At 59.6% G+C, this 54528-nt stretch carries 51 protein-coding genes, 1 tRNA gene and 1 pseudogene; 37 read left to right on the top strand and 16 right to left on the bottom strand.

Annotated elements, in window-relative coordinates; all coding sequences use genetic code 11:
- Both EOS_RS00270 and EOS_RS00265 read right to left on the bottom strand, forming a co-directional pair.
- Nucleotides 1–184 (bottom strand): annotated as a pseudogene (locus EOS_RS00270) (DUF3619 family protein); the annotation flags it as partial.
- On the bottom strand, nt 181–744 hold the full coding sequence (locus EOS_RS00265; protein WP_047844602.1) for an RNA polymerase sigma factor: 564 nt from the start codon (nt 742–744) through the stop codon (nt 181–183). The gene EOS_RS00265 and the pseudogene EOS_RS00270, both read right to left, overlap by 4 nt.
- Before the next feature lie 384 nt (nt 745–1128).
- Here EOS_RS00265 and EOS_RS00260 point away from each other — a divergent pair, with 384 nt between their 5' ends.
- From EOS_RS00260 to EOS_RS00235, 6 genes are all read left to right on the top strand, one after another.
- Nucleotides 1129–2892: an acetolactate synthase 3 catalytic subunit gene (locus tag EOS_RS00260; protein ID WP_047844601.1), complete on the top strand. Its 1764-nt coding sequence runs from the start codon at nt 1129–1131 to the stop codon at nt 2890–2892.
- A 113-nt stretch (nt 2893–3005) separates the two neighbouring features.
- Nucleotides 3006–3497: an acetolactate synthase small subunit gene (gene ilvN, locus EOS_RS00255; protein WP_047844600.1), complete on the top strand. Its 492-nt coding sequence runs from the start codon at nt 3006–3008 to the stop codon at nt 3495–3497.
- 67 nt (nt 3498–3564) lie between these two features.
- A complete protein-coding gene (ilvC, locus tag EOS_RS00250; RefSeq protein ID WP_047844599.1) occupies nt 3565–4581 on the top strand; it encodes a ketol-acid reductoisomerase in 1017 nt (338 codons plus the stop codon).
- Between the two features lie 121 nt (nt 4582–4702).
- Nucleotides 4703–5356 carry a phosphatidylserine decarboxylase gene (locus tag EOS_RS00245; RefSeq protein ID WP_047844598.1) on the top strand — a complete coding sequence of 218 codons (654 nt, stop codon included), beginning with the start codon at nt 4703–4705 and terminating at the stop codon, nt 5354–5356.
- A 37-nt stretch (nt 5357–5393) separates the two neighbouring features.
- Nucleotides 5394–6260 carry a CDP-diacylglycerol--serine O-phosphatidyltransferase gene (gene pssA / locus EOS_RS00240; protein ID WP_047844597.1) on the top strand — a complete coding sequence of 289 codons (867 nt, stop codon included), beginning with the start codon at nt 5394–5396 and terminating at the stop codon, nt 6258–6260.
- A 360-nt stretch (nt 6261–6620) separates the two neighbouring features.
- Nucleotides 6621–8165 carry a 2-isopropylmalate synthase gene (locus EOS_RS00235; RefSeq protein ID WP_047844596.1) on the top strand — a complete coding sequence of 515 codons (1545 nt, stop codon included), beginning with the start codon at nt 6621–6623 and terminating at the stop codon, nt 8163–8165.
- A 104-nt stretch (nt 8166–8269) separates the two neighbouring features.
- On the opposite strand, the gene EOS_RS00230 is transcribed toward EOS_RS00235, so the two are convergent.
- The 3 genes from EOS_RS00230 to EOS_RS00220 form a co-directional block, all read right to left on the bottom strand.
- The gene (locus EOS_RS00230) at nt 8270–9838 is read right to left on the bottom strand and encodes a SulP family inorganic anion transporter (RefSeq protein WP_047844595.1); all 1569 of its coding nucleotides are present in this window, start codon (nt 9836–9838) and stop codon (nt 8270–8272) included.
- 81 nt (nt 9839–9919) lie between these two features.
- Nucleotides 9920–10597: a carbonic anhydrase gene (locus EOS_RS00225; RefSeq protein ID WP_047844594.1), complete on the bottom strand. Its 678-nt coding sequence runs from the start codon at nt 10595–10597 to the stop codon at nt 9920–9922.
- A gap of 218 nt (nt 10598–10815) precedes the next feature.
- On the bottom strand, nt 10816–11325 hold the full coding sequence (locus tag EOS_RS00220; protein WP_047844593.1) for a hypothetical protein: 510 nt from the start codon (nt 11323–11325) through the stop codon (nt 10816–10818).
- A gap of 252 nt (nt 11326–11577) precedes the next feature.
- Here EOS_RS00220 and EOS_RS00215 point away from each other — a divergent pair, with 252 nt between their 5' ends.
- The 28 genes from EOS_RS00215 to EOS_RS00075 all read left to right on the top strand — a co-directional run bounded on the left by EOS_RS00215 (nt 11578) and on the right by EOS_RS00075 (nt 39034).
- Nucleotides 11578–12930 (top strand): branched-chain amino acid ABC transporter substrate-binding protein, encoded by a 1353-nt coding sequence (locus EOS_RS00215; RefSeq protein ID WP_082163161.1) that lies wholly within the window; start codon nt 11578–11580, stop codon nt 12928–12930.
- 243 nt (nt 12931–13173) lie between these two features.
- Complete coding sequence (gene rpsO / locus EOS_RS00210) at nt 13174–13449, top strand: 30S ribosomal protein S15 (protein ID WP_047844592.1); 276 nt, start codon at nt 13174–13176, stop codon at nt 13447–13449.
- 371 nt (nt 13450–13820) lie between these two features.
- Nucleotides 13821–15962, top strand: coding sequence for a polyribonucleotide nucleotidyltransferase (pnp, locus tag EOS_RS00205; RefSeq protein WP_047844591.1), 2142 nt, complete (start codon nt 13821–13823; stop codon nt 15960–15962).
- A 168-nt stretch (nt 15963–16130) separates the two neighbouring features.
- Nucleotides 16131–17147 carry an NAD(P)H-quinone oxidoreductase gene (locus EOS_RS00200; protein WP_047844590.1) on the top strand — a complete coding sequence of 339 codons (1017 nt, stop codon included), beginning with the start codon at nt 16131–16133 and terminating at the stop codon, nt 17145–17147.
- 169 nt (nt 17148–17316) lie between these two features.
- Entirely contained in the window at nt 17317–18099 is a 783-nt protein-coding gene (tpiA, locus tag EOS_RS00195) for a triose-phosphate isomerase (RefSeq protein WP_047844589.1), read from the top strand.
- A gap of 85 nt (nt 18100–18184) precedes the next feature.
- The gene (gene secG, locus EOS_RS00190) at nt 18185–18562 is read left to right on the top strand and encodes a preprotein translocase subunit SecG (protein ID WP_047844588.1); all 378 of its coding nucleotides are present in this window, start codon (nt 18185–18187) and stop codon (nt 18560–18562) included.
- A 115-nt stretch (nt 18563–18677) separates the two neighbouring features.
- Nucleotides 18678–18762 (top strand) — tRNA-Leu (locus EOS_RS00185).
- A gap of 162 nt (nt 18763–18924) precedes the next feature.
- Nucleotides 18925–19284, top strand: a complete 360-nt coding sequence (locus EOS_RS00180; protein ID WP_047844587.1) for an NADH-quinone oxidoreductase subunit A — start codon at nt 18925–18927, stop codon at nt 19282–19284.
- 75 nt (nt 19285–19359) lie between these two features.
- Nucleotides 19360–19839 (top strand): NuoB/complex I 20 kDa subunit family protein, encoded by a 480-nt coding sequence (locus EOS_RS00175; protein WP_027819582.1) that lies wholly within the window; start codon nt 19360–19362, stop codon nt 19837–19839.
- Nucleotides 19840–19941: 102 nt separating this feature from the next.
- Complete coding sequence (locus EOS_RS00170; RefSeq protein ID WP_047844586.1) at nt 19942–20544, top strand: NADH-quinone oxidoreductase subunit C; 603 nt, start codon at nt 19942–19944, stop codon at nt 20542–20544.
- A 9-nt stretch (nt 20545–20553) separates the two neighbouring features.
- Nucleotides 20554–21807, top strand: a complete 1254-nt coding sequence (locus EOS_RS00165) for an NADH-quinone oxidoreductase subunit D (RefSeq protein WP_047844585.1) — start codon at nt 20554–20556, stop codon at nt 21805–21807.
- 155 nt (nt 21808–21962) lie between these two features.
- Nucleotides 21963–22448, top strand: coding sequence for an NADH-quinone oxidoreductase subunit NuoE (gene nuoE, locus EOS_RS00160; RefSeq protein ID WP_047844584.1), 486 nt, complete (start codon nt 21963–21965; stop codon nt 22446–22448).
- Complete coding sequence (gene nuoF, locus EOS_RS00155) at nt 22445–23770, top strand: NADH-quinone oxidoreductase subunit NuoF (protein WP_047844583.1); 1326 nt, start codon at nt 22445–22447, stop codon at nt 23768–23770. The genes nuoE and nuoF overlap by 4 nt, the downstream gene beginning before the upstream one ends.
- Nucleotides 23771–23801: 31 nt before the next feature.
- Nucleotides 23802–26138 (top strand): NADH-quinone oxidoreductase subunit NuoG, encoded by a 2337-nt coding sequence (gene nuoG / locus EOS_RS00150; RefSeq protein WP_047844582.1) that lies wholly within the window; start codon nt 23802–23804, stop codon nt 26136–26138.
- Nucleotides 26139–27203 (top strand): NADH-quinone oxidoreductase subunit NuoH, encoded by a 1065-nt coding sequence (gene nuoH, locus EOS_RS00145; protein ID WP_047844581.1) that lies wholly within the window; start codon nt 26139–26141, stop codon nt 27201–27203.
- A gap of 18 nt (nt 27204–27221) precedes the next feature.
- Nucleotides 27222–27710: an NADH-quinone oxidoreductase subunit NuoI gene (gene nuoI / locus EOS_RS00140; RefSeq protein WP_047844580.1), complete on the top strand. Its 489-nt coding sequence runs from the start codon at nt 27222–27224 to the stop codon at nt 27708–27710.
- 162 nt (nt 27711–27872) lie between these two features.
- Nucleotides 27873–28574, top strand: coding sequence for an NADH-quinone oxidoreductase subunit J (locus EOS_RS00135; protein WP_047844579.1), 702 nt, complete (start codon nt 27873–27875; stop codon nt 28572–28574).
- 14 nt (nt 28575–28588) lie between these two features.
- Nucleotides 28589–28894 (top strand): NADH-quinone oxidoreductase subunit NuoK, encoded by a 306-nt coding sequence (nuoK, locus tag EOS_RS00130; RefSeq protein ID WP_031360677.1) that lies wholly within the window; start codon nt 28589–28591, stop codon nt 28892–28894.
- A gap of 17 nt (nt 28895–28911) precedes the next feature.
- The gene (gene nuoL, locus EOS_RS00125) at nt 28912–31005 is read left to right on the top strand and encodes an NADH-quinone oxidoreductase subunit L (RefSeq protein WP_047844578.1); all 2094 of its coding nucleotides are present in this window, start codon (nt 28912–28914) and stop codon (nt 31003–31005) included.
- A 17-nt stretch (nt 31006–31022) separates the two neighbouring features.
- Nucleotides 31023–32513, top strand: a complete 1491-nt coding sequence (locus tag EOS_RS00120; RefSeq protein WP_047844577.1) for an NADH-quinone oxidoreductase subunit M — start codon at nt 31023–31025, stop codon at nt 32511–32513.
- A gap of 24 nt (nt 32514–32537) precedes the next feature.
- Nucleotides 32538–34016, top strand: a complete 1479-nt coding sequence (gene nuoN / locus EOS_RS00115) for an NADH-quinone oxidoreductase subunit NuoN (protein ID WP_047844576.1) — start codon at nt 32538–32540, stop codon at nt 34014–34016.
- Entirely contained in the window at nt 34016–34312 is a 297-nt protein-coding gene (locus EOS_RS00110) for a DUF2818 family protein (protein WP_047844575.1), read from the top strand. The genes nuoN and EOS_RS00110 overlap by 1 nt, the downstream gene beginning before the upstream one ends.
- Before the next feature lie 73 nt (nt 34313–34385).
- A complete protein-coding gene (locus EOS_RS00105) occupies nt 34386–35009 on the top strand; it encodes an NUDIX domain-containing protein (protein WP_047844574.1) in 624 nt (207 codons plus the stop codon).
- 217 nt (nt 35010–35226) lie between these two features.
- Nucleotides 35227–35700, top strand: coding sequence for a DUF1178 family protein (locus EOS_RS00095; protein ID WP_047844572.1), 474 nt, complete (start codon nt 35227–35229; stop codon nt 35698–35700).
- A 67-nt stretch (nt 35701–35767) separates the two neighbouring features.
- Nucleotides 35768–36964, top strand: a complete 1197-nt coding sequence (locus EOS_RS00090) for an acyl-CoA dehydrogenase family protein (RefSeq protein ID WP_047844571.1) — start codon at nt 35768–35770, stop codon at nt 36962–36964.
- Nucleotides 36965–36974: 10 nt separating this feature from the next.
- Entirely contained in the window at nt 36975–38096 is a 1122-nt protein-coding gene (locus EOS_RS00085) for an acyl-CoA dehydrogenase family protein (protein ID WP_047844570.1), read from the top strand.
- Nucleotides 38097–38126: 30 nt separating this feature from the next.
- On the top strand, nt 38127–38585 hold the full coding sequence (locus tag EOS_RS00080; RefSeq protein ID WP_047844569.1) for a MaoC family dehydratase: 459 nt from the start codon (nt 38127–38129) through the stop codon (nt 38583–38585).
- Nucleotides 38582–39034, top strand: a complete 453-nt coding sequence (locus tag EOS_RS00075) for a MaoC family dehydratase (RefSeq protein ID WP_047844568.1) — start codon at nt 38582–38584, stop codon at nt 39032–39034. The genes EOS_RS00080 and EOS_RS00075 overlap by 4 nt, the downstream gene beginning before the upstream one ends.
- A 73-nt stretch (nt 39035–39107) precedes the next feature.
- On the opposite strand, the gene EOS_RS00070 is transcribed toward EOS_RS00075, so the two are convergent.
- From EOS_RS00070 to EOS_RS00045, 6 genes are all read right to left on the bottom strand, one after another.
- Nucleotides 39108–39800 carry a glutathione binding-like protein gene (locus EOS_RS00070; RefSeq protein WP_047844567.1) on the bottom strand — a complete coding sequence of 231 codons (693 nt, stop codon included), beginning with the start codon at nt 39798–39800 and terminating at the stop codon, nt 39108–39110.
- A gap of 115 nt (nt 39801–39915) precedes the next feature.
- Complete coding sequence (locus tag EOS_RS00065) at nt 39916–41130, bottom strand: acyl-CoA dehydrogenase family protein (RefSeq protein WP_047844566.1); 1215 nt, start codon at nt 41128–41130, stop codon at nt 39916–39918.
- A 19-nt stretch (nt 41131–41149) separates the two neighbouring features.
- Nucleotides 41150–42259 carry a phosphotransferase gene (locus EOS_RS00060; protein ID WP_047844565.1) on the bottom strand — a complete coding sequence of 370 codons (1110 nt, stop codon included), beginning with the start codon at nt 42257–42259 and terminating at the stop codon, nt 41150–41152.
- A 104-nt stretch (nt 42260–42363) separates the two neighbouring features.
- A complete protein-coding gene (locus tag EOS_RS00055) occupies nt 42364–43098 on the bottom strand; it encodes a histidine phosphatase family protein (protein WP_047844564.1) in 735 nt (244 codons plus the stop codon).
- Nucleotides 43095–43883 (bottom strand): oxepin-CoA hydrolase, alternative type, encoded by a 789-nt coding sequence (locus EOS_RS00050; protein WP_047844563.1) that lies wholly within the window; start codon nt 43881–43883, stop codon nt 43095–43097. The genes EOS_RS00055 and EOS_RS00050 overlap by 4 nt, the downstream gene beginning before the upstream one ends.
- On the bottom strand, nt 43880–45421 hold the full coding sequence (locus EOS_RS00045; RefSeq protein ID WP_047844562.1) for a 3-hydroxyacyl-CoA dehydrogenase: 1542 nt from the start codon (nt 45419–45421) through the stop codon (nt 43880–43882). Before EOS_RS00045 ends, EOS_RS00050 begins: the two co-directional genes overlap by 4 nt.
- A gap of 117 nt (nt 45422–45538) precedes the next feature.
- Here EOS_RS00045 and EOS_RS00040 point away from each other — a divergent pair, with 117 nt between their 5' ends.
- The gene (locus tag EOS_RS00040) at nt 45539–46198 is read left to right on the top strand and encodes a glutathione S-transferase family protein (RefSeq protein WP_047844561.1); all 660 of its coding nucleotides are present in this window, start codon (nt 45539–45541) and stop codon (nt 46196–46198) included.
- On the opposite strand, the gene EOS_RS00035 is transcribed toward EOS_RS00040, so the two are convergent.
- Both EOS_RS00035 and EOS_RS00030 read right to left on the bottom strand, forming a co-directional pair.
- Nucleotides 46195–47376, bottom strand: coding sequence for a pyridoxal phosphate-dependent aminotransferase (locus tag EOS_RS00035; RefSeq protein WP_047844560.1), 1182 nt, complete (start codon nt 47374–47376; stop codon nt 46195–46197). The two genes, EOS_RS00040 and EOS_RS00035, sit on opposite strands and share 4 nt — an antisense overlap.
- Nucleotides 47377–47418: 42 nt before the next feature.
- Nucleotides 47419–47910 (bottom strand): putative toxin-antitoxin system toxin component, PIN family, encoded by a 492-nt coding sequence (locus tag EOS_RS00030; RefSeq protein ID WP_047844559.1) that lies wholly within the window; start codon nt 47908–47910, stop codon nt 47419–47421.
- Between the two features lie 55 nt (nt 47911–47965).
- Between EOS_RS00030 and yaaA the strand changes: the two genes are divergently transcribed.
- A complete protein-coding gene (gene yaaA, locus EOS_RS00025) occupies nt 47966–48745 on the top strand; it encodes a peroxide stress protein YaaA (RefSeq protein ID WP_047844558.1) in 780 nt (259 codons plus the stop codon).
- Nucleotides 48746–48775: 30 nt separating this feature from the next.
- Nucleotides 48776–49936 (top strand): M14 family metallopeptidase, encoded by a 1161-nt coding sequence (locus tag EOS_RS00020; protein ID WP_047844557.1) that lies wholly within the window; start codon nt 48776–48778, stop codon nt 49934–49936.
- Between the two features lie 111 nt (nt 49937–50047).
- Here the strand turns inward: EOS_RS00020 and EOS_RS00015 are convergent, their stop codons facing one another.
- The 3 genes from EOS_RS00015 to EOS_RS00005 all read right to left on the bottom strand — a co-directional run bounded on the left by EOS_RS00015 (nt 50048) and on the right by EOS_RS00005 (nt 54228).
- Nucleotides 50048–50647, bottom strand: a complete 600-nt coding sequence (locus tag EOS_RS00015) for a BspC domain-containing protein (protein ID WP_047844556.1) — start codon at nt 50645–50647, stop codon at nt 50048–50050.
- Nucleotides 50648–50811: 164 nt separating this feature from the next.
- Nucleotides 50812–51486: a membrane protein gene (locus EOS_RS00010; RefSeq protein ID WP_047844603.1), complete on the bottom strand. Its 675-nt coding sequence runs from the start codon at nt 51484–51486 to the stop codon at nt 50812–50814.
- Nucleotides 51487–53013: 1527 nt separating this feature from the next.
- Complete coding sequence (locus EOS_RS00005; RefSeq protein ID WP_047844555.1) at nt 53014–54228, bottom strand: DUF2863 family protein; 1215 nt, start codon at nt 54226–54228, stop codon at nt 53014–53016.
- Nucleotides 54229–54528 lie beyond the last annotated feature (300 nt).

Genomic DNA, 54528 nt, shown 5'->3' with positions numbered 1-54528 from the left:
AGCGCAGGCGCGAAAACCGGCGCCGCGACCGCGACTTTTTCCGGTTTTTGCGTGCGATCGCCGTCCGGCGCGCCGCCGCGAGCTTGTCGAGCGATGCGGCGGGCAGCGAGTTGATGTTTTCGTCGAGCGCGCGGCGTACCTTCAGCGCGAACTCGGTTTCCTTTTGATCGAGAGCGTTGCTCATAGCGTGATTCCTTTCGCCTTCAGCGCGTGTGCCAACGCATGCGTGGCCCGCGAGCAATGCGTTTTTACGCTGCCTTCAGAGCAGCCCATTGCAGCGGCGGTTTCGGCGACATCCATATCCTCCCAGTAACGCATGAGAAACGCTTCCCGTTGACGTGCTGGTAGTTTCTGGATCTCCGCGTCGATCAGGTTGAGCACCTGTTCACGCTCGAGCCGGCTTTCGCTGCTCTCCGCACCGACTGTGCCGTCCTGCGATTCGAAGGTCTCCAGGGGGTCGAATTCGTCGTCGTCGGCGTTGCCGAACGAGGAAAACAGGCTCACCCAGGTATTTCGGACCTTCTGCCGCCGAAAGTAATCGTGCGTCGCATTCTGCAGGATACGCTGAAACAAAAGCGGCAATTCGGGCGGAGGGCGGTCGCCGTATTTTTCGGCGAGCTTGATCATCGCATCCTGAACGATGTCGAGCGCCGCATCGTCGTCGCGTACGGTGTACACCGTCTGCTTAAACGCGCGTCTTTCGACGCCCGCCAGAAAATCGGCGAGTTCCTTGTCTGATGCCATCCGTGAGGCCCGGCGCAACGAGCGTGCGTCGATAAGGGTTGGTGAGAGGTTAAAACCTGCGGATGCTAGCAAACTTTTGAGTGAACAGCGAGCAAATGCACGGCCGTTACAGGCTGAAACACAGACATTTCTTCACTATTTCGGATAAATCCGAGCCTTTCCGGCCCGATTTCGGCGCGTTCCGATGGTTGTCGTGGAAATTTTTCCTTGACGAGAATTGTCGCATCGGGATATTGTTTCCGACTCGCATCATAAAGTGAACTGTCTCTTTGAGGCGAGCCCAAGAAGCCCGCTTCCCATTAAGACGCGCCGCTTGAACCCGAGCCACAAGCCCGGCAGAGAGCACCCAATCAATTTTTTGCCGAAAATTCGAAAGGTGAATGTATGAATATGCCCAGCGCGGAATTCTCCACGTCGGATACGACTCCCCCCCTCGAAGCTGAATCCATTGGCGGCACCGTGCTCATGCGCGCGCTCGCTGATGAGAAAGTCGAGTTTATTTGGGGCTATCCCGGCGGCTCGGTACTCTATATCTACGACGAGTTGTACAAGCAGGACGAGATCCAGCATATTCTCGTGCGCCACGAACAGGCCGCGGTTCATGCCGCTGACGCCTACGCGCGCTCCACGGGTAATGTCGGCGTCTGCCTCGTGACCTCCGGCCCCGGCGTCACCAATGCGGTGACCGGTATTGCCACGGCCTATATGGATTCCATCCCGCTCGTCATCATCAGCGGCCAGGTTCCTACCGCCGCGATCGGCCAGGATGCATTCCAGGAGTGCGATACGGTCGGTATCACGCGTCCGTGCGTCAAACACAACTTCCTCGTCAAGGACGTGCGCGAACTCGCCGCGACCGTCAAGAAAGCGTTTTATATCGCCCGTACGGGACGTCCCGGCCCGGTGCTGATCGACATTCCGAAAGACGTGTCGAAGACGCCGTGCAAATATGAACCGCTCAAGACGGTGTCGCTGCGTTCGTACAATCCGGTGACCAAAGGCCATTCTGGCCAGATCCGCAAGGCCGTACAGTTGTTGCTGTCGGCCAAGCGTCCGTACATTTATACGGGCGGCGGCATCATTCTCGCGAATGCCGCGCGTGAACTGAACCAGTTCGCCGATCTGCTCGGTTATCCGGTGACAAACACCCTGATGGGCCTGGGCGGTTATCGCGCGGACAACAAGAAATTCCTCGGCATGCTCGGCATGCACGGCACGTACGAAGCCAACATGGCAATGCAGCACTGCGACGTGCTGATCGCGATCGGCGCGCGTTTCGATGACCGGGTGATCGGCGATCCCGAGCATTTTGCGTCGCATGCCAAGAAGATCATCCACATCGACATCGATCCGTCTTCCATCTCCAAGCGTGTGAAGGTCGATATTCCGATCGTCGGCGACGTGAAGGAAGTGCTGAAAGAGCTGATCGAACAGTTGCAGACGGCCGAACACGGTCCGGACACGGCGGCGCTCGCCGACTGGTGGAAGGACATTGAAGCGTGGCGTTCGAAGGACTGCCTCAAGTTCGACCGCGAAAGCGAGATCATCAAGCCGCAGTACGTGGTTGAAAAGGCATGGGAACTGACCGACGGCGAAGCGTTCGTCTGTTCGGACGTCGGCCAGCATCAGATGTGGGCCGCGCAGTTCTACAGGTTCAACAAGCCGCGTCGATGGATCAATTCGGGCGGTCTCGGCACCATGGGCTTTGGCCTGCCTGCCGCGATGGGCGTGAAGATGGCGCACCCGGACGACGAGGTGTTGTGCATCACGGGCGAAGGCTCGATCCAGATGTGTATCCAGGAATTGTCGACGTGCAAGCAGTACAACACGCCGATCAAGATCATCTCGCTCAACAACCGCTATCTCGGCATGGTTCGCCAGTGGCAGCAGATCGAATACAAGAAGCGTTATTCCAGTTCGTACATGGACGCGCTGCCTGATTTCGTGAAGCTGGCTGAGGCGTATGGTCACGTGGGCATGCGCATCGAGCACACGCGCGACGTCGAACCGGCGCTGAAAGAAGCACTGCGCCTGAAGGATCGCACGGTATTCCTCGACTTCCAGACAGATCCCACCGAAAACGTCTTTCCGATGGTCCAGGCAGGCAAGGGCATCACGGAAATGCTGCTCGGATCGGAAGATCTATAACGGCTGTTTTCCCGGCGCGGCTCGCGCGCGCCCGTCTTCACGAAAGACGATCGCGGCGCGCGGGTTTTGCGGGATGACGCTATCTAACTGGATAAATCAGGAACGCGACAATCATGAGACACATTATTTCCGTGCTGCTGGAAAACGAACCGGGCGCGTTATCGCGTGTCGTCGGCCTCTTTTCCGCACGCGGCTACAACATTGAAACCTTGACGGTGGCGCCGACCGAAGACAGTTCGCTGTCGCGGCTGACCATCGTTTCCATTGGCTCGGATGACGTGATCGAACAGATCACAAAGCACCTGAACCGCCTGATCGAGGTGGTGAAAGTGGTCGACCTGACAGAGGGCGCCCACATTGAGCGCGAGCTGATGCTGATCAAGGTGAGAGCGGTCGGTAAGGAACGGGAAGAGATGAAACGGATGGCGGACATCTTCCGCGGCCGCATCATCGACGTCACCGAAAAAAGCTACACGATGGAACTGACGGGCGCGAGCGACAAGCTCGATGCCTTTATTCAGGGGCTGGATGCGACGGCGATTCTCGAAACCGTGCGCACTGGAAGTTCCGGCATTGGCCGGGGCGAGCGCATCCTGAAGGTTTAAATCGCTGTAACGAACTCGCAGTTATTAGCACCCAATTTCACAAATTAAATCAGGTAAAGGAACCACCATGAAAGTTTTCTACGACAAAGACGCCGATCTCTCCCTCATCAAGGGCAAGCAAGTCACGATCATCGGTTATGGCTCGCAAGGCCATGCACACGCGCTGAACCTGAAGGAAAGCGGCGTGAACGTGACGGTCGGCCTGCGCAAGAACGGCGCATCGTGGAGCAAGGCCGAGAAGGCCGGCCTGAAGGTCAAGGAAGTGGCCGAAGCCGTGAAGGGCGCGGACGTGGTCATGATGCTGCTGCCGGACGAGCAGATCGCTGAAGTCTACAAGAACGAAGTGCACGACAACGCCAAGGAAGGCGCTGCACTGGCATTCGCGCACGGCTTCAACGTGCATTACGGCCAGGTCATCCCGCGTGCCGACCTCGACGTGATCATGATCGCCCCGAAGGCGCCGGGTCACACGGTGCGCAGCACGTACGCCCAAGGCGGCGGTGTTCCCCACCTGATCGCCGTGGCACAAGACAAGTCGGGCGCAGCACGCGACGTCGCATTGTCGTATGCAGCCGCTAACGGCGGCGGCCGTGCCGGCATTATCGAAACGAATTTCCGTGAAGAAACTGAAACCGACTTGTTCGGCGAGCAAGCTGTCCTGTGCGGCGGTACGGTCGACCTGATCAAGGCTGGCTTCGAAACGCTGGTGGAAGCGGGTTATGCGCCGGAAATGGCGTACTTCGAATGCCTGCACGAACTGAAGCTGATCGTCGACCTGATCTATGAAGGCGGCATCGCCAACATGAACTACTCGATCTCGAACAACGCCGAATACGGCGAATATGTGACGGGTCCGAAGATCGTGACGGAAGAAACGAAGAAGGCGATGAAGCAAGTCTTGACCGACATCCAGACCGGCGAGTACGCAAAGAGCTTCATCATCGAAAACAAGGCGGGCGCGCCGACGCTGCAATCGCGTCGCCGTATCACGGCTGAGCACCAGATCGAAGTGGTCGGTGCCAAGCTGCGCGCCATGATGCCGTGGATTGCGGCAAATAAGCTGGTTGATCAGTCGAAGAACTAAAAAAGCCTGAACGACCGGCCTTGTGGGCCGGTCCTAGTGAAGACCGCAAGCCGTCCGGTGTCGCTTGGCGCCGGACGGCTTTTGCTATCCTACGGTTTTACTAAAAACATAGAACTCGTTCATGAACTATCCACATCCGATCATCGCGCGCGAAGGCTGGCCGTTTATTGCCATTGCGGCTGTCGTAGCCGTGTTGATCCAGGCCATTGGCGGCTTTGGTTTTGCCTGGCCGTTCTGGCTCCTGACGATCTTCGTCGTCCAGTTTTTCCGTGACCCGGCCCGGCCGATTCCCGTTCAGGCGAACGCCGTGCTGTGTCCTGCCGACGGTCGCATCGTTGCCGTGGAAACCGCGCACGATCCCTATGCGGGTCGCGAAGCGCTGAAGATCAGCGTGTTCATGAACGTATTCAATGTCCACTCGCAGCGCTCGCCGGTCGATGGTGCGATCAGCAAGGTCGAATACTTCCCGGGTTCGTATCTCAACGCGGCTGTCGACAAAGCCTCGACCGAGAACGAACGCAATGCGATCGTCATTCAGACCGCGGCGGGACATACGGTGACCTCGGTGCAGATCGCCGGCCTGATTGCGCGGCGCATTTTGTGTTATGTCCACGTTGGCGAACCGCTTAACCGTGGCCAACGTTATGGTTTTATCCGCTTCGGATCGCGGGTCGATGTGTATTTGCCGGTGGGCAGCCGTCCGCGCGTCGCGATTGGCGAGAAGGTGTCGGCGTCGTCCACGATTCTTGCCGAGTTCGCAGAGCAATCAGCTTAAATAAGCGGTAAAACCAGGCTGCACAACGGAGGACTCGATGGCGGCACTCAAACCGCGCCGGACGCGAAGCACCACAACACCCCCGCGGGCGTTTCGCCGCAATAAAGCGGCTCAGGACATTGGTGTGCTGGAAACGCGGCGTGCGAAGCGGCAACAGTTCTTGAGGAAGCGCGGCATTTATTTGCTGCCCAACGCGTTTACTACGGCCGCGCTGTTCTGCGGCTTTTTCGCGGTCGTTCAGGCCATGAACGTGCGCTTCGAGGTCGCGGCCATCGCGATCTTCGTCGCCATGGTGCTGGATGGCATGGACGGTCGTGTCGCGCGCATGACACATACGCAGAGCGCGTTTGGCGAGCAGTTCGACAGCTTGTCCGACATGGTCTCGTTCGGGGTTGCGCCCGCGCTGGTCATGTACGAATGGATCCTGAAGGATCTGGGCCGATGGGGCTGGCTCGCGGCGTTCGTCTATTGCTCGGGGGCGGCGTTGCGGCTCGCACGCTTCAACACGAACGTAGGCGTCGTCGACAAACGCTATTTCCAGGGCCTTCCAAGCCCGGCAGCAGCGGCGCTGATTGCAGGGTTTGTGTGGCTCGCCACCGATAACCGCGTGCCGCTGAAGCTGGTCTGGCTGCCGTGGGTCGCATTTGCGCTCACCATCTACGCGGGCGTCACGATGGTGTCGAACGCGCCGTTCTACAGCGGCAAAGCACTCGATGTGCGTTTTCGCGTTCCATTCGCCGGCGTTTTGCTGGTCGTGGTCGCGTTTGTGCTCGTATCGTCGGATCCGCCTTTGATGTTGTTCGGCTTGTTCGTGCTTTACGGGTTTTCTGGCTACGCGTGGTGGGGCTACATGGCCATGCGAGGGAGGCCGAATCCGGCCAGGTCGTCGGAGAAACCGCATTGAGAGGGGCGCGCATCGGCTTGTCGGCGGTGCGCGCTTTTTGCTTTTGCGCCGCCCCGCGGCCAAAAACGGCGCAGGAAATCGCAGGAAACGTCAATCGGCTTCATCGGAAAGCCCAATTGCACGCTCTCAAAAATCTCGTTATAGTCTACAAATGATTTTTTTCGCCCATCCCCTCTCGTCTCTCCTAGCTGGTGCGCCGCTACGCGCGCTACCGCTACTAGCGCGCCTACCGCGCTAAGCTTCCCGCCTTCCGTCTGCTCGTTCGTGGTTTTCGACGCCAGCGGTGGCGCGAACACCCGAATTCCGTATTGCTTTTCTCCACCGTTTTTTAAAATCTAAAAGCCCCCACTGGAGCCCGACATGGCAGAGAAACTGATCATTTTCGACACGACCTTGCGCGATGGCGAGCAATCCCCCGGCGCGTCGATGACGAAGGAAGAGAAGATCCGGATCGCAAAGGCGCTCGAACGGATGAAGGTCGATGTGATCGAAGCAGGTTTCGCGGCGAGCTCTAACGGCGACTTCGATGCGATTCACACGATCGCAGGCCTGGTGAAGGACAGCACGATCTGCTCGCTCGCCCGCGCCAACGACAAAGACATTCAGCGCGCCGCCGATGCCCTGAAGCCCGCCGATCACTTCCGCATCCATACGTTCATCGCGACGTCGGCGCTGCACATGGAAAAGAAGCTGCGCATGAGCGCCGACCAGGTCTACGAACAGGCGCGCCTCGCGGTGCGTTTCGCGCGCAAGTTCACCGATGACGTGGAATTCTCGCCGGAAGACGGCAGCCGCTCGGATCTCGACTTCCTGTGCCGTGTGCTCGAAGCGGTGATCGATGAAGGCGCGACCATCATCAACATTCCGGATACCGTCGGCTATGCCGTGCCGGAAGGCTACGGCAACCTGATCAAGACCATTCGCGAACGCGTTCCGAATTCGGACAAGGCGATTTGGTCCGTGCATTGCCACGACGACCTCGGCATGGCGGTCGCGAATTCGCTGGCCGGCGTGCACATCGGCGGCGCGCGTCAGATCGAGTGCACCATCAACGGTCTGGGCGAGCGCGCGGGTAACACGGCGCTGGAAGAAGTCGTGATGGCGATGAAAACGCGCAAGGATTATTACGGGCTGGAACTCGGTATCGATACGACGCAGATCGTGCCGACCTCGAAGCTCGTGTCGCAGATCACCGGTTTTGTCGTGCAGCCGAACAAGGCTGTGGTCGGAGCGAACGCGTTTGCGCACGCCTCCGGGATTCACCAGGACGGCGTGTTGAAGGCGCGCGATACCTACGAAATCATGCGCGCCGAAGATGTGGGCTGGTCGACCAACAAGATCGTGCTCGGCAAGTTGTCCGGCCGCAACGCGTTCAAGCAGCGGCTGGAAGATCTCGGCGTGACGCTTGAATCGGAAACGGATGTGAACGCTGCGTTCGTGCGCTTCAAGGAACTCGCCGACCGTAAATCTGAAATCTTCGATGAAGACATCATGGCGATTGTCTCCGAAGAATCGGCCGAAATGCAGGCTAAGGAAACGTTCCGCTTCGTGTCGCTCGCGCAGCACTCGGAAACGGGTGAGCAGCCGCATGCACGCGTGGTGTTCGCCGTCGATGGGATAGAAGTACGGGGCGAATCGCGTGGTAACGGTCCGGTCGATGCGACGCTGCACGCGATTGAATCGAAGGTATCGAGCGGCGCTGAGCTCGTGTTGTATTCGGTGAACGCAATCACCACCGGCACGCAGGCGCAAGGCGAAGTAACCGTGCGTTTGTCGAAGAGCGGCCGGATCGTGAACGGCGTGGGCACGGACCCGGACATTGTGGCGGCATCGGCGAAGGCGTATCTCGCGGCGCTCAACAAGCTGCATTCGAAAGTCGAGAAGCTCAATCCACAGCTTTCGTGATGTGATTTTTGCGAACCAGCGAGGCACGTAACCGGTTGCCTGGCTGATTAAAAACGGCTCTCGCCAAAAGCGAGAGCCGTTTTTAATTGCGCCGAGCGGTCGTGCTACTTCACCGGCACTCGTTTAAAGAACGTCATGCGCCGCTGTAAACCCGGTCGTTCCCGCGCCGTGCGCTCAAGTTGTCGACATTCCACATGAATGCCGCGCGCGGGAGCATCGGCGACGAATTTATCGATGAGCTCGCGCACGTCGGGATCGATGAAATCGGCGCGGCTTGCATCGACTATCACGGTCGCGTTGTCGGGAATTTGCTTCAGGTGATGCTTGAGCGATACCTTGCCGAGAAACGACACGTCCTTGCGAAACGACAGCAGGAAGTGGTCATCGTGCTGGGCGATGGTAATAGGCCGCTGCAGATTCGCGTGAATCGCCAGCCCGATACTGCATGCAATACCCAGCAAGATGCCGATCAGCAGATCGGTCATCAGCACGCCCGCGATCGTCACGATGAACGGCGCAAAACGTTCGAATCCCTGTTTGGCGACAGCCGCGAACAGCGACGGCTTTGCCAGTTTCAGCCCGGTGAAAATCAGGATCGCGGCGAGGCATGCCAGCGGGATCAGGTTGATCACCGCCGTCAGTGCGAACACGCTCGCGAGCAGCAGGACGTCGTGCACGAAGGCCGACCATCTGCTCTGCGCGCCCGCGTGGACGTTGGCGGAACTGCGCACGATCACCGATGTGATCGGCAACGCGCCGATCGCGCCCGCCACTATGTTGCCGATGCCCTGCGCCTTCAGTTCCCGGTCGGGATGCGCGGTGCGTTTCTTCGGATCGATTTGTTCAACCGCTTCGAGGCTCAGCAAGGTCTCCAGACTCGCGACGATGGCAAGCGTCATCGCGAGCCGCCAGACGTCGGGGTTCACAAGCTGCGAAAAATCCGGCCAGTCGAACGCGGCGTTTAACGCGGCGAACGAAGCCAGCGACGGTAGCGACACGCGATGTTCAGCCGGCGGTGCAAAACCCGGCGCGGCGAAGTCGAGCGCCAGCGTGATCGCGATACCGAGCATCACTACGGCCAGCGGCGCGGGCAGCGCGCGCACGAGCGTAAAGCGGCGCATTGCCTTCGTTTCCCAGCTGGCCAGGATCACGATGGACAAGAGGGCGGCAGCGCACGCAGCAAGGGACATCGCACCGAATGGTGTAGCGAGCGTGCCGGGAGTTTGCGCGGCGACATGAGCGCCGCCGTTAGCCAAACCGGCGGCGAGCGGCACCTGCTTGATGATCAGCAACAGGCCGATCGCCGCGAGCATGCCCTTGATCACTGACGACGGCACATACGCCGCGAAGCGTCCGGCCTTCAGCATGCCGAAGCCAAACTGGATCACGCCCGCCAGCATCACCGCCATCAGGAAAGCCGAAAAGCTGCCGAGCTTCGCAATACCATCGACGACAATCACCACCAGCCCCGCCGCCGGCCCGCTCACGCTCAAATGCGAGCCGCTTAGCAGTGCCACAACCAGTCCGCCGATAATGCCCGACAGCAAGCCGGCAAACGGCTCAACGCCGGATGCATTGGCGATGCCGAGACAGAGCGGCATCGCGACAAGAAAGACGACGGTGCCCGCGAACAGGTCGCGCGGGAAGGTTGTAAGCGTTTCTCGTAGGTTCATGAGTTTTTTTGGGCGCGAGTAAGACCATGCGATGCGCGGAAGGCTTCGCACGGTGAAGGTTTGAAACGTGAGATTGAGCGGCTAGCGGCCGACGGCTTCCATCACGCGCTGGGCCGCGCTGGGCGCAGCCGTGTCATTCGAAGCGGCGGGAGGCTTGGCCTCTGCATCGGCGGGGTCTCCCGATGAAAGCACCTTGATGCGGCCGTCGCGCAAACCGAAGATCCAGCCGTGAACACGCGGCGCCCGCTCGGCGTCGCACACGATCGACGTGTCGCGTAACGCGCGCACTTGTTCGAGCACGCTCAGTTCCGCCAGCCGGTCGATGCGTGAATCCATGGTGTCGATGACATCGAGTTCGCCGCTATGGGCACGCGCGAGCGCACACAGCGGCGCAATGCGGCGGTTGACGTGGGGCAGGGCATCAGACATCGGCAGTAACGACGCTCGCACGCCGCCGCACCCGTAATGTCCGCACACGATCACATCATCCACTTTCAGCACGCTCACCGCGTACTCGAGGACGCTCATCATGTTGTCGTCGGTGGGCGAAAACAGGTTCGCGATGTTGCGATGGACGAACAAATCGCCAGGCTTGGAATGGGTAATGGTTTCCGCGGGCACGCGGCTATCCGAGCAACCGATCCACAGTACGGTCGGACTCTGGCCCTGAGCCAGCGTTTCGAAGAAATCCGGGTCGCTGGCAGCCATTTCAGCCGCCCAGCCGACGTTTTCGACAAGCATGCGTTTGGGTCGATTCATCGGTATAAGCTCCAAAAGCGTAACGAGAAGCACAACGGTGCAACGGCCAAATTGTCGCTGGAAACGGGATTCCGGCGTCATCGCTGCCGCGCCTCAAAACCTTACGAATTACTTTCTATGAAAAGATTCCGGCAGTCCAGGCATAAAAAAATGCCGCTTGAACAAGCGGCATTTTTTTTCGACGATAAAAAATCCTTCCACGCTTCCTTCCACGCTACTCAGAAGAAAACTCGCCGGTCGGGATCGTGAAGCGGGTCCGGCGTTTTTTGCGTCAGGCGCAGGGTGCCCTGATCATCGAAGTAAAAGCTGTACATCATGTACCAGACGTTTGCCTCCATGTACCGATACGTCCAGACCTCGCGTTTCATCAACGGGAAGTAGGACGTCTCCACTGGACGTCCGAAGTTGATCAGCACGTCCTTGCGTGTCCAGGTGCCGATCTGCGCTTTGTAGAACTCGTTTTCATCGAGGACCTGGCGCACGCTCAGGATCTTTCCCGATGCGTCGATATCCGCCGCCGTGGTCACTTCACCCAGCGGTTGTGTTGGCCACATCAGGCGCTTGCCGCCGTTCGGCAGGTCGTAGACCTCTTTCGGCGGCCCGAGCCTTGCCGTGATGGTCGACGAGTCTGCGCCCGCCTGGTAGTTCTGCCAGGGCTGCGCGCACGCCGTGAGCAGCAGGGCAAGTGCCATTGCTGCCGCAGGTTTTCGTATTGCCTTGCTCAACATTGAAGCCTCCTTCGTATTCGTATCCACGGACGGTCGTGGGTTTTTCTGCTGTTCTGCGCCGTGTCGCTTATTTTGACATGCAGGGTGGGCGGGTGGTTTTGCGGATGCTTGAGCATGTCCATGTCTATGGAACGCGCAGCCTCAGGCGGGTATTCCATGTCGATGCGGATTTTCCTCGCGGTTGCGTGCAGCGTGCCGAACGTCCTATGATCCGCGGTTCGCTTCGCTTTCACTTATCCATGGATGGACTGTATGGACCTTGGCTTGTCGCGTGTGTTTTCTCCAAGATGGGTCCGGCTTTTCGGCCGCGCATTGCGTGCCGGCAAGCGCCTGTCCGGTTCGCTTCTCGTGGCTTCATACGTTGCCAGCGTCTTCGTTTGTCCCGTGTTTGCAGCGGAGACGGCGCCGGCTTTACCGCCCATTCGCGTTGCCATGATCGAAGGCATGTCGGGGCCTTTCGCCAATGCGGGCGCTGCGGTCGAGCGCAATCTGCGCTTCGGTATTGAACGCGTGAACGCGAACGGCGGTGTCAGCTTGCCCGATGGCAAACACCCGCTCCAGCTCGTTGTACTCGACGGCAAGGGCAGCAGCGAAGCCAGCCTTGTTCAGTTGCGTGCGGCTATCGACCAGAACATCGGCTTCGTTTTGCAAGGCAATAGCTCGGCGGTTGCCGCGGCGCTCATCGACGCCATCAATAAACAAAATGCCCGTGATCCCGGACATCGGGTGGTGTTCCTCAATTACTCGGCCGACGATCCCGCGCTCACCAACGCGGATTGCAGCTTTTGGCATTTCCGCTTCGATGCCCACGCCGGCATGCGCATGAACGCCCTCGCCGACGTCATCCAGCACGATAAATCGGTGAAAAAGGTCTATTTGTTCAACCAGGATTACAGCTTCGGCCACGATGTCAGCCACGAAGCCCAGCGCGCGCTGAAGGAGCGCCGCCCGGACATCGCGATCGTCGCCGATGAATTCATTCCGGCCGGCCGCGTCAAGGACTTCGCCCCGTACATCGCGAAAATCCGCGCGAGCGGCGCCGATGCGGTGATCACCGGCAACTGGGGCAATGACCTCACGTTGCTCGTCAAAGCCGCTCGCGAACAAGGTCTCGACACGCACTTCTACACGTTCTACGGCAATAGTCTGGGCGCGCCCGCCGCCCTGGGCGACGCCGGTGTGAAACACGTCGTGGCCGTGGCCGACTGGCATCCGAACGCAGGCGGCAGCGCTTCCGACGCTTACTACGGGGCCTTTCGCGCCCGTTTCCCGGCCGCCGCCGACGATTACCTCTTTCTGCGCATGCCGCTCATGATCGAGATGCTCGCGCAGGCCCTGCAGGAGGCGCACAGCGTCGACCCGACCGCGGTCGCCCGCGCGCTGGAAGGGATGAAGCTCGACAACGGTTTCCAAAGCGCGGAAATGCGCGCCGCCGATCACCAGTTGATCCAGCCCCTTTATGTGATGGAAATGGACAAGGCCGGCACGCCGGGCGTGCATTTTGACAACGAAGGCTCCGGCTTTGGCTTTCGGACGTTGCTTAAAATCCCGGCAGCCCAGACCGCCATGCCGACCACCTGCCAGATGAAGCGTCCTGCGTCGTAAAACCAGGAAAGCTTAAGCCCCAAGCCTATTGCCTCATTTCGTCCGTCGTCAGGAACCGGGTCGACGGTGAAAACCGCTGTGCTATAATTCGCGACTTGCCGTACTTGGGGAGGGCCTTAAAACCCGAGCAAACCCCCGTCCGGCAAGGAATCCAAAGTCGAGTTATCGACTGCGGAAAGATGCAGAAAACCCACGGCACGGCCCTTCTTCCGTGACCGCCTGTCCGTTTCAAAGGAAAATCAAATGTCTACCGTAGTTGCTCATGCAAAGAAGTCCGACGTCGTCGCAGAATATGCGCGCGCCGCTAACGATACCGGATCGCCAGAAGTGCAAGTCGCACTGCTGACCACCCGTATCAACGAACTGACCACTCACTTCAAGGCCCACACGAAAGATCACCACAGCCGCCGCGGTCTGCTGCGCATGGTGAGCCGTCGTCGTAAGCTGCTCGATTACCTCAAGGGCAAAGACGCCGACCGTTATCGCTCGCTGATCGAGAAGCTGGGCCTGCGCAAGTAAGCGGCTAGCGTTCACAACGAAATGCCTGTGTCAGTCTGCTGATACAGGCATTTTGTTTTTGAACGGCGCGCTCTTCACGGGCGCGGAAGTGGAAAAAGCGGGAAATATCGAAGGCTTGCATTAAAGCCAACCCCGGATCGGAAGCCGATTCGACTACAGGACCGGGCCTCGCGGCAGAGCTTTGTGTCATTCCAGCGCGTCATGCGCATCGCGTGTCGTGTTGCGTTGGAATGACATACACCCCTCTCTTGCGCGGTTCCGGTCATCGCTTGGCTTCGCAGTTTTCATCGGCGTGTGCGCGGGTTCCGGATGCTCCGGAGCACACGACAACACGCCAGGACGCGGCGAGGCATAACGAAGAAGGAGTGAGAATGTTTAAAAAGATCGTCAAAGAATTCAAGTGGGGACAACACAATGTTCGCCTGGAAACCGGTGAAATTGCACGTCAGGCCAGTGGCGCTGTGATCGTCGACGTGGAAGATACCGTGGTGCTCGCGACGGTTGTCGGCGCGAAAACGGCAAAGCCGGGCCAGGACTTCTTCCCGCTGACCGTCGATTATCTGGAAAAGACCTACGCAGCCGGCAAGATCCCGGGTGGTTTCTTCCGTCGCGAAGGCCGTCCGTCGGAAGGCGAAACGCTGATCTCGCGCCTGATCGACCGTCCGCTGCGTCCGCTGTTCCCGGAAGGCTTCTATAACGAAGTCCAGGTCGTGATTCACGTGCTATCGCTGAATCCCGATGTGCCTGCCGACATCCCCGCGCTGATCGGCGCGTCGGCAGCGCTGGCTATCTCCGGCCTGCCGTTCAACGGCCCGGTGGGCGCTGCCCGCGTCGCGTATATCAACAATGAATTCGTGCTGAACCCGACGCGTCCGCAGATGAAGGAATCGGCGCTCGATTTGATCGTCGCCGGTACGGAACGCGCAGTGCTGATGGTCGAATCGGAAGCGCAACAGCTGACCGAAGAAGTCATGCTGGCCGCCGTGGTGTTCGGTCACGACCAGATGCAAATCGCTATCGACGCAATTCATGAGCTCGTCGCTGAAGGCGGCAAGCCGGAGTGGGACTGGACGCCGGCGCCGAAGAACGAGCCGCTGATCGCACGCGTGACGGAACTGGCACAAGCCGAGTTGCTGTCCGTTTATCAGATCCGCGACAAGTCGGCTCGCAGCGCAAAGCTGAAGGAAGTCTACGCAGCAACGACCGCGAAGCTGACGGACGACGCTATCGCAGCGGGCGAAACGCCGGCTGACAAGGCGACTATCGGCAACGTGATGTTCGATATCGAAGCGAAGATCGTCCGTACGCAGATCCTGAACGGCGAACCGCGTATTGACGGCCGCGACACGCGCACCGTCCGCCCGATCGAAATCCGTACCGGTGTGCTGCCGCGTACGCACGGTTCGGCTCTGTTCACGCGCGGCGAAACGCAAGCGCTGGTGATCGCAACGCTCGGTACGAAGGGCGACGAGCAGAACATCGACGCGCTCGAAGGCGAGTATCGCGAACGCTTCATGCTCCACTACAACATGCCTCCGTTCGCGACCGGCGAAACGGGTCGCGTCGGTTCGCCGAAGCGCCGTGAAATCGGTCACGGACGTCTGGCCAAGCGCGCGCTGGCTGCTTGCTTGCCGAGCGCCGACGAATTCGGCTACTCCATTCGCGTGGTGTCGGAAATCACGGAATCGAACGGTTCTTCGTCGATGGCATCGGTCTGCGGCGGCTGTCTCGCGCTGATGGACGCCGGTGTGCCGATGAAAGCGCACGTCGCGGGTATCGCGATGGGCCTGATTCTGGAAGGCAACAAGTTCGCGGTGCTGACCGACATCCTGGGCGACGAAGATCACCTCGGCGACATGGACTTCAAGGTGGCGGGCACGGCGCAAGGCGTGACGGCACTGCAGATGGACATCAAGATCCAGGGCATCACGAAGGAAATCATGCAGGTCGCGCTCGCGCAGGCGAAGGAAGGCCGCATGCATATCCTGGGCAAGATGACCACCGCAGTTCCGGGCACGAACACGAACCTGTCGGACTACGCGCCGCGCATGATCACCATGAAGATCAATCCGGAAAAGATCCGCGACGTGATCGGCAAGGGCGGTTCGGTGATCCGTGCGTTGACTGAAGAAACCAACACGACCATCGACATTTCCGACGACGGCGTGGTGACCATCGCGAGCACGAGCAGCGAAGGCATGGCGGAAGCGAAGAAGCGCATTGAGAACATCACGGCCGAAGTCGAAGTGGGCCAGGTCTACGAAGGCCCGGTTCTCAAATTGCTGGACTTTGGCGCAATCGTGAATATTCTTCCGGGCAAGGATGGTCTGCTGCACATCTCGGAAATCGTCAACGAGCGCATCAAGGACATCAACGACTACCTGAAGGAAGGCCAGATCGTGAAGGTCAAGGTCATTCAGACAGACGAAAAGGGCCGTGTGCGTTTGTCGGCGAAAGCGTTGTTGAACGAAGGCGGCGCGCCGATCGAACCGATCCAGCCGCCGCAGCAGTAATGCGGTAAGTTTGGATGGCCGGCGCGTGAGAGTCGCGCGCCGGCCGTTGTTGAATCTGATGGTTCGAATGTGATTCGATGTTATTGCGGGTTTCGGCTGAATGAGCCCGCAATGCCATAGGGTTATATGCATCGCTGTTTCCCCAGTGCGTCTTGAAGGATTGAGCAGATGAAAGCGATCGAAATCACCGAGTTTGGCGCACCTGACGTGCTGAAGCTGGGCGAGCGCCCGATGCCGGAGCCGAAGGCCGGAGAAGTGCTGATCAAGGTCGCGGCATCGGGCGTGAATCGTCCGGACGTGTTCCAGCGCAAGGGCGGTTATGCGCCGCCGCCGGGCGCCTCGGATCTGCCCGGATTGGAAGTGGCCGGTGAGATCGTGCGCGGTGACTTCGATCCGAAGCACAATCCGTTCGGTTTGAAAGTGGGCGACCGCGTGTGCGCGCTGCTCGCCGGCGGCGGGTATGCCGAATACACGTGCGCGCCGCTGGAGCAATGCCTGCCGGTGCCCAAGGGGTTGACGGACATCGAGGCGGCGTCGCTGCCGGAAACGTTCTTCACGGTGTGGAGCAACGTGTTCGAACGCGCGCATCTGGGCAAGGGCGAGAACGGCGCCGAAGAAACGCTGCTGATCCAGGGTGGTTCGAGCGGTATCGGCGTGACGGCTATCCAGATTGCAAAGGCGCTTGGGCATCGTGTGTTCGTGACGGCTGGGAACAACGAGAAGTGCCAGGCGTGCGAAAAGCTGGGCGCGGAACGGGCGATCAACTACAACACGGAAGATTTCGTTGATGTCGTGAAGTCGCTGACGAACGATCGTGGTGTGGACGTGATTCTCGACATGGTCGCGGGCGACTATCTTCCGCGTGAGCTGAAGGCGCTGGCCGACGGCGGCCGCGTGGTGATCATCGCGACGCTGGGCGGCTCGAAGGCTGAGATCAATCTGAATGAAGTGCTGCGCCGCCGGCTGGTGATTACCGGTTCGACGCTGCGGCCGCGCGCAGTCGCGTTCAAGGGCAAGGTCGCGGTGCAGCTGAAGACGTACGTGTGGCCGGAAATTGAAGCAGGGCGGATCAAGCCTGTCATCCATCAGGTTTTCCCCGCTGATCAGGCCGCGGCGGCTCACGCGTTGATGGAAGGCAGCACGCACATTGGCAAGATCGTGCTGGACTGGGGTCAGGTCGCCTGAGCCTTGGTCGAGAATTGAAATGACCGGCCGATCAGGTTTCGTTGTTTGACCGTTTTCCGCCGGTCACAGTAAAATCGCATGTTGTGCTGGGGCGTTGCGTCCGAAAGTTCCATTTTTCTATTTCATTGATCGGCAGCCTCGCTGCTCGACGTGACAAAAGCCGAGACAAATGCCGAAAGAACAAGCCAAACGCACAAAGCTGGTGATCGGAAACTGGAAGATGCACGGCCGGCTGGCGGAGAACGCGGTCTTGCTGCAAGCAGTTGCCGCTGGTGCTGCGACGCTGCAGAAGGGCGTGCGCACGGGAGTTTGCGTGCCGGCGCTGTATCTCGCGCAGGCACAGGCGCTGCTGGGCGGGTCGGTGGCCGCCTGGGGTGTTCAGGATGTCTCGGCTCACGTGCAGGGCGCTTATACCGGCGAAGTCGCAGCGGGCATGGCGGCGGATTTTGGTGCAACATTCGCGATTGTCGGCCACTCCGAGCGGCGCGCCTACCATTGCGAGCATTCAGATCTGGTCGCGGTGAAAGCGCTGCGCGCACTGGAAGCCGGACTGACGCCTATCGTATGTGTAGGCGAAACGCTGGAACAGCGCGACAACGGTTCGACGGAGCAGGTGGTTGGCACGCAGCTGGAAGCCGTGTTGCTGATGCTGAGCGAGGAACAGGCAGCGAAGATCGTCGTGGCGTACGAGCCGGTCTGGGCGATCGGTACGGGAAAAAGCGCGACGACAGAGCAGGCGCAACAGGTTCATGCATTCCTGCGGGCGCAACTGGCGAGCAAGGGCGCGGCGGTGGCGAACGTGCCGGTGTTGTACGGCGGCAGCGTCAAGCCGGAGAACGCAGAAGAGTTATTCGCTCAACAGGACATCGATGGCGGATTGATTGGCGGTGCATCGCTGAAGTCGAACGATTTTCTGGCGATTTGCCAGGCTGCACAAAACGGTTCGGTTTAATCGCCGAGTTTAAGCTTTCGAAAATGTAAGCATTAAATCGTGACGCAACAGTGTCACGTGAACATTAAAGATTCGGGTGAACGGAATGCTGTATTTAAAGACTTTGATTATCGTTGTCCAGTTGCTGTCGGCGTTCGGTGTTATCGGCCTGGTATTGTTGCAGCACGGTAAAGGCGCCGACATGGGCGCGGCATTCGGCAGTGGCGCGTCGGGAAGCCTGTTCGGGGCAACCGGCTCGGCCAACTTCCTGTCCCGTACAACTGCTGTGCTCGCCGCGGTGTTTTTTATCTCGACGCTCACGCTCACCTACCTCGGCAGCTATAAGCCGGCAGCGTCCGCAGGCTTGCTGGGCGGGGCGGCAGTGACTGCGCCTGTCGCGCATCCGGCGGTCGCCGCTTCGGGTTCCGCTGCGGGTTCGGCACCGGTTGCATCGTCGGGTCCGGGCTCTGACGTTCCGAAATAATTTTTCGCGTGGATCGCTTTTTGTGCGTTGAACAAACTGGTTAACCCGGTTATAATTTGAGTCTTGAAGCGATTCGCGGCAGTTTAGAAGTTGTTTTCCCGGATTGCAGGACAGTGCCGACGTGGTGAAATTGGTAGACACGCTATCTTGAGGGGGTAGTGGCGAAAGCTGTGCGAGTTCGAGTCTCGCCGTCGGCACCAAAAGTTATCCAATGCCAGCCGCATGCATTGCTTCGGCTGGCATTGTCACTTCTGGCGAGTGAGTGCGTTCAGTCTCTTGTGCGCGTTTCTCGTCTTTAGTTGAAAATCGGTTGGGCAGTCGTCCCGGCCGGCACACCAGATCAAACCGATTTGAGGATAGTCGTGAATCTCTCAGCCTATTATCCCGTCTTGCTGTTCCTCGTCGTGGGCACCGGTTTAGGCATCGCTCTCGTCAGCATCGGTAAGGTCCTCGGTCCCCATAAGCCTGACACTGAAAAGAACGCACCTTACGAGTGCGGCTTCGAGGCATTCGAAGACGCGCGGATGAAGTTCGATGTGCGTTACTATCTCGTCGCTATTCTGTTCATTATTTTCGACCTCGAAACCGCGTTCCTGTTTCCGTGGGGCGTTGCCCTGCGCGACATCGGCTGGCCCGGTTTCTTGTCAATGATGGTATTTCTGCTCGAGTTTCTGCTTGGTTTTGCCTACATCTGGAGAAAGGGTGGGCTGGACTGGGAGTAACGCGGTATCGGGCGGGTTGAAGATCACCGGATTGCTGGGCGGCTTTGGCTGGCTGCTCATCTGGAGTGAAAGCAAATGAGTATCGAAGGGGTCTTGAAGGAAGGGTTTGTCACCACCACGGCTGACAAGCTGATCAACTGGACGCGCACGGGTTCGCTGTGGCCCATGACGTTTGGTCTGGCATGTTGCGCGGTCGAGATGATGCACGCGGGCGCAGCGCGTTATGACCTGGACCGGTTCGGCGTGGTGTTTCGCCCGAGTCCGCGGCAGTCGGACGTGATGATCGTTGCCGGCACACTGTGCAACAAGATGGCGCCGGCGCTGCGCAAGGTCTATGACCAGATGGCCGAGCCGCGCTGGGTGATTTCCATGGGTTCGTGCGCGAATGGTGGTGGTTACTACCACTACTCGTATTCGGTTGTGCGCGGATGCGACCGCATTGTTCCGGTCGATGTCTATGTGCCCGGATGCCCGCCGACGGCTGAAGCGCTTGTGTATGGCGTGATCCAGCTGCAGGCGAAGATTCGCCGCACCAGCACCATCGCTCGTCAGTAATTGTCGTCAGTAAGTACGTCGATAAGTCGTGACGCCGGTCAGCACGCCAGTCAGCGTCATTGAAGTCCCATTAAGCGTCACCAAGGCCTGAGCCTCCCCAATATGGCAAGCAAACTCGAGACCCTGAAAGCGAACCTCGAGGCGGCGTTCGGCGACCGCCTGCAGAGCATCACTGAATCGCTCGGGCAACTGACCATCGTCGTCAAGGCGGCGAACTACGCCGACGTGGCGCTCAAGCTGCGCGACGACCGTTCGCTCGGCTTCGAACAACTCATCGACCTGTGCGGCGTCGATTATTCGACGTACGGCGAAGGCGCCTACGAAGGCCCGCGTTTCGCGGCCGTCGTCCATCTTCTTTCGATCGCGAACAACTGGCGTCTGCGCGTGCGCGTGTTCGCACCGGACGACGAAGTGCCCATCGTGCCATCGGTCGTCGACGTCTGGTCGTCGGCGAACTGGTACGAGCGCGAGGCATTCGACTTGTTCGGCATCGTCTTCGACGGTCACCCGGACCTGCGCCGCATTCTCACCGACTACGGCTTTATCGGCCATCCGTTTCGCAAGGACTTCCCGGTGTCGGGTTATGTCGAAATGCGCTACGACCCGGAAGAGAAGCGCGTCGTGTACCAGCCAGTGACGATCGAGCCGCGCGAGATCACGCCGCGCGTGATCCGCGAGGACCGCTATGGCGGTCTGAAACACTAAGAGAACGCCATGGCAGAGATCAAGAACTACACGCTCAATTTTGGCCCACAACACCCGGCCGCGCACGGTGTGCTGCGCCTGGTGCTGGAACTCGACGGCGAAGTGATTCAACGCGCCGATCCGCATATCGGGCTGCTGCACCGCGCGACCGAAAAGCTGGCTGAGACGAAGACCTTCATTCAGTCCGTGCCGTACATGGACCGTCTCGACTACGTGTCGATGATGGTCAACGAGCACGGCTACGTGATGGCCATCGAAAAGCTGCTCGGCATCGACATTCCGGTTCGCGCGAAATATATCCGCGTGCTCTTCGACGAAATCACGCGCGTGCTGAACCACCTGATGTGGATCGGTTCGCACGCGCTTGACGTTGGCGCAATGGCGGTGTTTTTGTACGCCTTCCGCGAGCGCGAAGACCTGATGGACGTGTACGAAGCGGTGTCCGGCGCACGGATGCACGCGGCGTATTACCGTCCGGGCGGCGTATATCGCGATCTGCCTGACGCAATGCCGCAATACAAGGCGTCGAAAATCCGCAATGCGAAGGCGTTGTCGCGGATGAACGAAACGCGTCAAGGTTCGCTGCTCGATTTCATTGACGACTTCTTTACGCGGTTTCCGAAGTGTGTCGACGAGTACGAGACGCTGCTGACCGATAACCGCATCTGGAAGCAGCGGCTGGTGGGTATCGGCGTGGTCAGTCCTGAGCGCGCACTGCAGCTCGGCATGACCGGCGCGATGCTGCGCGGCTCGGGCATTGAATGGGATTTGCGCAAGAAGCAGCCGTACGAAGTCTACGATCAGCTCGACTTTGATATTCCGGTCGGCGTGAACGGTGACTGCTACGACCGCTATCTGGTGCGCGTGGAAGAAATGCGTCAGTCCACCCGCATCGCGAAACAATGTATTGAGTGGCTTCGCAAGAATCCAGGCCCGGTGATGGTCGACAATCACAAGGTTGCGCCGCCTTCGCGCGTGGGTATGAAGACCAACATGGAAGAGCTGATTCACCACTTCAAGCTCTTTACAGAAGGTTTTCACGTTCCAGAAGGCGAGACGTACGCGGCGGTCGAGCATCCGAAGGGTGAGTTCGGCATCTATCTCATCTCGGACGGCGCGAACAAGCCGTACCGCTTGAAGATTCGTGCGCCCGGTTATGCGCATCTTGCTTCGCTCGACGAAATGGCCCGCGGTCACATGATTGCGGACGCGGTGACGATCATCGGTACGCAGGACATAGTGTTCGGTGAGATCGATCGCTGAGATGCGTTCGAGAACCTGTGCCGCACCACGCCGGCTTGCTCGCACGATCGTGCTGAGCATGCCGGCGAAACAACAACAGCAGGACGCCAGGTCTGCCGCAAAAGAAGGGCGCGGCGGGTTTTCGTTCGGTAGGAACTGAAAGAGTCGTGTCTGAAATGATCTCAGCTGAAGGCCTGAAAGAAATCGATCGCGCGATCGCGAAATATCCCGCGGACCAGAAACAGTCCGCGGTGATGTCGGCGTTGACCGTCGCTCAGGAGGAGCATGGCTGGCTGTCGCCGGAACTCATGCAGTTCGTGGCTGACTACCTGAGCATGCCCGCCGTGGCTGTGCAGGAAGTGGCGACGTTCTACACCATGTACGAGACCTCGCCGGTCGGCAAACACAAGATCACGCTCTGTACCAACCTGCCGTGCCAGCTTGGGCCCGACGGCGGCTCGGAAAGCGCTGCTGAATACCTGAAGCAAAAGCTCGGCATCGACTTTGGCGAAACCACCGCCGACGGCAAGTTCACCTTGAAAGAAGGCGAATGCTTCGGCGCGTGCGGCGATGCTCCCGTGTTGCTCGTGAACAATCATCGTATGTGCAGTTTCATGAGTCGCGAGCGGATCGACACGCTCCTCGAGGAACTATCGAAATGACGTCTCTTCACGACCGCCACATCCAGCCCCTGATTCTCGCCGGTCTCAACGGCGACAACTGGCACCTCGAAGACTATGTGGCGCGCGGCGGTTACGCCCAGCTGCGCCGCATCCTCGAAGAAAAAATCCCGCAAGAGCAGGTCATTGCCGACGTCAAGGCGTCGGGGCTGCGCGGCCGCGGCGGTGCGGGTTTCCCGACCGGCCTCAAATGGAGCTTCATGCCGCGTCAGTTCCCGGGGCAGAAGTACCTCGTGTGCAATTCGGACGAAGGCGAACCGGGCACGTTCAAAGACCGCGACATCCTGCGCTGGAACCCGCATGCGTTGATCGAAGGCATGGCCATTGGCGCGTATGCCATGGGCATCACGGTCGGCTACAACTACATTCACGGCGAGATTTTCGAGGTCTATCGGATCTTCGAAAAGGCGCTTGAAGAAGCGCGTGCGGCCGGGTATCTCGGTGCGAACATTTTGGGTTCGGGTTTCTCGTTCGAACTGCATGCGCACCACGGTTACGGTGCGTATATCTGCGGCGAAGAAACTGCGCTGCTCGAATCGCTGGAAGGCAAGAAAGGCCAGCCACGCTTCAAGCCGCCGTTCCCGGCGAGCTTCGGCGTGTACGGCAAGCCGACCACGATCAACAACACCGAAACCTTCGCAGCCGTGCCGTTCCTGCTGGCTATCGGCCCGCAGAAATATCTCGAGATCGGCAAGCCGAACAACGGTGGCACGAAGATTTTCTCGGTCGCCGGCGACGTCAATTTTCCGGGCAACTTCGAAGTGCCGCTCGGCACGTCGTTCGAGACCTTGCTCGAGTTGGCCGGCGGCGTGCGCGGCAAGTCGGTGAAAGCGGTGATCCCGGGTGGATCGTCGGCACCGGTGATTCCGGGCGAGATCATGCTAAAGACCGACATGGACTACGACTCGATCGCGAAAGCCGGGTCCATGCTGGGTTCGGGCGCCGTTATTGTGATGAACGAAACGCGCTGCATGGTGCGCTCGCTGCTGCGCTTGTCCTATTTCTACTACGAAGAGTCGTGCGGTCAATGCACGCCTTGCCGTGAGGGCACGGGCTGGCTGTATCGGGTTGTCCATCGGATCGAACACGGACTCGGGCGCAAGGAAGACCTGGATCTGCTGAACTCGGTCGCCGAAAACATCATGGGTCGCACCATCTGTGCCCTCGGCGACGCGGCGGCCATGCCGGTGCGCGGCATGCTGAAGCACTTCTGGGACGAATTTGAATATCACGTCGAGCATAAACATTGTCTCGTCGACGGACACGCGCATCATGCGCCGGCGTCCGAAGCGCTTACCGCGTGATCAGTGATCAGGCCAAGGACCATTCCCCATCATGGTTGAACTAGAAATCGACGGCAAAAGTGTAGAAGTGCCTGAAGGCAGCATGGTGATCCAGGCTGCGCATAAGGTCGATACATACATTCCTCACTTTTGCTATCACAAGAAACTGTCGATCGCGGCGAACTGCCGGATGTGCCTGGTCGAAGTCGAGAAAATGCCGAAGGCGGTTCCCGCCTGTGCCACGCCGGTGTCGGCGGGCATGATCGTGCGTACGAAATCGGACAAGGCCGTCAAGGCACAGCAGTCCGTGATGGAATTCCTGCTGATCAACCACCCGCTCGATTGCCCGATCTGCGACCAGGGCGGTGAATGTCAGTTGCAGGACTTGGCCGTGGGCTACGGCAAGTCGCAGTCGCGCTACAACGAAGAAAAGCGCGTGGTGTTCCACAAGAACGTCGGTCCGCTGATCTCGATGGAAGAGATGACGCGCTGCATCCATTGCACGCGTTGCGTCCGTTTCGGCCAGGAAGTGGCCGGCGTGATGGAACTCGGCATGCTGGGTCGTGGCGAGCATTCGGAAATCACGTCGTTTGTCGGCAAGACGGTGGACTCGGAACTGTCGGGCAACATGATCGACCTGTGCCCGGTCGGTGCGTTGACGAGCAAACCGTTCCGCTACAGCGCCCGTACGTGGGAATTGTCGCGCCGCAAGTCGATCAGCCCGCACGATTCCGTCGGCGCGAATCTGGTTGTTCAGGTGAAGAACAACCGCGTGATGCGCGTTCTGCCGATGGAAAACGAAGCCATCAACGAATGCTGGATCTCGGACAAGGATCGCTTCTCGTATGAAGCGCTGAACAGCGACGAACGTCTCACGCAGCCGATGTTGAAGCAGGGCGGCAAGTGGATCGAGACTGACTGGCAGACGGCGCTGGAATACGTGGCAAAGGGTATCAACGGTATCAAGGGCGATCACGGCGCGAATCAGATCGCTGCCCTGGCTACGCCGCATAGCACCGTCGAAGAGCTTTATTTGCTGAAGCAGTTTGCTGAAGGCGTGGGGTCGCCGAACGTCGATTTCCGTCTGCGTCAGAGCGATTTCTCGGCGCCGGTTTCCGATAGCGCGCCGTGGCTCGGCATGAAGATCGCCGACTTGACGAACGTCGATACGGCATTCGTGGTCGGTTCGTTCCTGCGTCGCGATCATCCGCTGTTCGCAGCACGCTTGCGTCAAGCCGCGAAGGGCGGCGCGAAGCTCACGTTCCTCAACGCCACGAACGACGACTCGCTGATTCCGGCTGCGCATCGCGTAGTCGCGGCGCCGTCGGAATGGCTCGACCGCCTCGGCAGTCTGGCTGCGGCCGTTGCCGAAGCACGCGGTGTCGCTGTGCCGGAAGCGTTCGCTGGGCACGAAGCGTCGGCGGCTGCGAAGGACATCGCCGCTTCCTTGTCGGCCGGTGACAAGCGTGTGGTGTTGCTCGGCAACAGCGTGGTTCAGCACCCGCAGTTTGCGCAGATCCAGGCCGTGAGCCAATGGATTGCGGACAACACGGGCGCAACGCTGGGTTATCTGACGGAAGCGGCCAACACGGTCGGCGCGCATCTCGTCGATGCATTGCCGGGCGAAGGCGGCCTGAATGCACGCGAAGTATTCGAGCAGCCGCGCAAGGGCTACGTGCTCTTCAACGTCGAACCTGAATTCGATACCGCCAACCCCGCTCAAGCGCTGGCCGCATTGAAGCAGGCAGAAATGGTCGTCGCTTTGTCGGCGTTCAAGCATGGCGCCGATTACGCCGACGTGCTGCTGCCAATCGCGCCGTTCACGGAAACATCGGGCACGTTCGTCAACGCCGAAGGTACGGCACAGACCTTCAACGGCGTGGTGCGTCCGCTGGGCGAAGCGCGTCCGGGCTGGAAAGTACTGCGCGTACTGGGCAGCTTGCTCGGCCTGAAGGGTTTCGAATTCGATACCGCCGAAGAAGTCCGCAACGCCGCATTGGGCACGGGCGATCTGACGGCACGCCTGTCGAACAAGACGGACGTGGCGATCGAGGCTGTTTCGAAAGCGGCTGCCAACGAAGGCAGTTACGAACGCCTTGCCGACACGCCGATCTATCACGCCGACGCGCTCTCGCGCCGCGCGGAATCGCTGCACCTGACGGCCGTTGCGCGCGACGCAAACGTGGTTGCGCTGCCGACGTCGCTGTTCGAGAAACTCGGTCTGAAAAACGGCGACGCAGTGCGTGTCGCTCAAGGTGATCTCGCGGTGGTCCTGCCGGCGGTTCGCGACGCGAACCTGGCGGAAAGCGTGGTGCGTGTGTCGGCGGGAACGTCGGCCGGTGCAGCGCTCGGGGCTCTGTTCGGTGAACTGGTAGTGGAGAAGGCGTAAATGGGCTTGTTCGATACGATCAACGCGGGCGGGACGCAGATTCTCGGCGTCGCCTGGCCGACGGTGTGGGCGCTCGTCCGCATTCTCGTGGTCTCGGTGGTGATCCTGCTGTGCGTGGCGTACCTGATTCTGTGGGAACGCAAGCTCATCGGCTGGATGCACGTGCGGCTCGGCCCGAATCGCGTGGGTCCGATGGGTCTGTTGCAGCCGATCGCCGACGTGCTGAAGCTGCTGCTGAAAGAAGTGATTCAGCCGACGCAAGCCAGCCGCTGGATCTACCTGATCGCGCCGATCATGACCGTGGTGCCGGCCTTTGCGGTGTGGGCGGTGATTCCGTTCCAGGCGAAAGCGGTGCTCGGCGACGTCAACGCCGGCTTGCTCTACGTGATGGCGATTTCGTCCGTCGGCGTGTACGGCGTGATTCTGGCCGGCTGGGCATCGAACTCGAAGTACGCATTCCTTGGCGCCATGCGCGCGGCAGCCCAGATGGTGTCGTACGAAATTTCGATGGGCTTCGCGCTTGTCGTCGTACTGATGGTGACGGGCAGCCTGAATATGTCGGCCATCGTGGTGTCGCAGGAACACGGCATATTCGCGAACTGGGGCATCAACTTCCTTTCGTGGAACTGGTTGCCGCTGCTGCCCATGTTCGTCGTGTACTTCGTCTCGGGGATTGCGGAAACCAACCGTCACCCGTTCGACGTGGTGGAAGGCGAGTCGGAAATTGTCGCGGGCCACATGATCGATTACTCGGGCATGGCGTTCGCGCTGTTCTTCCTGGCCGAATATATCAACATGATCGTGATCTCGGCGATCGCAACCACGCTGTTCCTCGGTGGCTGGAGCGCACCGTTCGGTTTCCTGTCCTTCATCCCGGGCATTTTCTGGTTCGTGCTGAAGATCTTCTTCCTGCTGTCGGTGTTCATCTGGGCCCGTGCGACGTTCCCGCGTTATCGCTACGACCAGATCATGCGTCTCGGCTGGAAAATCTTTCTGCCGGTGTCGGTGGTGTGGGTGGTCGTGGTCGGGTTCTGGATCATGTCGCCGCTGAACATCTGGAAATAATGGGCGGATGAAATAACCATGAACGCATTACAGAATTTTTTCAAAACGTTTTTTCTGACCGAGTTATTGAAAGGTCTGGCGCTGACGGGCGGCTATGTGTTCCAGCGCAAGATCACCGTTCAGTTCCCGGAAGAGAAGACGCCAATTTCCCCGCGTTTTCGTGGCCTGCATGCATTGCGCCGATATGAAAACGGCGAAGAGCGCTGCATCGCGTGCAAGCTGTGCGAGGCCGTGTGCCCGGCACTTGCGATTACGATCGAATCGGAAACGCGCGCTGACAACACGCGCCGCACCACGCGCTACGACATCGACCTGACCAAGTGCATCTTCTGCGGTTTCTGCGAAGAAAGCTGCCCGGTCGATTCGATCGTCGAAACGCACATTCTCGAGTATCACGGCGAGAAGCGCGGCGACCTGTACTTCACGAAAGACATGCTGCTGGCAGTGGGCGACCGTTATGAAACGGAGATTGCTGCGGCCAAGGCAGCTGATGCACCTTATCGGTAAAGCGGAGCGGGGCGCAGCATAGTGCGGTGTCCCTTGCTGTTCCTGCATTTGAATTGACCTGCTGTTCCGGCCCGCGCGCCAAGCTTGTAGGTTGCGTTCTTCAAACAACGCAACACGGCGCGCTTGTGTCAAAACACAAAGCCTAACGATGAACCGGTAATCATGGAATTCACGACCGTACTGTTTTACATCTTCGCGCTGCTGCTGGTTGTGTCGGCGCTGAAGGTGATCACTTCGCGCAATCCGGTGGCATCTGCGCTGTTTCTCGTGCTCGCGTTCTTTAACGCGGCCGCGATCTGGATGCTGCTTGAAGCCGAATTCCTCGCCATTCTGCTGGTTCTCGTCTATGTCGGCGCGGTGATGGTGCTGTTCCTGTTCGTGGTGATGATGCTGGACATCAACCTCGACGTGCTGCACGGCGACTTCAAGAAGTTCGTGCCCATAGCGAGCATCGTGGGCGCGATCATCATCATCGAAACGGCGCTGATTTTGTGGCACGGCTACGGCGCGACGGTTACGCCGGTGCATGACGCCATGCTGATCAACGGCGTGGGTGCCGGAGTCGCCCCGAACGCGGTGATGTCGAACTCGCACCTGATCGGCAAGGTCATCTACACCGACTACATCTTCGCGTTCGAAATCGCGGGCCTGATCCTGCTGGTCGCGATCATCGCGGCGATCTCGCTGACCATTCGCGAGAAGAAGGACAACAAGCGCCAGCGCGTGAGCGACCAGGTCAAGGTGCGTGCGCAAGATCGCGTGCGGATCGTCAAGATGAAGTCCGAAAAAGAAGCGCCGGACGCCGCGACCAATCCGCCCGTGACCGACAATGCCGGCGCCGGCACGGTCGATAACAAAGGCTGAGGAGATAAATAATCATGTTGAGTCTTGCCCATTACCTTGTGCTTGGCGCGATCCTGTTCGCGATCAGCATCGTCGGAATCTTTCTGAATCGACGTAACGTGATCATCATCCTGATGGCAATCGAACTGATGCTGTTGGCGGTGAACACGAACTTCGTCGCGTTCTCGCACTATCTCGGCGACATCCACGGCCAGATCTTCGTGTTCTTTGTGCTCACGGTAGCAGCAGCCGAAGCGGCAATCGGCCTCGCGATCCTGGTCACATTGTTCCGCAGTCTCGACACGATCAACGTCGAAGACCTCGATCAGCTCAAAGGTTAATTTCAGGCAAGACAGCTATGTCCATGACACTCAATGAAAACCTGCTGCTCGTGATTGCGCTGGCGCCGCTTGCCGGTTCGCTGATCGCTGGCCTGTTCGGCTGGAAGATCGGGCGCAAGGCCTCGCACCGCGTCACGATCCTCAGCGTGATGATCTCGTTCGTGCTCTCCTGCGTCGTCCTTCTGGACGTGATGCAGGGCGCGAGCTTCAATGCGACCATTTACGAATGGATGACGGTCGGGCCGCTGAAGATGGAGATCGGCTTCCTGGTCGATTCGCTCACCGCGATGATGATGGTGATCGTCACCTTCGTCTCGCTGATGGTGCACATCTATACGATCGGCTACATGGCCGACGAAAAGGTGGGCTACGAGCGGTTCTTCTCGTACATCTCGCTGTTCACGTTCTCCATGCTGATGCTCGTGATGAGCAACAACTTCCTGCAGCTGTTCTTCGGCTGGGAAGCGGTGGGTCTCGTGTCATACCTGCTGATCGGCTTCTACTTCACGCGTCCGACGGCCATCTACGCGAACATGAAGGCGTTCATCGTGAACCGCGTGGGCGACTTCGGGTTCCTGCTCGGCATCGGCTTGTTGCTGGCGTTTGCTGGTTCGCTGAACTACGGCGATGTGTTCGCGCATCGCACCGAGCTGGCCGCCATGACGTTCCCGGGTACCGATTGGGGTTTGCTGACCGTAGCCTGTATCTGCCTGTTCATCGGCGCGATGGGTAAGTCGGCGCAATTCCCGCTGCACGTGTGGCTGCCGGATTCCATGGAAGGTCCGACGCCTATCTCGGCGCTGATCCACGCGGCAACCATGGTGACGGCCGGTATCTTCATGGTGACGCGCATATCGCCGCTGTTCGAACTGTCGGATACGGCGTTGTCGTTCGTGACGGTGATCGGTGCGATCACGGCGCTGTTCATGGGTTTCCTGGGTGTCGTGCAGAACGACATCAAGCGCGTGGTGGCTTACTCCACGCTCTCGCAGCTTGGCTACATGACGGTGGCGCTCGGCGTCTCCGCTTACCCGGTGGCAGTGTTCCACCTCGCCACGCACGCATTCTTCAAAGCGCTGCTGTTCCTTGGCGCGGGTTCGGTGATCATCGGCATGCACCACGACCAGGACATGCGCAACATGGGCGGCCTGCGTAAGTACATGCCGATCACGTGGATCACCTCGCTCATCGGCTCGCTTGCGCTGATCGGCACACCGTTCTTTGCGGGTTTCTACTCGAAAGATTCGATCATCGATGCCGTGAAGGCGTCGCATATTGCAGGCTCGGGTTTCGCGTACTTCGCGGTGGTGGCGAGCGTGTTCGTCACGGCGTTGTACTCGTTTCGCATGTACTTCATGGTGTTTCACGGCAAGGAGCGCTTCCGTGGTCCGAAGCATCCGGAAAGCCCGATGGCTATCGAAGCCGCCGCGCATGCACACGATTCACATGGTCACGATAGTCACGATAGTCACGATGCGCACGGCCATGACGATCACGGCCATGGTCACGCGCACGTTCCGCACGAAACGCCGTGGGTTATTACGCTGCCGCTGATCCTGCTGGCTATTCCGTCGGTGATCATCGGTGCGATTGCGATCGGTCCGATGCTGTTCGGCGACTTCTTCGCGCACGGCGTGGTGTTCGACAAGGTAATCGCCATCGGCGACAACCACCCGGCACTGCACGAAATGGCCGAGGAATTCCACGGCTGGTTTGCGATGGGCCTGCATTCGGTCTCGGGTTTGCCGGTCTGGCTGGCGCTCGCGGGCGTGGTCGTGTCGTGGTTCCTGTACTGGAAGCGTACGGATCTGCCGGGCGTGATCAAGCAACGTTTCCTGCCGATCTATAACTTGCTGGACAACAAGTACTACCTCGACAAGATCAACGATGCCGTATTTGCAAAGGGTGCGGTCGCCATTGGCCGCGGACTCTGGAAAGAGGGCGATGTCGCCGTTATCGACGGTATCGTCAACGGTCTCGCGAAGTTTGTCGGCTGGTTTGCCGGGGTGATTCGCTTCCTTCAATCCGGTTACATCTATCACTACGCGTTCGCCATGATCATTGGCATGTTGGGGCTCTTGACCCTGTTTGTAACGCTCGGCGGCAAATAAGGCGGGGACACCTATCTATGCACTCTTTACCCATTCTAAGTTTGGCGATCTGGTTGCCGATCATTGTCGGCATCCTTGTACTGGCGGTAGGTAATGACAGCAATCCAGGGCCTTCGCGTTGGCTTGCATTGATCGGCTCGATTCTTGGGCTGATTGTCACCATTCCTCTGATTACCGGCTTCGACAACTCCTCGGCCGCGCTGCAATTTGAAGAGAAGTCGGTCTGGATCGAACGCTTCAACATTTCGTATCACCTTGGTGTCGACGGCCTGTCGATGTGGTTCGTCGTCTTGACCGCATTGATCACGGTGATCACGATCATCAGCGCGTGGGAAGTCATCACGGTGCGCGTGGCGCAATACCTGGCCGCGTTCCTGATCTTGTCGGGGCTCATGATCGGCGTGTTCTCGACCGCCGACGGCATGTTGTTCTACGTCTTCTTCGAAGCGACGCTGATCCCGATGTACATCATCATCGGTGTGTGGGGTGGTGCGAATCGCGTGTATGCCGCGTTCAAGTTCTTCCTGTACACGCTGATGGGCTCGCTGCTGATGCTGATCGCGTTGCTGTACCTGTACACGCAGACGCACACGTTCGACATCGCCGCGTGGCAAGCAGCGAAAATCGGCTTTACGCCGCAAATCCTGCTGTTCATCGCGTTCTTCTTGGCCTTCGCCGTGAAGGTGCCGATGTGGCCGGTCCACACGTGGTTGCCTGACGCCCACGTGGAAGCGCCGACGGGCGGCTCGGTCGTGCTGGCCGCGATCATGCTGAAGCTCGGCGCGTACGGGTTCATCCGCTTCTCGCTGCCTATCGCACCGGACGCCAGTCACTTCCTGGCACCGGTGGTGATCACGTTGTCCTTGATCGCGGTGATCTACATCGGCTTCGTGGCGCTGGTGCAGGAAGACATGAAGAAGCTGGTGGCGTATTCGTCAATTGCGCACATGGGCTTCGTCACGCTCGGTTTCTTCATCTTCAGCCAGCTCGGCATGGAAGGCGCGATCATCCAGATGATCTCGCACGGCTTTGTCTCGGGCGCCATGTTCCTTAGCATTGGCGTGCTGTATGACCGCATGCACTCGCGCCGGATCGCGGACTACGGTGGTGTGGTCAACGTCATGCCGAAGTTCGCCGCATTTGCCATGTTGTTCGCCATGGCCAATTGCGGCTTGCCGGGCACCTCGGGTTTCGTTGGTGAATTCATGGTGATTCTGGCTGCCGTGAAGTTCAACTTCTGGATCGGTTTCCTGGCGGCCTTCACGCTGGTTCTCGGCGCGGCGTACACGCTGTGGATGTACAAGCGCGTGCACTTCGGCGCGGTTGCGAACGAACACGTGGCGAAGCTGAAAGACATCAACAAGCGCGAGTTCTTCATGCTCGCCGTTCTTGCCGTATTTACGTTGTACATGGGCCTGTATCCGAAGCCGTTCACCAACGTGATGCACGCATCCGTAGAAAATCTCCTCTCCCACGTCGCGCAGTCCAAACTGCCGCTGGCCCAGTAACGCGTGCGGAGGAAATAAAAGATCATGCAAAACGCCCCCATGAGTGCCCTGTTACCCGATGGACTGTTGATGCTGATGGTCGTCGTGGCCTGGTTGAACGACACCATCTTCGGCGCGAAGAGCCGTCACTCGACCTATCTGATTTCGGTGGTGTCGGCCATTGTGGTCGGTGTGTGGTTCGCCTTCCAGGCGCTCGATCCCACACCGCATTACTACTTCACGCGCATGTACGTGGTCGACCCGTTTGCGAGCGCGATGAAAGCGGTCGTGACACTCGGCTTCGCGGTGTCGATCATCTATTCGCGCAAGTATCTTGAAGATCGCGACCTGTTCCGCGGGGACTTCTTCCTGCTTGGCCTGTTCTCGTTGCTCGGGCAGTGCGTGATGATTTCGGGCAACAACTTCCTGACGCTGTATCTCGGCCTGGAACTGATGTCGCTGTCGCTGTACGCGGTGATCGCGTTGCGTAAGGACTCGCCGCAAGCCAACGAATCCGCGATGAAGTACTACGTGCTCGGCGCACTCGCTTCGGGTTTCCTGCTCTACGGTATTTCGATGCTGTACGGCGCGACCGGTTCGCTGGAACTGAATGAAGTCGCCAAAGCGATTGCGACCGGCCGCATCAACGACGCAGTGCTGCTGTTCGGCGTGATCTTCGTGGTGGCGGGCGTGGCGTTCAAGATGGGCGCGGTGCCGTTCCACATGTGGGTGCCTGACGTGTATCAAGGCGCGCCGACCGCCATGACCTTGTTGACCGGCGGTGGCCCGAAGGCCGCGGCGTTTGCATGGGGCCTGCGTTTCCTGGTGATGGCGCTGCTGCCGCTGGCAGTCGACTGGCAAGAGATGCTCGTGATCCTGGCCGCGCTGTCGCTGATCGTGGGTAACGTGACCGGTATCGTGCAGAAGAACATTAAGCGGATGCTGGCGTACTCGGCTATCTCGAACATGGGCTTCGTGCTGCTCGGCATGCTGGCGGGCGTCGTCGACGGCAAGGCTGACGGTGCGGCGAGCGCGTATAGCTCGGCGATGTTCTACAGCATCATCTATCTGCTGACCACGCTCGGTACTTTCGGCATTGTGATGCTGCTGGCACGCAAGGATTTCGAGGCCGAAACGCTCGACGACTTCAAGGGCCTGAACCAGCGTAGCCCGGTGTTTGCCTTCGTCATGATGATCATGATGTTCTCGCTTGCCGGCATTCCGCCGATGGTCGGCTTCTACGCGAAGCTCGCCGTGCTCGAGGCCACCATGAACGCTGGCCTGACGTGGCTCGCGGTGCTGGCAGTGCTGTCGTCGCTGGTGGGTGCGTTCTACTACCTGCGTATCGTCAAGCTGATGTACTTCGATGCCCCCACGGACGCATCGCCGATCGTCGCGGACAACCTCAAGCGCGCGCTGCTCGCGTTCAACGGCCTGGCTGTGCTGGTGCTTGGCATTGTTCCCGGACCGTTGATGAACGCCTGCCTGGCTGCAATCTCGCACACCTTGCCGTTCCAGTTGTAATGTCGGCAGCGGGCTGGTTTATCGTGTTGTTGGCGCTGGTCGGCGCCAACCTTCCGTTCGTGAATCAGCGTCTTTTCTGCGTTGTCCCGCTCAAGGCGGCGAAGAAAAGCGGCTGGATTCGCATTGCGGAAATAATCGTGCTTTATTTTGTAGTGGGTGCGCTCGGCTTTATGCTTGAGGCGCGCGCAGGGAACCGCTTCGAGCAGGGCTGGCAGTTTTATGCTGTCACTTTCAGCCTGTTCCTCGTGCTCGCATTCCCCGGCTTTACGTTCCAGTATCTCGTCAAGCGCCGCTGACGGCGACGGCCGTCGTGGCTTGATCCACGCGTTTAACGCTCACGGGCTCAACGCGTTTCCTTCAAGGTGCACGATGGCTGACATTTCTTCCACCGACTCCACCCAATCCCTCGATTTTCCGGATTCCGACGAGGGCCTGATCGAGAAAACGGTCGAGAGCAAATTGGTGCATCGGGGCAAGTTCCTCACGCTCAAGCTCGATACGGTCGAACTACCTGACGGCAAACACGCCACGCGCGAGTTCGTCGAACATCCGGGCGCTGTGATGATCCTCCCGCTTTTCGACGATGGCCGCGTGCTGCTCGAACGCCAATATCGCTATCCGATCCGCAAGGTCCTGCTCGAATATCCCGCCGGCAAGCTCGATCCGAACGAAAGCGAACTGGCGTGCGCGAAGCGCGAGCTGCTTGAGGAAACCGGTTATACGGCGCGCGAGTGGTTTTTTCTGACGCGTATCCATCCGGTGATTTCGTATTCGACCGAATTCATCGACCTGTATCTTGCGCGCGGATTGACAGCGGGCGAAAGCAAGCTCGACGAAGGCGAGTTCCTCGAGACGTTCATCGCGGACAGGTCGCAGATTTTCGAGTGGATCAAGAGCGGCCACATCAGCGACGTGAAGACGATCATCGGCAGCTTCTGGCTGGAGAGGATCATGTCGGGCGAATGGCAGTTGGGTGAACCGGTGAGTGATTGAGACGACCGATGCGTTCACAAATAAAAAGCGGCCGCGATGGCCGTTTTTTTTGTCTGCTCAATCTGTTCGACACGTCGTTCGGCACGCGTTCCAGCGTCGGGCTAAAATCGAACGCATGTTCCTGCGATTTCATCAAACGGTCGCAGAAGCAATTTTACGAACGATCGTTCACAAAACGCGTTTTTGCGATTAAACTCTTTGGCAAGCCCCGATCAGCATGAAGGTTCTCGACTTGAAGTGCTCACACGACCATCGTTTCGAAGGCTGGTTCGCTTCGACCGATGAGTTCGAATCCCAGTTGTCGCGCAAGCTCGTGGCTTGCCCGGTGTGCTCGACAACGGAGGTGAGCCGCATGCCGTCGGCGCCGCGCCTGAATTTGTCGTCGAGCCGTTCGGATCAGAGCGAGAGGGCGGTCGCCGGCTCGAACGCGGAGCCAGCGGTCCAGCCGTCGCAAAACGCCGATCACGCGCTTCAGGCACGCGCGCTGCAATTCATGCGGGAAATTCTCGCAAAGACGGAGAACGTGGGCGACCGCTTTGCCGAAGAGGCGCGGCGCATGCATTACGACGAAGCGCCGGCGCGAAATATTCGTGGCGTCGCAACGCCCGAAGATGCGCATGCTTTGATGGAAGAAGGCATCGACGTGATGCCGTTACCGGTGCCGGCCGCACTGAAAGAGCCGCTGCAATAAGCTGATTACGTTCAGCTAAGGCGCGTCTCCTCATGGCCGACCCGGGTCATGACAGGAGACACAGCGCATGGACCTGAACTATTCCCCCGCCGACGACGCATTCCGTGCCGACATCCGCGCCTGGCTCGACGCCAACCTGCCGCAAGCTCTGCGGACCAAGGTACTCGATCACAAACGTCTAAGCCGCGACGACTACGCGAGCTGGCACAAGCTGCTCGGCACGCGCGGCTGGTCGGTCGTCGCTTGGCCGAAGGAGTACGGTGGTCCCGGCTGGGACGCGACGCAGCGTCATATCTGGGACGAAGAATGCGCTCGTATCGGGGCGCCGGGCGTGTTGCCGTTCGGCGTATCGATGGTCGCGCCCGTCATCATGAAATACGGCAGCGACGCGCAGAAAGCCCACTACTTGCCACGTATTCTCGATGGCACCGACTGGTGGTGCCAGGGTTATTCGGAACCGGGTTCGGGCTCCGATCTGGCATCGCTTAGGACACGCGCCGAACGCCAGGGCGATCACTACGTGGTCAATGGCCAGAAAACCTGGACCACGCTCGGCCAATTCGCCGACATGATGTTTTGCCTCGTGCGCACAGACACCGGTGCGAAGAAGCAAGAAGGCATCTCGTTTCTTCTCATCGATATGAAAACGCCCGGCATTACCGTGCGCCCGATCATCACGCTCGATGAAGATCACGAAGTCAACGAAGTGTTCCTCGAAGACGTGAAGGTGTCGGTTGAGAACCTCGTCGGTGAAGAGAATCGCGGCTGGACCTATGCAAAGTATTTGCTCGGGCATGAGCGCACGGGCATTGCGCGCGTCGGCCAATCGAAGCGTGAACTGGTGTTCCTGAAACGGCTTGCTGCCAGTCAGAAGAAGGGCGGCGTTTCGTTGCTCAACGATCCGGTGTTCTCCGCAAAAATCGCGGCGCTGGAGATCGAAATGATGGCGCTTGAGGTCACCGTGCAACGCGTGGTGGCGAGCGAGGCGAATGGACGTGGACCGGGGCCGGAGGCATCGATGCTCAAGATCAAGGGCACCGAAGTCCAGCAGGCGCTGACCGAACTCATGGTCGAAGCAGTCGGCCCGCAAGCCGCCGCGTTCGATCCCGCGTATCTCGAAGGAGAACGCGAACACAGCCTGGCCGGTGACGACGATGCCGCGCCGCTTGCTGCGTACTACTTCAACTTCCGCAAGACGTCGATCTATGGCGGCTCGAACGAAATTCAAAAAAACATCATCGCGCAGATGATTCTGGGACTGTGAGGAGCGGCATATGGACTTCAATTTCACCGATGAGCAGCAACAGTTCAGGGACGCATTGCGCCGGTATCTCGACAACGAATACACGTTCGATGCACGGCAGAAGATCGTGGCGTCGAAGGAAGGTGTCGATGCAAAACATTGGACGGCGTTCGCCGAGCTGGGCCTGACGGCATTGCCGGCACCGGAAGCACAGGGTGGTTTCGACGGCGGTCCTGTCGATATGCTGGTCGTGATGCAGGAACTCGGACGTGCGCTGGTAGTGGAGCCGTACTGGGCGACGGCGGTGGGTATCGAAGCGTTGCGGCTGGTAGGCGATGACCACGCGAACGCGTTGCTCGAACGCGCGGCCGGCGGCGAGATCAAGCTCGCGGTGGCGTTCCACGAACCGCATGCGCGCTACGACCTTTTCTCCATCGATACCACCGCGAAAGAGAATGGCGATGGCTTCGCGCTGAGCGGCCAGAAGTCTTTGGTCCTGCATGGCGCGCAGGCTGACTACTGGATCGTTCCGGCGCGACTAAACGGCGAGATCGCGTTGTTCGCGGTTGCGCGTGAAGCGGCAAACGTAGCGATCACGGAGTACCGGACGATCGATGGCCAGCGCGCCGCGACGCTTACGTTCACCGGTACGCGCGCCAGTCGTCTCGGCGGCGCCAAGACCGGCGCAGCCACGTTCGAGCGGATTGCCGATTACGCTACGTTCCTGCTGTGCGCTGAAGCCGTCGGTGTACTCGACGCGCTGAATCACGCAACGGTCGAATACACGAAAGAGCGCAAGCAATTCGGCACGCCGATCGCGCGTTTCCAGGCATTGCAGCATCGCATGGTCGAGATGCTGATTCATGCCGAGCAGGCGCGCTCGATCACGTATCTGGCAGCCGCGCGATACACGAGCGGGGACGCCGATGAACGCCGCCGGGCAATTTCAGCGGCCAAGGTTCGCGTCGGTCAGGCAGCGCGGTTCGTGGGTCAGCAGGCGGTGCAGCTGCATGGCGGCATGGGCGTGACGAACGAAGTCGCGGCGGCGCACTGGTTCAAGCGTTTATCGATCATCGAGACGACCTTAGGCGATGTCGATCATCATGTCGCACGGTTTGCGTCGCTGCCTGGATTCGCCGACACTGACGTTTAAATAACCGATGCATTGAAAAGGAGAGCGGGGATGACGTTCAGCTATGAGGATTTCGAGGTTGGATCGGTGGCGCAATTGAGCGGTCATACGTTTCTGAAAGAAGAGATTATCGAATTTGCCGGGCGCTATGATCCGCAACCTTTTCATTTGAGCGAGGCGGGCGGCGAGGCATCGCCGTTTGGCGGATTGATCGCTAGCGGCTGGAACACGTGTTCCGCGATGATGGGCATTCTGGTGCGCGACATGCTGTCCGATTCCACGTCGATGGGTTCACCGGGACTCGATAACATCCGCTGGATCAAACCAGTCCGGGTGAACGACACCGTGAGATTGACGGTGCGGGTATTGAGCAAGCGCGTGTCCGCCAGCAAACCCGATCGGGGAATCGTGGGTACGCGCTGGGAGGCCTATAACCAGCACGACGAACTGGTATTGACCGTGGATTCATCGGCTATATTCGGGCTTCGTCATCCGGGGGAGACGCAATGACCTTAACGAGCGCAGCCGAGTTCAAAGCCGCGGAGGGACGGGACGAATATGTGAGCGAGTGGTTGGAAATCGATCAACCGCGCGTAAACAAATTCGCCGATGCCACCAACGATCACCAGTGGATCCATGTCGACGTAGAGAGAGCGAAAAAAGAATCGCCGTTTGGCGGACCGATTGCGCATGGATTCCTGACCCTTGCGCTGATCCCGATGTGGCTGGAACAGTGCGTGCCGATGCAGCAGAAGATGGGGGTGAATTACGGCATGAACAAGGTGCGCTTCATGGCGCCGGTGCCGGTCGGAGCGAAGCTGAGGGCGAAGTTCGTGGTGGGAACGGTGACGGACGTGGAAGGAAGTGGCGTGCAGGTTATCTGGCGCGTCACGCTTGAGAAAGAAGGCAGTGACAAGCCGGTATGCATCGCGGAGTTCATCACCCGGCATTACTTTTGAAGTTTCGTGGCCATGGCCCCGGTGTGCAGTAACCAGGCAGGTTCCTCGAAAGACGAACCTGCCTTCCGCGCATTTAACGCCTTGCGTACTGCTGCGCGCCGAATAAAACTTCGCGTTGTTTATCGCCGGTGAGTTCTTTGCGAGCCGAGGCCAGCACTTCAACGCCTCTCATAACAGCCGGCCGCGCGGCAATGGTCTCAAACCATCGCTTGACGTTCGGGAATTCGTCTAGCTCGATCCCTTGATTTTTCCAGGACCGCGTCCACGGAAACGTCGCGATATCGGCGATGGAATATTCATTTCCGGCGAGAAACCGGGTCACGCCCAATCGTTTATCCATCACGCCATACAAGCGTCTGGCTTCGTTCGAATATCGGTTAACCGCGTATTCGATCTTCTCAGGCGCATAAATCCGGAAATGATGCGCCTGGCCGAGCATGGGTCCGACACCGCCCATCTGGAACATCAACCACTGCATGGTTGTATACCGGCCGACAGGATCCTGAGGCAAAAACTTCCCCGTCTTCTCGGCAAGATAAAACAGAATCGCGCCAGATTCAAAGAGCGCGAGCGGCTTACCGTCCGGTCCATCGCTATCGATAATCGCGGGAATCTTGTTATTCGGGCTGATAGCCAGAAACTCGGGCGTGAACTGATCGCCGGCGCCGATATCGATGGGGATCGCTTTGTACTCGAGTCCGACCTCTTCCAGCATGATATGAATCTTGTGGCCGTTCGGCGTGGCCCAGCTATAGACATCGATCATCTTTGCTCCTGGTGCTGAACACGGGAAAATGGCGACCCTGCGCAAGCAGAAGTCGCCACTCAAAAGCGCTGCCGAAAATTAGACCATAGTTCGCAAGAAGACGCTGAACGCGGGCTCACACGTACCGTGAGAGCTCCAGCTTGGCGATGGCGTTCCGATGCACTTCATCCGGCCCGTCGGCGAGCCTCAGCGTCCGTGCATGGGTATAGGCGTAAGCCAGTGGAAAATCATCCGACACGCCACCGGCGCCATGCGCCTGAATCGCCCAATCGATGATCTGGCACGCGATATTCGGCGCGACCACCTTGATCATCGCGATCTCTCCGCGCGCGCCCTTATTACCGACGGTATCCATCATGTAAGCCGCTTTCAGCGTTAGCAGACGCGCCTGTTCGATCATGATGCGTGCCTCGGCAATGCGCTCCTGCGTCACGCCGTGCGCGGCGATCGGCTTGCCGAAAGCGACGCGTTGCAGTGTCCGCTTCGACATCAGTTCGAGTGCGCGTTCAGCCAATCCGATCAGGCGCATGCAGTGATGAATCCGGCCCGGCCCAAGACGCCCCTGCGCGATTTCAAAACCGCGTCCTTCGCCGAGCAACATATTCGATACCGGCACGCGGACGTTTTCCAGCATGATATCCATGTGGCCGTGTGGGGCGTCGTCGTAGCCGAAGACCGCGAGCGGCCGGTGCACGGTGATGCCGGTGGCATCGGCGGGAACGAGGATCATCGATTGCTGCTGATGTTTCGGTGCGTCCGGATCGGTCTTGCCCATCACGATATACACCTTGCAGCGCGGGTCGCCGGCGCCTGACGACCACCATTTGTGGCCGTTGATCACATAGCTGTCGGCGTCGCGCACAATGCTGCACTGAATGTTCGTGGCGTCCGACGAAGCCACATCCGGCTCGGTCATCAGGAACGCTGAGCGAATCTGGCCTTGCAGTAGAGGTTCGAGCCATTGCTGCTTTTGCTGATCGCTGCCATAACGTTCGATGGTCTCCATATTGCCCGTGTCCGGTGCACCGCAATTGAACACTTCGGGCGCCCATGGCACGCGGCCCATGATCTCGCAGAGCGGCGCGTATTCCAGATTGCTCAGTCCGGCACCGCGTTCGGAGGCGGGCAGGAACAGATTCCACAGGCCGGCGTCGCGGGCTTTTTCTTTCAGCGTTTCGATGAGCTCCGTCGGAATCCATGCGTTGCCGTTTGCCCGGTTTGCCGCGACCTCACTGGTGAAAGCGCGCTCGTTCGGATAGATATGTTCGTCAAAAAAGCTGGTCAGCTTTTGGCGCAGTTCCTGCACTTTCGGCGTGTAATCGAAATTCATGTCGTCTCCTGATTGATCTCTATTCACCAACTTTCTGCGCATACGACCACGCGAGTTCAGCCATCGGTTTTGCGCGCTTTCCTGCGTCGATAGCTTGCGCGCTTGCCGCCGTGCCTTCGCTCACGCGCTTCATGATTCCCTGCAAGATCGCGGCGATGCGGAACATGTTGTAGGCGAGGTAGAAATTCCAGTCGCCCTGGATTGCAAGGCCCGTGCGGGCAAGATATTTCGCGACGTATTCGTCTTCATCGGGAATGCCGAGCGCCGCCCAGTCGAGGCCGCCGATACCGCGAAATTGCGTCGGATCGACGTGCCACGCCATGCAGTGGTAAGCGAAATCGGCGAGCGGATCGCCGAGCGTGGACAGCTCCCAGTCGAGCACGGCGAGCACGCGTGGTTCGGTCGGATGGAAGATCAGGTTGTCGAGCCGGAAGTCGCCATGAACGATCGATACACGCTCCGCCGGCGCGCCTTCTGCGCCACGCGGAATATGCTTCGGCAGCCATTCGATCAGCTTGTTCATCGCGTCAATAGGCTCGGTCTCCGACGCGACGTATTGCTTGCTCCAGCGACCTATCTGACGCTCGAAATAGTTGCCGGGCTTGCCGTAGGTTTCGAGGCCGGCTTGCGCGATATCGACCGAATGGAGCGCCGCGATTACGCGGTTCATTTCGTCGTAGATCGCTCCGCGTTCGGACGGCGCCATGCCCGGCAGCGCCTGATCCCACAACACGCGTCCTTCAATGAACTCCATCACGTAGAACGCGCGCCCGATGACGCTTTCGTCCTCGCACAGCGCGAACATTTTCGCGACCGGAACGTCGGTGCCGGCGAGCGCATCCATCACGCGATATTCGCGATCGATCGCATGCGCCGATGGCAACAACTTCGCCGCCGGCCCCGGCTTCGACCGCATCACGTAACTGCGCGCGGGCGTAATCAACTTGAAGGTGGGATTCGATTGACCGCCGGCGAATTGCTCGACGCTGACCGGACCGGCAAAGCCATCGACGTGGGTTTCGAGCCACCCCGATAACGCCGAGATATCGAACTGTTGCCGCTCGTTGACCGGACGCGTTCCTTCGAACGCTGAAAAATCCTGTGGCGCGGGCGTGTCGTTTGAAGCCATCGTTGTCTCCTCCGGTCTTGCGTTCGTTAAGCGCTCGTTAGTGACCTCGCAGACCCGCGTCGTTCTCGACGCTGTCGTTCTGCGTTCAAGCCCCATAGCGACTGTTACTTCATAAGTGATTTAAAGCGGACGAATTGCGCGTAGAGCAGTTCCATCGTCGTGTTTCGTACGGTGGCGTGAAGCGGCGAGGGCGGTGAATGGTTCAGCGCGCGGATCACCCAGTCGCCCGGTTTATCGCCGACATCGAGCGCGTTGATACAGCCCGTGGTCTGCGAAAGATGGCCGAAAAACGTGCGGCCGCCGCCGGTGATCGCATGCGACAACAACGCGCGATTGACGCCGCCGTGCAGCACAAGCAGCACGGTGTCCCACGATGCATCGTCGCGCAGTCGTTGCAGCGGCGGCAGCACGCGATCGAGCAGTTCACCGATGGTTTCACCACCAAGAAACGCTGTTGTTTCGGGCACGATGCCATCGAACACGCTGAGAAACGCGCGCTCGAAATCCTTGGATGGCAGATCACCCAGCCGGCCGCCGCGAATCTCCTGCCATTGCGGCCAGACATCGATGTCGATCTGCTGACCGGTTTCGGCCAGCACGCGTTGTGCCGTCTCAAGGGTGCGCGGCAAACCGCTTGCGATGACCTTATCGAAGCGAATCTGTTGCGCCTTGAACTCGCTTCCCGCGGCGCTCGCTTCGTCGCGGCCGCGTTCATTCAGCGGCACGCTTTCCGGATCGATGGCGCGGCCGCTTGCGTCGAAGTAAGTGACGTCGCCGTGACGCATCAGGAAGATGCGGCGGCGTTTGGGCAGTTCGTACGTAGACGTGGTGGAGGTCATTTATAGAGCGGTGGCCGCTTTTCGAGGAACGCGTTGATGCCTTCGAGCGCGTTGCCGTTATGCAGTGCATCGACGAAACCATCGCGTTCGGCGTCCAGTTGTTCCGCCAACGGCTGTGTCTCGGCGGCAGCGATCAGCATCTTGATCCGAGCGAGCGCTTTCGGTGCCATGCGGCCCAGTTCATCCGCCCAGGCGATGGCGGCGTCGAGCGCCTCGCCCGGCTTCGTCACGCGGTTCACGACGCCGACTTCGTGCAGTCGCGTTGCGTCAATCGGCTTCGCTTCGAGCAGGATTTCGGTGGCGAGCGCACGCGGCAACGCGCGTGTGAGAAACCACGAGCCGCCGCCATCGGGCGTGAGGCCCACGCGAGCGTAGGACATGACGAACTTGGCATCGTCGGCGGCGACCAGCAGATCGCACGCCAGCGCGAGCGAGAAACCCGCGCCGGCCGCCGCGCCTTCGACGGCCGCGATCACCGGTTTCGTCGATGACCTCAGCGCCACGATCCATTCCCCGAGCATGTCGATACTCGCTGCCTGCACCGAGGGATCCTTCGCGCGATTCTCGAGCAACCGGTTCAGATTACCGCCGGCGCAAAAGAAGTTATCGGCGCCGGTCAGCACGATGGCACGCACCGATGAATCGCGTTCAGCGGTATTCATCGCTTCGATACCGGCCGCGTACATATCCGGATGCAACGCGTTGCGCGCGCCCGGGTTGGACAGCTTGAGCACAAGCGTGGTGTCACTTTCGGCGGGCCGGACGGAGAGCAGTTCGGCGCTCATTGTGCGGCCTCATCGAAGGTAAGGGACAGGCCGAGTTGCGCACGGCGCGTGAGCCACGGCGACGGACGATAACGCGGATCGCCGAGCACAGCCTGCATGTTGCGCAGGATAGTGAGGAGGGTGCTCGCGCCGAGCGCATCGCCGAGGGCGAGCGGACCGCGCGGATAGCCAAGGCCGAGCGTCACGGCGAGATCGATATCGGCTGGCGTCGCGATGCGTTGCTGCGCGATATCGCAACCAATGTTGACGATGGTCGCGACCACACGCTGCGCGACAAAACCGGTCGAATCGCGGATCACGGTGACTGGAACGCCATCGAAAGCGAACAGCGCGTGTGCGGCGTCGCGGAATTCGGCAGTCGTGGCGGGCGTTGTCATGATCGTGCGGCGCGCGGCATCGGCGAGCGGGAACAACGTATCGATAGCCACCGTGCGCGACGCATCCAGCTTTTCCGCGACGCACGCAGTGGTCGCATCGTGACCGAGCGGCGTGACGATGATCAGCGAATCCAACGCGGGCGTGCCGCCGGTATCGATGGTGACATTCGCTTCCATCTTCGCGATCAGCTTGAACACTTCCTCACGCGCATGGGCAGATGAGCGGCTCACCCACACGCGACGCGGCAGCGTTGCAGGCGCGGGCGCTTCATCTGGAATCTGCTGCTTGCCGTCCACGTACTTATAAAAGCCTTCACCAACCTTGCGCCCGATCAAACCACCGGCGAGTCGCGTGCCCGTAATCGGCGATGGCGTAAAGCGCGGTTCTTCATAGAACTGGTGATAGATCGATTCCATCACCGGATGTGAGACGTCGAGCGCTGTCAGGTCGAGCAACTCGAATGGCCCGAGCCGGAAGCCGGCTTGTTCGCGCATGATCCGGTCGATATCGGCGAAACTCGCCACGCCTTCGCTCGCGATCCGCAGGCCTTCGGTATTCATGCCGCGCCCGGCGTGATTCACGATGAATCCGGGCATGTCCTTCGCACGCACGGCTGTGTGGCCCATTTGACGGCCGAGCGCCATCAGCGCGTCGCCGGCGGCGGGGTCGCCGCGCAAGCCGTCGATCACTTCGACCACTTTCATCAGCGGCACGGGGTTGAAGAAGTGGAGGCCAACCACGCGCTCCGGTTTCGCACATCCGGCGGCAATAGCGGTAATCGATAGCGACGACGTGTTCGACGCCAGGATGCACTGCTCGCCGACCACACCCTCCAGCTCGCGGAACAACTCGCGCTTGATCTCCAGCTTTTCCACAATCGCTTCGATCACCACATCGCAATCGGCCAGGTCGCCGATTGCGCCGGCCGCATGAATGCGTGCCAGCGCGGCGTGCGCGTCGGCTTCGTTCAGCTTGCCTTTTGCGGCGAGTTTGTTCAGGGTATCGGCGAGATAGTCGCTCGCGGCCGCGATGGCTTGCTGGTTGGTGTCGTACAGACGGACGGTCAGGCCGCCCAGCGCCGCGATCTGCGCAATGCCGCGTCCCATGGCGCCGCTGCCGACAATGCCCAGCGTCCGAATCTCTATGTCGCGAAAACTCATGGCGTGTCTCACTCCTTATTTGCTAGATTAGCACGATCGTACTGTTTATGAGGTGGCCCCAAAAGGCCGCCGATTGCCTGCTTTGCTTAAAAACGAAAGATGTCCAGGAGACTCAAGATGCTCAAGCTGTATGGTTTTCCACTGTCCAACTACGTGAACAAGGTGAAGTTCGTGCTGCTCGAACACGGCATTCCGTTCGAGGAGGTGCGCGCGAATTTCGGCCAGGACGAAGCAACACTCGCGCGCTCGCCGCTCGGCAAGGTTCCGTACGTGGAGACCGAAGCCGGATCGTTGTGCGAGTCGCAGGTGATCGTCGAATATCTGGCGAGCGTCTATCCGCAGAAGCCCATTTTTTCCGCCGATCCGTTCACGGCCGCCAAGGAGCGCGAGATGATCGTGTTCATGGAAACCCACCTGGAACTGGCCGCCCGCGAGCTATACAAGCAGGCGTTTTTCGGCGGCACCGTAACCGACTACACGAAGGTGCGCGCGGAAAAACGGCTTCGGCACGGCATTGCGGGATTCAGGCGGATTGCGAAGTTTGAACCGTACGCGCTCGGCACGACCTTCAGTATCGCCGATGTAAGTGCATTCGTGAATTTGCCGCTGATCGGGCTGACGACGAAGGCGATTTATGGAGGAGATTTTCTGCTGGAAGCAGGGGTCGACTGGAAGGCGCACAACAAGCTGGTAGGCGAGCGGCCGGCCGCGCAGAAAGTAACGGCGGACCGGCTCGCGTTCATGGAAGCGCAGAAGAAAGCGCTGCCGAAGATCTAGAGGCTGGCGAGACGCTCGAGCGCGGTGCGCAGCGTCTCTTCCTTTTTCGCGAAGCAAAAGCGTACGACGCCCGATTCATGGCTCTCGTGATAGAACGCCGAGACGGGAATCGCGGCAACGCCGATTTCGCTCGTGAGCCATTGCGAGAAGTCGGCCTCGGGCAGGTCGCTGATGGCCGAATAGTCGACGCACTGGAAATACGTGCCGTCGCAAGGCAGCAGCTTGAAGCGTGAATTGGCGAGGCCATCGCGGAAAAAATCGCGCTTTTGCTGATAAAAAGCAGGTAATTCCAGGTATGGCGCGGGGTCTTTCAGATATTCCGCGATGCCGACCTGCATCGGTGTGTTCACGGTGAACACGTTGAACTGGTGGACCTTGCGGAATTCAGCGGTCAGTGCGGCGGGTGCGGCGACGTACCCCAGCTTCCAGCCCGTCACGTGAAAGGTCTTGCCGAAACTCGACACCACGAAACTACGCGCGGCCAGGTCCGGATAGCGGCACACGCTTTCGTGCGGGGCGCCGTCGAAGACCATGTGTTCGTAGACTTCGTCGGAGAGAATCAGCACGTCGGTGCCGCGCATGATCTCGTCGAGCTTTTGCATGTCGGCGGTGCGCCAGACGCGGCCTGTCGGGTTGTGCGGCGAGTTGATGATCAGCAGGCGCGTTTTCGGCGTGATCGCGGCGGCGAGCTTGTCAAAGGGCAGCGCGTAGTCGGGCGCTTCCAGCGATATAAACACGGGTTTGCCGCCCGCCAGTTCGATTGCGGGCACGTAACAGTCGTACATCGGCTCGATCACGATCACTTCGTCGCCCGGATGGACGCAGCACAAAATAGCGGTGAGGACGGCCTGGGTCGCGCCGGCTGTGACCGTGATCTCACGTTCGACGTCGTATTTGCGCCCGTACAGGCGCTCGATCTTTTCGCTGATCGCGTGGCGCAGCGGCGCGGTGCCGGCCATTGGTGGATATTGGTTGTGGCCGTCGCGCATGGCGTTCGACACCGCGTCCACAATGCGCGGATCACACGCGAAGTCGGGAAAACCCTGGCCGAGATTGACCGCGCCTTTTTGCGTCGCGAGCGCGCTCATGACCGTAAAGATGGTCGTGCCGACGTTCGGCAGGCGCGAGGTGATGGCGGGGACAGCGGACGGGTACGGAAGGTCGTGCGAGGCGTTCATGGTGTGGGCGATCGGCTGCGCTAAGGGAAAATGTGTCCCATTTTAAACATCGAGAGCGTTCGTTTCCGTATTGGCCTCAATGTGTGCTTCAAAGCTGGTCACGAACGGCGCGGGCTGGGCGATTCGAAACCCGAAGTCGCGTGCGATCCGCTTGGCGAGTTTAAGCAGCGCGCGATCCTTCGATACCAGCCAGTCCGCCTTGATCGCGTGCGCCAGTTCGAGAAACTTCTGGTCGTCGCGATCGCGGCATTTCGGCAACGGCGGGGCGTCTTCGGGCAGCGGTTCGGGTTCGACGAGTTGCGAAAGCCGCGCGACCGTTTCAAGCGCTTCGGCCTTATTCACGGCAAAACGGACGAACTGCGGATAGTCCAGCACATACGTCAGTTCCTTGAGGCAGCGCGCATCGATCAACGCTTCCAGCGTACCGGCTTCGAGCGCGGCGCGAATCGGCCGCGTGATAGGGTCGTCGAATACCAGGATGTCGATCCAGACATTCGAATCCAGCACGGCGCGCAGCGCGGGGGATTTTTTCATTCGATACAATCGAGGGTTTCCGTCTTCATCGTTGGCAGCATGCCGGCGAGCCCCTATGATAATCGTTCTCTCGCCGGCCAAATCGCTCGACTACGAGACCCCGCCTCACGTCACGAAGCACACGTTGCCTGAATTCGCCGCCGATTCCGCTGAACTGATCGATGGCTTGCGCAAGCTCTCTCCACAGGAAATCGGCAGCCTCATGCATATCTCCGATCCGCTCGCGCGACTCAATTTCCAGCGCTACGCGGACTGGTCGCCGACTTTCGGCACGCATAATTCGAAGCAGGCGATGCTGGCGTTCAATGGCGACGTCTACGAGGGTTTTGACGCGAGGTCGCTGCCCGCTCCGGATCTCGACTACGCGCAACACCATGTACGCGTGCTGTCGGGGCTTTACGGATTGCTGCGGCCGCTGGATCTGTTGCAACCGTATCGGCTGGAGATGGGTACGAGGTTCGCCAACGCGCGGGGCAAGGATTTGTATGCGTTTTGGGGCGAGCGCATCACGTCCGCACTGAACGCGCAGATGAAAAAGCAGAAGGGCGCACGCGTGCTGGTCAACTGTGCGTCGGGGGAGTATTTCAAGTCGGTGCAGCCCAAGCGTCTGGACGCGCCGGTGGTGTCGCCCGTGTTCCAGGACTGGAAGAATGGCCAGTACAAGATCATCAGTTTTCACGCGAAACGCGCGCGCGGCTTGATGGCGCGGTTTGCGGTGCAAAATCGGATTGACGAGCCGGAAGGCCTGAAAGATTTCGACAGCGAAGGTTATGCCTTCGATAAAAAGGCATCGACTGAAACGACTTATGTGTATCGCCGGCGGCTTGGTCCATAAAGCCTCGACGGTATTAATCAAGGAAGCGTCATGAGCATCTCAATCACGAGTCAATTCGATGCAGGCGCGATCGACGTCCTGTCCACCGACGATCCCGCGGCCATTCGCCTGCGTGTCCGTCCCGACAGCCACGCCGATTTCGCGCAGTGGTTTTACTTCCGCGTCTCGGGCGTGCGCGACGAGCCGCTCACGATGACCTTCGAGAACGCCGCTGACTGCGCGTTCGCCGACGGCTGGCGCGACTATCGCGCGGTAGCGAGCTACGACCGGATCAACTGGTTCCGCGTGCCGACACGCTATGACGGCCGCGTGCTGACCATTGAGCACACACCCGATTTCGACGCGGTCTACTACGCGTATTTCGAGCCGTATAGTGAAGAGCGTCACGCGGGTTTCCTCGGCGCCGTGCAGCAGATGCCGCACGCGACGCTGACGGAAATAGGCCGGACGGTGCAGGGCCGGCCGATGTCGCTGGTGACGCTAGGGTTGAGCGAAGAGGAGGCGCAACCCGCGAAGCCCAAGAAGAACGTGTGGATCATCGCGCGCCAGCACCCTGGCGAGACGATGGCCGAGTGGTTCGTGGAAGGTCTGATCAAACGGTTGGCCGGCTGGGGCGACTGGGCGGGCGACCCGGTTGCGCGTTTGATCTTCGATCACGTCGTGTTCCACATCGTGCCGAACATGAATCCCGATGGCAGCGCGCTTGGCAACCTGCGCACGAACGCAGCGGGTGCGAACCTGAATCGCGAATGGATGGAGCCCGACGCGGCGCGCAGCCCCGAAGTGCTCGCCGTGCGCAATGCCATTCACGCATTGGGCTGTGATCTTTTCTTCGATATCCACGGCGACGAAGCATTGCCTTACGTGTTCGTGGCGGGCTCGGAGATGCTACCCGGCTTCACCGAAAAACAGGCGCAGGAACAGAAGGCGTTCATCGAATGCTTTAAGCAGGCGAGCCCGGATTTTCAGGACGTGTACGGCTACGAAGCGAGCAAGTACCAGACGGACGCGTTGAAACTGGCGTCGAAGTATGTCGGCAATGAGTTTGGATGTTTGTCGCTGACGCTCGAAATGCCGTTCAAGGACAACGCGAATCTGCCGGACGAGCGGGTGGGCTGGAACGGTGAGCGCAGCGCTGCGCTGGGGGCATCGATGCTTCAGGCTATCCTGCGGCATCTGCAGGCGTTCTGACGTTTGGGAGTGAACCGAACACACGCCCGCATTACGGGTGTTTCGACGAGCTTCAATCAAAAGGGTGTGATCTCTGACTGACGATCACGCCCTTTTGTTTTGGCGTCAGTGTTACGGGTTCTTTTTGCTCGACGATTTTTTTGTCGTCTTGCCGCCGGCTGCTTTCGATTTCGATCCCGCCTTGCCCTTGACCGCGCCATGCCGGCCTTTTGCGCCGTGGCCCGAGCGGGGTTCGGCGCGCGGTCTGGCCGATGGCACGGGATCGTTCCAGCCGAAGGCCAGCATCTGGCTGCCTACATAACCGCAGCGGAACTTGAGTGTCGACGGGCTGGAGCCGCCGTCCTTGCTCACCCCGAGGCCTTCGACCGTCACGACGTTGTCGACCTTGATGCGCTGCTTATGTTCGTCGAAAGAGTCGTTCCACGGGACGATGCTGCCGTGGGCGGAATCGAAGGAACTGGCCGGAAACTCCACATGGTCGAACGCCGTCGATGTACTCGCCACAAAACTGCCGTGCGCGGCACAGTCGGCCATCAAGGGATTGGCGTTGAAGTCGGTGACGAAGTGATTGACGAGCTCGTTGCGCTCGTCGAGTGTGTCGGCGAACGCGGTAGCGCTGCAAGCGGCCGACACGAGGGTCGCCATTGATGCAATCGCCACCAGCCGGCCGACCACCCGGAGCAGTCGACGCGGTACTTGAATACTATCCATCAGGTTCTGCACTAAAGAGACAACAGGCACGTAAGATGCCCGCGAGTGAACGGGAGTTCCATCTTATATTAAATTCTTCGCCGGCCCGCCGACGATGACCGGCCTCGGCACAGGCTCCGCGATGGATTGTGATGCGGAACTACGTTTGAAAATCGATGTGGCGGTCAGACGCGCGGCCCACGATCGAGCCGATAACGCCGGACATCGAACGTAGTGATCCAGGTAGGCCGGTAGACGGTGATCAGGATGGTGAACACGCCTGTGAACAATGCTTCGCCTGCCACCAGCAGTGACGCGGCCAGCGTAAATCCAGCTGGGACAATAAGCCGGCCATCGGCGAGTACGATCTGCAACAGCAGTCCCGCGGAGCACGCCACCGCGACGGCGCATGCCGACGTCAGGAAACCGTGACCGAGGATGAAAACGAAGAGGCTGCGCGGGATCCACGCCTGGATGGCTTTCTGTAGCAGAGAGGACACGACGACGGGCAATGCCCCGAACAGTATGAAGGTCACGGGAACGCCGGGCCATGATGCATCCAGCACGACGGCTGCCAACCCGGTTGTCACGGCCATGCCGACCAGAGCAAGTTGCCAGTCGAACAGCGTGACCATGAGCGTGGCGCCAAGCAGGTGAATGGCGGGACCGTCTTCGAACCAAGTGTTGCAAGCCCACAATACCGTCACTGCAACAACGATTCCGAACCAGACGTGCTGAAGCGTCCCGTCCTGCAACCGGCGAAACGGGTTCTTCCAGATTGCAAGCGCGAGCACGCCCGCAGTGACAATCCAGCCACCTATTGCGAGCCAAAGCGGAAGAGGTGTGTAGAAGAAACCCATAAATCTTATATTACTCGTTTGCGCCCGAAAACGTGTGCATTGACTGTGCCAGCGGGGATTTTCCAACACGCAACGCGCGGAATCACGCGTTGTGTGTTGGCTTTGAAATGACCGCGTTCGGTCGCCGAAGCGGGGTTGAGGTTCGGCTGCCATCGGCAGCAAATGCTCGTCGATCTCCGGAAGCGGCGCGTAAGTGAGCAAGGCGGCAGCGGGCCGGCGTCGCCAAGCGCAGGTCGTGGCGTCGCGGCGCGGCACGAACACGGGTTCCAGCGCGGGAACGAGTGCGCGCGCTGGGACGTAATGGCCGCCCAGCAGAACCATCTCAAGTGCGCAAACAATCAGCGTGGGGTCGAGATTACGCGGCACGACGCCGAGCGCTCCGGCGTCGAGAAGCTGGCGGACCTGCGCGGTTGACGCCTCGTCCACAATGACCGCCGCGGGGATCTTGGGAAAGGCATTCAGCAGCGTGCGCAGATCGGCCATGCGCATGGCGTCGTGCCAGTCGATCACGATCATGTTCGGATCGAGCCGCAGGACCGCGCTCGCGGCCTGCCGCCAGTCTTTCGCCTCGTTGAATCGCGCGCGCCGGTCGATGTGCCGTAAAGGCGCTTTCAGACCTTCGCGCCGCTCTGCTTCTGAATTGACTATGGTGAATTTCATGCGTGCCTCGTTGTTATATGAGTTCGGCGCGATGCCCGCTTCCGGGCGGGCGATATGCGACTGAACCGATAGTGACCAATCGCGGCCGAAATTGCGCCCTGACCGAATGGCATAGGCATTACGCACAAAATCTCGGGCTCTGTTTTGCTTAGTGAGCGATCCGGCGAATTAATTTTCGTTCACAGCTCGTTAGCTAGGATGAGTCTCAAATGCCCGCCGTCGAAATTGGGACGCGTCTCATGTGCGCGTGTGAATACAAGACTTAATGAGACGTATCTGACGTGCGTTTCAGTGCCTTGGCATCCCGTCACGTGGAGATAACGGTGCTTGCCCATGCTCAAATCAATCAATGGCGTTGTTTTGATCTGACAATGGGACAGGGGATCTTGACCTTCCCGCTAGGTCGCGATTAATTTCGTTCGTTCGATAGCGCAGCGAAGCCGGACGGCAGGGCCTGATGGGCATGCAACGCGTACGAGATATGCCGCTAACAGTTTTGCATCTGAAGATGGTGGGTCGATCGCCGAGAACTCACCTTCGAAGCCGTGAACCCAACGCTTGGGACTGCTTTGTTACAGGGGGCACAGCGGGCCGGATGTCGCGGCCTTGATGCTGCCTGCCCGGCACCATCGCCCTGCATTTATGGCGATCGATATTGGAGTGCGCTTGTTCGTTCGCGCCACGCCGACGCCGGAAACATCCCGCAGCCTTTAATCCATGGTCAAGTATGGCTGGCGCGTCTTGCAAAAAAAGGCCGTTCCAACGGATGTTGGAACGGCCTTTATGCTTTCTTCGATCGCGTACGTTGACGCAAACACGGGTCGATAATGTTCGGCGCAAGAGCCGCAACCGGTACGGCCTCTCAAGTCAGTGAAAATGCGGCTGGGCGGGCTCGGCGTCTTCCGGCATTTCCGCATGGACGATTTCGCCGAGCGGATCCGCATACAGTGGCACGCCGCAGTCGTCGCAATATTCCGGCTCGAAACGGCCAGTATGCCGACGCACGTCAGTTACGCCCGAGCGCTTCAGCAACGCAACGATCTCTTCGACAGGACCGTCCGCGCCTTCGAGTTCGGCTGCTTCTTCCGCCGCGCCAATTTCGCCGTTTTCCCGTCCGTACAGTGGCCAGACGACGCCATAGATCACATCGTTATTGCCACGGCGCGTAAAGCCGATCCGATATTCGTCCACGCGCTGCTCGCCGAACCCCGCAATCACGGCGCGCAGTTCGTCGGGCGTTGTGCCGAGGGTATCGAACAGGTATCGAACGGCAGTGCGGACCGAGTGTGGCCGAACTTGTTCGTCTGCGTCGCGGCAAGCCGAATAGTAGGCGTCGGGCAGCAGGCATTCGAACTCGCAGCCGGGCAGGATGGCCGCAAAACTGGCGCCACCTTGCGCCGCCCAGCGTTCGAGGCACTGACCGCGTTCGATTCGGGCGCCGGCCGTTTCCTCTTGCCACTGAAACAGCGCTGCGCCGGTGGGCACAACGGCCATCGCAAGCAAAAAGCGCGGATCGGCGAGGATCGGCGACGTCTCTGGCAAGTCGGCGAGATTGAGGCGCGCAGGCGCGTGGCCGAGCACGGTTTGCATGAGTTGCTGCGCGACGCGTGCTGTTTCAACGTGATGCCGCGGCAACTGGTCGATGCTGTAAAGATACGGAGCAACCGCGACCTTGGCGCCTTCCGCGAGCACATGCGCTTGCAGTTGAGTGCGCAATGCGTCGACCACATCGGCCTTGAGCGGCCCGGATGGGATCGAGTAACGCGTCCAAGCCAGTACTGGCGCGGCGATCAGCAGCGCTTCGTGCGGCACGCCGTCGATCTCGATTGCGAACGACTCGCTTTGCGTTTCCGCCATGTCGGCGAGCGCGCCATAGGCGTCCGGGAACTTCAATTGGAGGTGGTCGAGTGCGGCATCGAGTGCAGTCTGATTGCCGTTGCGAACAATTTTTCCGAGAAGCGTGTCGAGGCGAGCTTCCCAGAACCGATCTTCTATACGGCTGCCCGACGCGAACAGCGAGAGCGAAAGACCGACAAGCTTGTCGGCGTCCGGGGGGAGTCGTTTGGCGATTCGCGAGCGCATAGGAGGCAGTTATCAGGTGCAGAGAACCTTAGATTGTAGTCGCTATGAGTCCGCTTGAACCATCAGGGCACCGCCTCTCTGCGATGCCGGTTTTGCACGCATTGTCAGAGCGGGTGAAGTGATCGCTGAAAATCTTTTCGCGAACCCCTTGCGCGAGGCTGAAACGGGCACTAGAATTCCGTTCCTTCGCTTCTCGATGAGGCGAAGGGAAGTGAGAAAGTGGGTGAGGCGTGGCGCGATAGAGGATGTCGCGGAGCCAAGCAGGACGGGCTTCGCAGCGAATCGGAAAGTCGGGGTTGA

It is taken from the genome of Caballeronia mineralivorans PML1(12), assembly GCF_001028175.1.
GTDB lineage: Bacteria > Pseudomonadota > Gammaproteobacteria > Burkholderiales > Burkholderiaceae > Caballeronia > Caballeronia mineralivorans.
This window is presented reverse-complemented; position numbering and strand designations above follow the sequence as displayed.

What these genes read in the sequence shown, in the direction of transcription:
- EOS_RS00265 (WP_047844602.1), bottom strand. Translation starts at nt 744, where the DNA reads ATGGCATCAGACAAGGAACTCGCCGATTTTCTGGCGGGCGTCGAAAGA.
- EOS_RS00260 (WP_047844601.1), top strand. Translation starts at nt 1,129, where the DNA reads ATGAATATGCCCAGCGCGGAATTCTCCACGTCGGATACGACTCCCCCC.
- ilvN (WP_047844600.1), top strand. Translation starts at nt 3,006, where the DNA reads ATGAGACACATTATTTCCGTGCTGCTGGAAAACGAACCGGGCGCGTTA.
- ilvC (WP_047844599.1), top strand. Translation starts at nt 3,565, where the DNA reads ATGAAAGTTTTCTACGACAAAGACGCCGATCTCTCCCTCATCAAGGGC.
- EOS_RS00245 (WP_047844598.1), top strand. Translation starts at nt 4,703, where the DNA reads ATGAACTATCCACATCCGATCATCGCGCGCGAAGGCTGGCCGTTTATT.
- pssA (WP_047844597.1), top strand. Translation starts at nt 5,394, where the DNA reads ATGGCGGCACTCAAACCGCGCCGGACGCGAAGCACCACAACACCCCCG.
- EOS_RS00235 (WP_047844596.1), top strand. Translation starts at nt 6,621, where the DNA reads ATGGCAGAGAAACTGATCATTTTCGACACGACCTTGCGCGATGGCGAG.
- EOS_RS00230 (WP_047844595.1), bottom strand. Translation starts at nt 9,838, where the DNA reads ATGAACCTACGAGAAACGCTTACAACCTTCCCGCGCGACCTGTTCGCG.
- EOS_RS00225 (WP_047844594.1), bottom strand. Translation starts at nt 10,597, where the DNA reads ATGAATCGACCCAAACGCATGCTTGTCGAAAACGTCGGCTGGGCGGCT.
- EOS_RS00220 (WP_047844593.1), bottom strand. Translation starts at nt 11,325, where the DNA reads ATGTTGAGCAAGGCAATACGAAAACCTGCGGCAGCAATGGCACTTGCC.
- EOS_RS00215 (WP_082163161.1), top strand. Translation starts at nt 11,578, where the DNA reads ATGGACCTTGGCTTGTCGCGTGTGTTTTCTCCAAGATGGGTCCGGCTT.
- rpsO (WP_047844592.1), top strand. Translation starts at nt 13,174, where the DNA reads ATGTCTACCGTAGTTGCTCATGCAAAGAAGTCCGACGTCGTCGCAGAA.
- pnp (WP_047844591.1), top strand. Translation starts at nt 13,821, where the DNA reads ATGTTTAAAAAGATCGTCAAAGAATTCAAGTGGGGACAACACAATGTT.
- EOS_RS00200 (WP_047844590.1), top strand. Translation starts at nt 16,131, where the DNA reads ATGAAAGCGATCGAAATCACCGAGTTTGGCGCACCTGACGTGCTGAAG.
- tpiA (WP_047844589.1), top strand. Translation starts at nt 17,317, where the DNA reads ATGCCGAAAGAACAAGCCAAACGCACAAAGCTGGTGATCGGAAACTGG.
- secG (WP_047844588.1), top strand. Translation starts at nt 18,185, where the DNA reads ATGCTGTATTTAAAGACTTTGATTATCGTTGTCCAGTTGCTGTCGGCG.
- EOS_RS00175 (WP_027819582.1), top strand. Translation starts at nt 19,360, where the DNA reads ATGAGTATCGAAGGGGTCTTGAAGGAAGGGTTTGTCACCACCACGGCT.
- EOS_RS00170 (WP_047844586.1), top strand. Translation starts at nt 19,942, where the DNA reads ATGGCAAGCAAACTCGAGACCCTGAAAGCGAACCTCGAGGCGGCGTTC.
- EOS_RS00165 (WP_047844585.1), top strand. Translation starts at nt 20,554, where the DNA reads ATGGCAGAGATCAAGAACTACACGCTCAATTTTGGCCCACAACACCCG.
- nuoE (WP_047844584.1), top strand. Translation starts at nt 21,963, where the DNA reads ATGATCTCAGCTGAAGGCCTGAAAGAAATCGATCGCGCGATCGCGAAA.
- nuoF (WP_047844583.1), top strand. Translation starts at nt 22,445, where the DNA reads ATGACGTCTCTTCACGACCGCCACATCCAGCCCCTGATTCTCGCCGGT.
- nuoG (WP_047844582.1), top strand. Translation starts at nt 23,802, where the DNA reads ATGGTTGAACTAGAAATCGACGGCAAAAGTGTAGAAGTGCCTGAAGGC.
- nuoH (WP_047844581.1), top strand. Translation starts at nt 26,139, where the DNA reads ATGGGCTTGTTCGATACGATCAACGCGGGCGGGACGCAGATTCTCGGC.
- nuoI (WP_047844580.1), top strand. Translation starts at nt 27,222, where the DNA reads ATGAACGCATTACAGAATTTTTTCAAAACGTTTTTTCTGACCGAGTTA.
- EOS_RS00135 (WP_047844579.1), top strand. Translation starts at nt 27,873, where the DNA reads ATGGAATTCACGACCGTACTGTTTTACATCTTCGCGCTGCTGCTGGTT.
- nuoK (WP_031360677.1), top strand. Translation starts at nt 28,589, where the DNA reads ATGTTGAGTCTTGCCCATTACCTTGTGCTTGGCGCGATCCTGTTCGCG.
- nuoL (WP_047844578.1), top strand. Translation starts at nt 28,912, where the DNA reads ATGTCCATGACACTCAATGAAAACCTGCTGCTCGTGATTGCGCTGGCG.
- EOS_RS00120 (WP_047844577.1), top strand. Translation starts at nt 31,023, where the DNA reads ATGCACTCTTTACCCATTCTAAGTTTGGCGATCTGGTTGCCGATCATT.
- nuoN (WP_047844576.1), top strand. Translation starts at nt 32,538, where the DNA reads ATGCAAAACGCCCCCATGAGTGCCCTGTTACCCGATGGACTGTTGATG.
- EOS_RS00110 (WP_047844575.1), top strand. Translation starts at nt 34,016, where the DNA reads ATGTCGGCAGCGGGCTGGTTTATCGTGTTGTTGGCGCTGGTCGGCGCC.
- EOS_RS00105 (WP_047844574.1), top strand. Translation starts at nt 34,386, where the DNA reads ATGGCTGACATTTCTTCCACCGACTCCACCCAATCCCTCGATTTTCCG.
- EOS_RS00095 (WP_047844572.1), top strand. Translation starts at nt 35,227, where the DNA reads ATGAAGGTTCTCGACTTGAAGTGCTCACACGACCATCGTTTCGAAGGC.
- EOS_RS00090 (WP_047844571.1), top strand. Translation starts at nt 35,768, where the DNA reads ATGGACCTGAACTATTCCCCCGCCGACGACGCATTCCGTGCCGACATC.
- EOS_RS00085 (WP_047844570.1), top strand. Translation starts at nt 36,975, where the DNA reads ATGGACTTCAATTTCACCGATGAGCAGCAACAGTTCAGGGACGCATTG.
- EOS_RS00080 (WP_047844569.1), top strand. Translation starts at nt 38,127, where the DNA reads ATGACGTTCAGCTATGAGGATTTCGAGGTTGGATCGGTGGCGCAATTG.
- EOS_RS00075 (WP_047844568.1), top strand. Translation starts at nt 38,582, where the DNA reads ATGACCTTAACGAGCGCAGCCGAGTTCAAAGCCGCGGAGGGACGGGAC.
- EOS_RS00070 (WP_047844567.1), bottom strand. Translation starts at nt 39,800, where the DNA reads ATGATCGATGTCTATAGCTGGGCCACGCCGAACGGCCACAAGATTCAT.
- EOS_RS00065 (WP_047844566.1), bottom strand. Translation starts at nt 41,130, where the DNA reads ATGAATTTCGATTACACGCCGAAAGTGCAGGAACTGCGCCAAAAGCTG.
- EOS_RS00060 (WP_047844565.1), bottom strand. Translation starts at nt 42,259, where the DNA reads ATGGCTTCAAACGACACGCCCGCGCCACAGGATTTTTCAGCGTTCGAA.
- EOS_RS00055 (WP_047844564.1), bottom strand. Translation starts at nt 43,098, where the DNA reads ATGACCTCCACCACGTCTACGTACGAACTGCCCAAACGCCGCCGCATC.
- EOS_RS00050 (WP_047844563.1), bottom strand. Translation starts at nt 43,883, where the DNA reads ATGAGCGCCGAACTGCTCTCCGTCCGGCCCGCCGAAAGTGACACCACG.
- EOS_RS00045 (WP_047844562.1), bottom strand. Translation starts at nt 45,421, where the DNA reads ATGAGTTTTCGCGACATAGAGATTCGGACGCTGGGCATTGTCGGCAGC.
- EOS_RS00040 (WP_047844561.1), top strand. Translation starts at nt 45,539, where the DNA reads ATGCTCAAGCTGTATGGTTTTCCACTGTCCAACTACGTGAACAAGGTG.
- EOS_RS00035 (WP_047844560.1), bottom strand. Translation starts at nt 47,376, where the DNA reads ATGAACGCCTCGCACGACCTTCCGTACCCGTCCGCTGTCCCCGCCATC.
- EOS_RS00030 (WP_047844559.1), bottom strand. Translation starts at nt 47,910, where the DNA reads ATGAAAAAATCCCCCGCGCTGCGCGCCGTGCTGGATTCGAATGTCTGG.
- yaaA (WP_047844558.1), top strand. Translation starts at nt 47,966, where the DNA reads ATGATAATCGTTCTCTCGCCGGCCAAATCGCTCGACTACGAGACCCCG.
- EOS_RS00020 (WP_047844557.1), top strand. Translation starts at nt 48,776, where the DNA reads ATGAGCATCTCAATCACGAGTCAATTCGATGCAGGCGCGATCGACGTC.
- EOS_RS00015 (WP_047844556.1), bottom strand. Translation starts at nt 50,647, where the DNA reads ATGGATAGTATTCAAGTACCGCGTCGACTGCTCCGGGTGGTCGGCCGG.
- EOS_RS00010 (WP_047844603.1), bottom strand. Translation starts at nt 51,486, where the DNA reads ATGGGTTTCTTCTACACACCTCTTCCGCTTTGGCTCGCAATAGGTGGC.
- EOS_RS00005 (WP_047844555.1), bottom strand. Translation starts at nt 54,228, where the DNA reads ATGCGCTCGCGAATCGCCAAACGACTCCCCCCGGACGCCGACAAGCTT.